Origin of the sequence: Victivallis lenta, from assembly GCF_009695545.1 — a bacterium.
GTDB lineage: Bacteria > Verrucomicrobiota > Lentisphaeria > Victivallales > Victivallaceae > Victivallis > Victivallis lenta.
Window position 1 is genome coordinate 1 of record NZ_VUNS01000013.1, and the last position, 57,671, is coordinate 57,671.

The 57,671-nt window shown below is 63.2% G+C and carries 43 protein-coding genes (1 of these 43 running past the window's edge); 21 read left to right on the forward strand and 22 right to left on the reverse strand.

Features of this window, described 5'->3' with window-relative positions; translation table 11 throughout:
- The first annotated feature begins 100 nt into the window (after positions 1-100).
- From FYJ85_RS12350 to FYJ85_RS12360, 3 genes are all read left to right on the forward strand, one after another.
- Complete coding sequence (locus FYJ85_RS12350) at positions 101-1,621, forward strand: tannase/feruloyl esterase family alpha/beta hydrolase (RefSeq protein ID WP_154418914.1); 1,521 nt, start codon at positions 101-103, stop codon at positions 1,619-1,621.
- 114 nt (positions 1,622-1,735) lie between these two features.
- The gene (locus FYJ85_RS12355) at positions 1,736-2,404 is read left to right on the forward strand and encodes a winged helix-turn-helix domain-containing protein (RefSeq protein WP_154418916.1); all 669 of its coding nucleotides are present in this window, start codon (positions 1,736-1,738) and stop codon (positions 2,402-2,404) included.
- On the forward strand, positions 2,391-4,019 hold the full coding sequence (locus FYJ85_RS12360) for a sensor histidine kinase (protein WP_154418918.1): 1,629 nt from the start codon (positions 2,391-2,393) through the stop codon (positions 4,017-4,019). The genes FYJ85_RS12355 and FYJ85_RS12360 overlap by 14 nt, the downstream gene beginning before the upstream one ends.
- Before the next feature lie 53 nt (positions 4,020-4,072).
- Here the strand turns inward: FYJ85_RS12360 and FYJ85_RS12365 are convergent, their stop codons facing one another.
- The 3 genes from FYJ85_RS12365 to FYJ85_RS12375 are packed head-to-tail and all read right to left on the reverse strand — an operon-like array spanning position 4,073 to position 7,622.
- Positions 4,073-5,683 carry a DEAD/DEAH box helicase gene (locus FYJ85_RS12365; protein WP_154418920.1) on the reverse strand — a complete coding sequence of 537 codons (1,611 nt, stop codon included), beginning with the start codon at positions 5,681-5,683 and terminating at the stop codon, positions 4,073-4,075.
- Between the two features lie 44 nt (positions 5,684-5,727).
- On the reverse strand, positions 5,728-6,606 hold the full coding sequence (galU, locus tag FYJ85_RS12370; RefSeq protein ID WP_106055377.1) for a UTP--glucose-1-phosphate uridylyltransferase GalU: 879 nt from the start codon (positions 6,604-6,606) through the stop codon (positions 5,728-5,730).
- Positions 6,603-7,622, reverse strand: coding sequence for a mevalonate kinase family protein (locus FYJ85_RS12375; RefSeq protein ID WP_106055376.1), 1,020 nt, complete (start codon positions 7,620-7,622; stop codon positions 6,603-6,605). The genes galU and FYJ85_RS12375 overlap by 4 nt, the downstream gene beginning before the upstream one ends.
- Positions 7,623-7,817: 195 nt before the next feature.
- On the opposite strand from FYJ85_RS12375, the gene FYJ85_RS12380 reads away from it, so the two are divergent.
- Together FYJ85_RS12380 and FYJ85_RS12385 are read left to right on the forward strand one after the other, a co-directional pair.
- Positions 7,818-8,612 (forward strand): HAD family hydrolase, encoded by a 795-nt coding sequence (locus FYJ85_RS12380; RefSeq protein ID WP_106055375.1) that lies wholly within the window; start codon positions 7,818-7,820, stop codon positions 8,610-8,612.
- A gap of 12 nt (positions 8,613-8,624) precedes the next feature.
- Positions 8,625-10,094 (forward strand): MATE family efflux transporter, encoded by a 1,470-nt coding sequence (locus FYJ85_RS12385; RefSeq protein WP_106055374.1) that lies wholly within the window; start codon positions 8,625-8,627, stop codon positions 10,092-10,094.
- Here FYJ85_RS12385 and FYJ85_RS12390 read toward each other — a convergent pair.
- On the reverse strand, positions 10,025-10,828 hold the full coding sequence (locus tag FYJ85_RS12390) for a helix-turn-helix transcriptional regulator (RefSeq protein WP_106055373.1): 804 nt from the start codon (positions 10,826-10,828) through the stop codon (positions 10,025-10,027). The genes FYJ85_RS12385 and FYJ85_RS12390 overlap by 70 nt on opposite strands.
- Positions 10,829-10,955: 127 nt before the next feature.
- Here FYJ85_RS12390 and FYJ85_RS12395 point away from each other — a divergent pair, with 127 nt between their 5' ends.
- Positions 10,956-12,119: a Gfo/Idh/MocA family protein gene (locus FYJ85_RS12395; protein WP_154418922.1), complete on the forward strand. Its 1,164-nt coding sequence runs from the start codon at positions 10,956-10,958 to the stop codon at positions 12,117-12,119.
- A gap of 153 nt (positions 12,120-12,272) precedes the next feature.
- On the opposite strand, the gene FYJ85_RS12400 is transcribed toward FYJ85_RS12395, so the two are convergent.
- The 4 genes from FYJ85_RS12400 to dapA all read right to left on the reverse strand — a co-directional run bounded on the left by FYJ85_RS12400 (position 12,273) and on the right by dapA (position 16,212).
- The gene (locus FYJ85_RS12400) at positions 12,273-13,334 is read right to left on the reverse strand and encodes a glycoside hydrolase family 5 protein (RefSeq protein WP_106055371.1); all 1,062 of its coding nucleotides are present in this window, start codon (positions 13,332-13,334) and stop codon (positions 12,273-12,275) included.
- Between the two features lie 18 nt (positions 13,335-13,352).
- Positions 13,353-14,054, reverse strand: coding sequence for a type II secretion system protein (locus FYJ85_RS12405; protein ID WP_106055370.1), 702 nt, complete (start codon positions 14,052-14,054; stop codon positions 13,353-13,355).
- Positions 14,051-15,097, reverse strand: a complete 1,047-nt coding sequence (locus FYJ85_RS12410; RefSeq protein ID WP_154418924.1) for a LacI family DNA-binding transcriptional regulator — start codon at positions 15,095-15,097, stop codon at positions 14,051-14,053. The genes FYJ85_RS12405 and FYJ85_RS12410 overlap by 4 nt, the downstream gene beginning before the upstream one ends.
- A 239-nt stretch (positions 15,098-15,336) precedes the next feature.
- Entirely contained in the window at positions 15,337-16,212 is an 876-nt protein-coding gene (dapA, locus tag FYJ85_RS12415; protein ID WP_235903186.1) for a 4-hydroxy-tetrahydrodipicolinate synthase, read from the reverse strand.
- Positions 16,213-16,382: 170 nt separating this feature from the next.
- On the opposite strand from dapA, the gene FYJ85_RS12420 reads away from it, so the two are divergent.
- The gene (locus tag FYJ85_RS12420) at positions 16,383-16,895 is read left to right on the forward strand and encodes a hypothetical protein (protein ID WP_106055368.1); all 513 of its coding nucleotides are present in this window, start codon (positions 16,383-16,385) and stop codon (positions 16,893-16,895) included.
- A gap of 103 nt (positions 16,896-16,998) precedes the next feature.
- On the opposite strand, the gene FYJ85_RS12425 is transcribed toward FYJ85_RS12420, so the two are convergent.
- The 6 genes from FYJ85_RS12425 to FYJ85_RS12450 all read right to left on the reverse strand — a co-directional run bounded on the left by FYJ85_RS12425 (position 16,999) and on the right by FYJ85_RS12450 (position 26,782).
- The gene (locus FYJ85_RS12425; RefSeq protein WP_154418926.1) at positions 16,999-19,095 is read right to left on the reverse strand and encodes a sodium:solute symporter family protein; all 2,097 of its coding nucleotides are present in this window, start codon (positions 19,093-19,095) and stop codon (positions 16,999-17,001) included.
- A 15-nt stretch (positions 19,096-19,110) separates the two neighbouring features.
- Positions 19,111-19,863 carry a sugar-binding protein gene (locus FYJ85_RS12430; RefSeq protein ID WP_154418928.1) on the reverse strand — a complete coding sequence of 251 codons (753 nt, stop codon included), beginning with the start codon at positions 19,861-19,863 and terminating at the stop codon, positions 19,111-19,113.
- 3 nt (positions 19,864-19,866) lie between these two features.
- Positions 19,867-22,416 carry a glycoside hydrolase domain-containing protein gene (locus FYJ85_RS12435; RefSeq protein ID WP_154418930.1) on the reverse strand — a complete coding sequence of 850 codons (2,550 nt, stop codon included), beginning with the start codon at positions 22,414-22,416 and terminating at the stop codon, positions 19,867-19,869.
- Positions 22,417-22,437: 21 nt separating this feature from the next.
- The gene (locus tag FYJ85_RS12440; protein ID WP_206213153.1) at positions 22,438-24,852 is read right to left on the reverse strand and encodes a glycoside hydrolase domain-containing protein; all 2,415 of its coding nucleotides are present in this window, start codon (positions 24,850-24,852) and stop codon (positions 22,438-22,440) included.
- Between the two features lie 14 nt (positions 24,853-24,866).
- Complete coding sequence (locus FYJ85_RS12445) at positions 24,867-25,562, reverse strand: type II secretion system protein (RefSeq protein ID WP_106055363.1); 696 nt, start codon at positions 25,560-25,562, stop codon at positions 24,867-24,869.
- Between the two features lie 140 nt (positions 25,563-25,702).
- Positions 25,703-26,782 (reverse strand): substrate-binding domain-containing protein, encoded by a 1,080-nt coding sequence (locus FYJ85_RS12450; protein ID WP_154418934.1) that lies wholly within the window; start codon positions 26,780-26,782, stop codon positions 25,703-25,705.
- Between FYJ85_RS12450 and FYJ85_RS12455 the strand changes: the two genes are divergently transcribed.
- From FYJ85_RS12455 to FYJ85_RS12475, 5 genes are all read left to right on the forward strand, one after another.
- Complete coding sequence (locus tag FYJ85_RS12455; protein ID WP_154418936.1) at positions 26,781-27,134, forward strand: hypothetical protein; 354 nt, start codon at positions 26,781-26,783, stop codon at positions 27,132-27,134. The genes FYJ85_RS12450 and FYJ85_RS12455 overlap by 2 nt on opposite strands.
- An 18-nt stretch (positions 27,135-27,152) precedes the next feature.
- Positions 27,153-28,301, forward strand: a complete 1,149-nt coding sequence (locus tag FYJ85_RS12460) for a GntR family transcriptional regulator (RefSeq protein ID WP_154418938.1) — start codon at positions 27,153-27,155, stop codon at positions 28,299-28,301.
- 30 nt (positions 28,302-28,331) lie between these two features.
- Positions 28,332-30,257 carry a DOMON domain-containing protein gene (locus FYJ85_RS12465; RefSeq protein WP_154418940.1) on the forward strand — a complete coding sequence of 642 codons (1,926 nt, stop codon included), beginning with the start codon at positions 28,332-28,334 and terminating at the stop codon, positions 30,255-30,257.
- Between the two features lie 22 nt (positions 30,258-30,279).
- A complete protein-coding gene (locus FYJ85_RS23145) occupies positions 30,280-31,044 on the forward strand; it encodes a type II secretion system protein (protein WP_206213154.1) in 765 nt (254 codons plus the stop codon).
- Between the two features lie 108 nt (positions 31,045-31,152).
- The gene (locus tag FYJ85_RS12475) at positions 31,153-33,660 is read left to right on the forward strand and encodes an FAD-dependent oxidoreductase (RefSeq protein ID WP_206213155.1); all 2,508 of its coding nucleotides are present in this window, start codon (positions 31,153-31,155) and stop codon (positions 33,658-33,660) included.
- 28 nt (positions 33,661-33,688) lie between these two features.
- Here FYJ85_RS12475 and FYJ85_RS12480 read toward each other — a convergent pair whose 3' ends face one another.
- Together FYJ85_RS12480 and thiD are read right to left on the reverse strand one after the other, a co-directional pair.
- The gene (locus tag FYJ85_RS12480; protein WP_154418944.1) at positions 33,689-34,666 is read right to left on the reverse strand and encodes an N-acetylmuramoyl-L-alanine amidase family protein; all 978 of its coding nucleotides are present in this window, start codon (positions 34,664-34,666) and stop codon (positions 33,689-33,691) included.
- 5 nt (positions 34,667-34,671) lie between these two features.
- Complete coding sequence (thiD, locus tag FYJ85_RS12485; RefSeq protein ID WP_158704339.1) at positions 34,672-35,517, reverse strand: bifunctional hydroxymethylpyrimidine kinase/phosphomethylpyrimidine kinase; 846 nt, start codon at positions 35,515-35,517, stop codon at positions 34,672-34,674.
- Between the two features lie 100 nt (positions 35,518-35,617).
- On the opposite strand from thiD, the gene FYJ85_RS12490 reads away from it, so the two are divergent.
- From FYJ85_RS12490 to rbr, 7 genes are all read left to right on the forward strand, one after another.
- Entirely contained in the window at positions 35,618-36,988 is a 1,371-nt protein-coding gene (locus FYJ85_RS12490) for a hypothetical protein (protein ID WP_154418946.1), read from the forward strand.
- A gap of 97 nt (positions 36,989-37,085) precedes the next feature.
- On the forward strand, positions 37,086-38,120 hold the full coding sequence (locus tag FYJ85_RS12495; protein WP_206213156.1) for an NAD(P)H-dependent flavin oxidoreductase: 1,035 nt from the start codon (positions 37,086-37,088) through the stop codon (positions 38,118-38,120).
- A 32-nt stretch (positions 38,121-38,152) separates the two neighbouring features.
- Positions 38,153-39,025, forward strand: coding sequence for a rod shape-determining protein MreC (mreC, locus tag FYJ85_RS12500; RefSeq protein ID WP_106055353.1), 873 nt, complete (start codon positions 38,153-38,155; stop codon positions 39,023-39,025).
- A complete protein-coding gene (locus FYJ85_RS12505) occupies positions 39,022-39,576 on the forward strand; it encodes a hypothetical protein (protein ID WP_106055352.1) in 555 nt (184 codons plus the stop codon). The genes mreC and FYJ85_RS12505 overlap by 4 nt, the downstream gene beginning before the upstream one ends.
- Complete coding sequence (locus tag FYJ85_RS12510) at positions 39,573-41,471, forward strand: penicillin-binding transpeptidase domain-containing protein (protein ID WP_154418948.1); 1,899 nt, start codon at positions 39,573-39,575, stop codon at positions 41,469-41,471. The genes FYJ85_RS12505 and FYJ85_RS12510 overlap by 4 nt, the downstream gene beginning before the upstream one ends.
- Positions 41,472-41,541: 70 nt before the next feature.
- Positions 41,542-42,762: a Gfo/Idh/MocA family oxidoreductase gene (locus FYJ85_RS12515; protein ID WP_154418950.1), complete on the forward strand. Its 1,221-nt coding sequence runs from the start codon at positions 41,542-41,544 to the stop codon at positions 42,760-42,762.
- A 111-nt stretch (positions 42,763-42,873) separates the two neighbouring features.
- Positions 42,874-43,410: a rubrerythrin gene (gene rbr, locus FYJ85_RS12520; RefSeq protein ID WP_106055349.1), complete on the forward strand. Its 537-nt coding sequence runs from the start codon at positions 42,874-42,876 to the stop codon at positions 43,408-43,410.
- A gap of 252 nt (positions 43,411-43,662) precedes the next feature.
- Here rbr and FYJ85_RS12525 read toward each other — a convergent pair whose 3' ends face one another.
- Genes FYJ85_RS12525 through gltB form a run of 6 tightly spaced genes read right to left on the reverse strand, consistent with a single transcriptional unit; the run spans position 43,663 to position 53,799 of the window.
- Positions 43,663-44,223, reverse strand: coding sequence for a DJ-1/PfpI family protein (locus FYJ85_RS12525; RefSeq protein WP_106055348.1), 561 nt, complete (start codon positions 44,221-44,223; stop codon positions 43,663-43,665).
- Positions 44,224-44,250: 27 nt separating this feature from the next.
- Positions 44,251-45,783: a sigma-54 interaction domain-containing protein gene (locus tag FYJ85_RS12530; protein ID WP_106055347.1), complete on the reverse strand. Its 1,533-nt coding sequence runs from the start codon at positions 45,781-45,783 to the stop codon at positions 44,251-44,253.
- Between the two features lie 29 nt (positions 45,784-45,812).
- Positions 45,813-47,051 carry an LL-diaminopimelate aminotransferase gene (locus FYJ85_RS12535; protein ID WP_154418952.1) on the reverse strand — a complete coding sequence of 413 codons (1,239 nt, stop codon included), beginning with the start codon at positions 47,049-47,051 and terminating at the stop codon, positions 45,813-45,815.
- A 1-nt stretch (position 47,052) separates the two neighbouring features.
- Positions 47,053-47,883 (reverse strand): diaminopimelate epimerase, encoded by an 831-nt coding sequence (gene dapF / locus FYJ85_RS12540; RefSeq protein ID WP_177995430.1) that lies wholly within the window; start codon positions 47,881-47,883, stop codon positions 47,053-47,055.
- Positions 47,880-49,271, reverse strand: a complete 1,392-nt coding sequence (locus FYJ85_RS12545) for a glutamate synthase subunit beta (RefSeq protein WP_106055344.1) — start codon at positions 49,269-49,271, stop codon at positions 47,880-47,882. The genes dapF and FYJ85_RS12545 overlap by 4 nt, the downstream gene beginning before the upstream one ends.
- Positions 49,272-49,296: 25 nt before the next feature.
- A complete protein-coding gene (gene gltB / locus FYJ85_RS12550) occupies positions 49,297-53,799 on the reverse strand; it encodes a glutamate synthase large subunit (RefSeq protein WP_154418954.1) in 4,503 nt (1,500 codons plus the stop codon).
- 257 nt (positions 53,800-54,056) lie between these two features.
- On the opposite strand from gltB, the gene FYJ85_RS12555 reads away from it, so the two are divergent.
- Both FYJ85_RS12555 and FYJ85_RS12560 read left to right on the forward strand, forming a co-directional pair.
- Positions 54,057-56,189: a glutamine synthetase III family protein gene (locus FYJ85_RS12555; protein WP_154418956.1), complete on the forward strand. Its 2,133-nt coding sequence runs from the start codon at positions 54,057-54,059 to the stop codon at positions 56,187-56,189.
- Positions 56,190-56,207: 18 nt separating this feature from the next.
- On the forward strand, positions 56,208-57,671 hold the 5' portion of the coding sequence (locus tag FYJ85_RS12560) for a class II glutamine amidotransferase (RefSeq protein ID WP_154418958.1). Its footprint extends 306 nt past the window's final position; 1,464 of the gene's 1,770 nt are visible here — the first part of the coding sequence; its start codon is at positions 56,208-56,210; its stop codon lies off the right edge, out of view.

A 57,671-nucleotide genomic window follows, 5' to 3' on the forward strand; every position in this document is an offset into this window, starting at 1 on the left:
CGATGAATAACGAAAGTTGACGGAAGCCGAGACAAAAATCAGAACAGAAAACGCCGGAAAATCCGGCAAAAAACAACGTTTGAATCCGCATGAAAAACACATGGACAAAATTTCACGGATTCAGGATGGAGTGAAAATGAAGCGTTTTTCGTTTCTGCTGCTGTCCGGGCTGATGGCGGCCTTCGATTCCGGCATGGCCGCCTCGGGGCAGCCGGACACGGTCAGGAAATGTGCGGTCCCGAACGGCAAAGTGCTGTCGGCCGTATACACCGACGCATCGGAGTTCACCGATGCGAACCGGAACACGATCACCGGGATACCGCCGCGCACCATCGTCAAACTGCTGCTGCAGCCGGCGAAGGGGTCGAACATCAACGTCGAAGTCTGGCTGCCCGACGCCGGCCGGTGGAACGGCCGGTTCGTCGGCCTCGGCAACGGCGGAGCCGCCGGTTCGATCAACCCGGCCGGCTTCATCGGCTGGATCAAGCGCGGATACGCCGTGGCCGCCACTGATATGGGAACCGCGCCGAACGACAACTCCGGCGTCGGCAACCCTGAAGTATGGAAGGACTTCGGCTACCGGGCCACCCATCTGATGACGACGGCGGCCAGGCAGCTGATCCAAAGCTGTTACGGGAAGCCGCCCGCTTTCTCATATTTCGTCGGCGCTTCGACCGGAGGACAGCAGGCGCTCCAGGAGGCGCAGCGTTATCCGGACGACTACGACGGCATCGTCGCCAATGTCCCGGCCCACTGCCGGACGCCGCTGCATGCGTATTTTCTCTGGAACTGGCAGCTGGTCCGGCGGCACCCGCTGACCCCGGAGCAGGACCGGAGCATCATGCGTTCCGGCATCGAATACATGGCGCAGCGCGAAATCTCGCAGCTGGCCGGCAAAGCCGTCTCCGATCCCCGCGTCACGCCGGAGGAGATCGAGGGCGTGATCGCCCTGGCCATGAAAAACGACCCTTCGCTGACCCCGGAACACGCCGGGATGCTGCGGAAAATCTTCAACGGTCCGGTCAACTCCGCCGGCGAACGCATCTTCAACGGCGTCCCGGTCGGCAGCTCCATTCTCGCCGCAACCGGACACCTCTATTTGTTCCGCTGGGCATTCGGCCTCGAACAGGAGCTCGCGGAGCTCAACTTCGATGCGGATATGGACGCCTACACGAAAAAGCTCGGCCCCGTGCTGAACGCCGAAAATCCGGATCTCTCCGCATTCGCCCGGCGGGGCGGCAGGCTGGTCATGTTCTCCGGCACGGCGGATTCGATCGTCCCGTACCACGCGACGCTCGACTATTACGAGCGCTGCGCCGCCGAAGCCGGGTCGCCGGAAAAGCTGCAGGAGTTCTTCGTCTATTACCTGGTGCCCGGCATGGAGCACGGAATCAACGGCGTGACGGACCCGTTTTCGCTGCTGGTCAACTGGTGCGAAAAAGGCGTCCGCCCCGGCGAAATCCGCCTGAAGCGGCAGTATGGCGAAGAGACGGTCGATATCCCGCTCTACCCGTACCCGCAGAAAACCGGGTACACCCCCGAACGCGGCTTCTTCCCGGAGCCGGCGCTCCGCGGCGCCGCCCCCGTCGCCCCGCGCTACCGGCCGGAAGCCGCCGAATGACGCCCCCTGGCGCGGAAAACACGAAAAAAATACGATAAAAATCGAGCAAAAGGGAGAGCATGCGGCGTAAAGCGGGCTATATTATCCGGTAAAGCAAGATCATCGGAGGGGAACATGAGAATCCTGATCATCGAAGACGATGCCAAAACCGCCGATTTCATATCCCGCGGATTGAATGAAGCCGGATTCCGGGCCTGTTGCGCCGCGGACGGGCTGGACGGGCTTTTCAAGGCCAAAAGCGAGCCGTTCGATGCCGCCGTGGTCGATATCATGCTGCCGAAACTCGACGGCCTCACCGTCATCGAAGAGATCCGGGCCGCCAGGCTGCGGCTGCCGATCATCGTCCTCAGCGCGCGCGATTCGGTCGAGAGCAAGATCAAAGGGCTCGAGAAAGGCGGCGACGACTATCTGGCGAAGCCGTTTTCGTTCTCCGAGCTGCTCGCCCGAATCCAGGCGCTGATCCGCCGCGCCACCGCCACGAGCGAACCGACCGAGCTTACCGTCCGCGACCTTTCACTGGACCTGATCCGACGGAAAGTCACCCGGCGGAACGTGCCGATCGAGCTTCAGCCGCTCGAATTCCAGCTGCTCGAATACCTCATGCGCAACACCGGGCGGGTCGTCTCCAAAACCACCATTCTCGAGCATGTCTGGGAATATAACTTCGACACGCAGACCAACATCGTCGAAGCGGGCATATTCCGGCTCCGCGAGAAAATCGACAAGCCATTCGACGACAAGATGATCCGTACCGTGCGGGGCTTCGGATATGTTCTGGAGTAAAACCGGCTTCCTCTCCACGGTGAAGTGCCGGATCGCCGTCGGCTATGCGCTGCTTTTCGCGCTCTCCTTCGGCGTCGTCTTTACGACGGTCTACTTTTACTGGCGGCTCAGCCACCTCGAAACGATGGACCGGAAGCTCTCGGTCTTCCTCAACGAGTTCGCCTACGAATACCTGACCGGCCGGGAGTTCGACACCACTTTCGGAGCCGTTCCCTTCAAGCGCGTGCCGGAGGCGGCACTCCGGATCATCGAACGAAAAATCGACGGTTTTTCGCCGCTCTCCGCCTTCCGGAACGTCGGCGACGAACAGCAATTCACCCTGCTCGGCACACAGGGCGGCCGCCTCTGCCGGCTTCGGCTCAATCTGGCGGACGAATCGTTCGAAGCCGAGATCATGAAGCACGCCGGACATGCCGGTTTCCTGCAAAAAGAGTTCAACAGCGAAACCTACGGAGAAGGACGGGGCCAGACCTTTTTTCTGCTGCTTTCCCCCGAACGCGAGGTGCTGGCCAGTTCCCCGTTCGCACCGCAGCTGCTCGCTTTTCTCAGGGAATTCGATTACCGCCCCGGGCAGGAATCCGTCCAATATACGATCATACGTCCCGGCCGGCACAATCTCCGGCTGGCATACCAGCGGCAGTATGACGGCACGATTCTCGCGATCGGCGGCAGCCTCCACGCGATGGACGAGTCACTGGACCGGCTCATCGCCATTTTCTGCATCACCGGAATCCCGATCCTGCTGATCGGCGCGCTGGTGGGATGGCTGCTCGCCCGGCGGTTCGTCTCCGGCATCGACCGGGTCTGCCGCGCCGCGGACGTAATCGCCGCCGGCGACTACTCCCTGCGCGTCCACTCCGCCGGGGAAGGCAGCGAAATCGACCACCTGATCCGCACCTTCAACCGGATGGTCGGCAATACGGAGACGCTCATGAACGAGCAGCGGAACATCTCCGACAATATCGCCCACGACCTGCGGACCCCGCTGACCCGCATCCTCGGGCGCGCCGAACTCGCCGCCTCCGGCCGGCAGGAGCTCGAAATCTACCAGAACACAGTCGCAGACATCGGCGAAGAGTGCTACCGGATGCTGAATCTGATCAATATGATGCTGGAAATCTCCCGGACGGAATCCGGCGCAGTCGAAATCACCCGCAGCCGTTTCGATTTCCGCGCCATGCTGCGGCGTTCCGCAGAGCTGTTTTCGATGCCGGCCGAACAGAAACATCAGAAACTGACGCTCCGCCTGCCGGAAACGCCGGTCCTGGTCTGCTGTGACCAGCAGAAACTTCAGCAGGTCGCCGCCAACCTCCTCGACAATGCAATCAAATTCACTCCCGAGGGCGGCGCCGTCGATGTCGAACTGAGCGTCTGCGACGGCGAAATCCGCTTCTCCGTCGCGGATACCGGCTGCGGCATCCGCGAGGAGGAGCGCCCGGAAATCTTCAAGCGGTTCTACCGGGCGGACAACAGCCGTTCGCTGCCCGGCAACGGGCTCGGCCTGAGTCTCGTCTCGGCCATCGTCACGGCTGCCGGCGGCAGCATCACCGTCGAAGCCGTCCTTCCGCGGGGCAGCCGGTTCACCGTCCGCCTCCCCGGCCTTCTCGCCAAATAAAAACGGGGGAGGCGTTTCGCCTCCCCCTCCCCCTGCCCGGCGGCTGCCGGAAATCAGCGGCGGCTGCGGCCGCGGCTGCCGCTCGAAGAACGGCGGAAGGAACTGCCGCCGGACGAGCGCCGCCCGGCCTGCTTTGCGGGCTTCGCGCCCGGAACCGGCTCCGGCATCCGGAGCATTTCATCGGTCGGCTGTTCACTCGGGAACTGGACGCCGAGCAGCTTTTCGATATCCGGCAGGAAATACGCGCCGTATTCGCAGAGGAAGCTGATCGATTTGCCGGTATGCCCGGCGCGGCCGGTACGGCCGATGCGGTGGACGTAATCCTCGGCGCGCTCCGGCAAATCGTAGTTGATGACCAGCGAAACGTTGTCGACATGGATGCCGCGCGCGGCGACGTCGGTCGCAATGACGATCTTTTCGGTTCCGGCCCGGAATTTCTCGAGGATTTTGATCCGCTTGTCCTGCGGAATGTCGCCGGACAGCACCGGGACGTCGTAGCCGAAACGGGCGAGGTCGTACTGCAGCCGCAGGTTCACATCCTTGCGGTTGCCGAAGATAATGATCCGCTCATACGGTTCGGTGCGGAGAATGTGCAGCAGGAGCGCGAGTTTCTCGTCGCGCAGCACGGAGAAAAACGTCTGCTCGATGTTCTCGCTGACCATGTTCTCCGGCTCGCTCTCGAAAACGACCGGATCGGCCAGCCAGTCCGAAGTGAACCGCAGAATGTGATCCTCGAGCGTCGCCGAGAACAGGAGCGTCTGGCGTTCTCCCTTCTTCGGCAGCTGCGCCACGATCCGCTTCACGTCCGGAATAAACCCCATGTCGAGCATGCGGTCCGCCTCGTCGATGACCAGAACCTCGACCTTCGAAAGATCGAGGTCTCCGCCGCGCGAATAATCGATGATGCGCCCCGGGGTGCCGATGACGAGATCGACCGGCTGCCGCAGGGAACGGCGCTGCTTCTCATGGTCCATGCCGCCGAATACGACGACGCTGGTCAGCCCTGTGAAGACGCCGAGCGCTTCGGCATCCTTATGGATCTGCATCGCAAGTTCGCGGGTCGGCGCCAGTACGAGGGAACGCGGCCGGCCCGGCTTGCGGTCACCCTCCAGCGGATTGTTCAGGAAGCGCGTGAAAGTCGCCAGCAGGAACGCGGCCGTCTTGCCGGTTCCGGTCTGCGCCTTGCCGGCCAGGTCGCGCCGCTCAAGCAGCGCCGGAAGCGCCAGTGCCTGAATCGGGGTGCAATATTCGAATCCGGCGTTCTGCACGCCGTACTGGACCTCTTCATGCAGCGGCAGATCGAGAAACCGCACCTTGCCCTCCGCCGGCGGAACCTCTTTGAGCGCGGCGGGATGCTCCGGCTTCGGGGCCTTCGGCGCATCCGGGGTCTCGACCTGAACCGGACGTTCGGAACGTTCGCGCTTCGGGCCGCGCTCGCGTTTCGGGCGGGAGGACGCTGCGACGCGCCCCTCTCCGTCGCGGGACCGTTCCCGCGTTTTTTCCCCCTGCTTCTCCCGCGCCCTGCGGGACGGCTGTTCCCTGGCGGCGCGCGGCTTCTTCTTCTCCTCCGGCTTTTTCGCGGCCGGTTCGATTTTCACGACGACCTTATGCTGCTCATCGACTCCGAGCAGGACTTTCAGGGCTTTCTTCAGTTTCTTCAGCATGTTACACTTCTTTCCTCCGGGTGCTTGCGAATGGTTGGCGCACCTCACAGATTTTTAACGACTTCTTTCAGATATGCGGCGAACGCTTCGCGGAATTCGGGACGCCGCAGCCCGAATTCGACGGTTCCGGTCAGGAACCCGAGTTTATTGCCGAGATCGTAGCGTTTTCCGGCGATGACCCGCCCGTACATTGCACGGCGCGAGAGCAGAAGGCGCATCGCGTCGGTCAGCTGGATCTCGTTGCCTTTGCCGCGCGGCGTCCTTTCCAGCGCCGCCATGATATCCGGCGTGAAGATGTAGCGGGAGGCGATGACCAGATTGCTCGGCGCCTCCTCCGGAGCGGGCTTCTCGACCCACCCGTTGACTTTGTAAAGCCCCTCGCCGATACATTCGCCGTCCACCACGCCGTAGCGGCTCACCCGCTCCATCGGGACCGTCTCGAGCGCGGTGACCGGAGACTCGAACGTTTCGAAGGCCGCGACAAGCTGGCCGGTGACCGTCGTCTCCGTCGCCGAATCAAGCACGGTATCGCCGAGCAGCACCGCGAACGGCTCGTTCCCGACGAACGACTTCGCGCAGCGCACGGCGTCGCCGAGCCCGTTCAGCTCCTGCTGGTGGATGTAGTGAATATCGGCAAGGCGGCTGATGGAGCGGAGCTCTTCGAGGAGCTCCTGCTTCTTCGTGGCCTCGAGCCGGCTTTCAAGCTCGAAGGCGCGGTTGAAATGATCCTGAATCGCATTTTTCCCATTGCTGGTGATGATCAGGATCTGGTCGATTCCGGCGGCCGCCGCCTCTTCGACGACATACTGAATCACCGGTTTGTCGACAAGCGGAATCAGCTCTTTCGGCACGGCCTTGGTGAACGGGAGGAAGCGCGTGCCGAATCCGGCGGCGGGAATGACGGCCTTGCGAATCTTCTTCATCGCGCGCACCCCGTTCCGACGATCTCCGGCTTGATCACGTTGATCCCTTCCGTTTTCAGGACCCGGACAAGCTCGCAGTACATCTTCTCGTTCTCGTAGGTTCCGATGATCGCGCCGCCGGAACCGGTGAATTTCGCCGAGGCGCCGACCGAGCGGGCGAGCTCGACCATCTGCCGGTTCTTGGAGCTGACCGCGTTCGGGCAGACTTCGCAGCGGAGATCGAAATTGCGGTTCAGCAGCTCCGGGACAGCATTGAAATCCCGCCGCTCGAAAGCGGTCTTGACCCGGCAGGTCAGCTGCGCCCACTCCTCCATGGCGGCCACCACCTGAGGGACGCCGGATTCGTAGTCCTCGCGCAGGCGGCTGTGCAGCACCTCGGAGCCCTCCGCAAGATCCGTACGGTAAGCGACGTACAGATTCAGCCCGGCCGGAATTTCGATCGGCTCATACCGCCCGATGCCGTGCTCGCGCATGTACTCGCGGTCGAAGTCCATAAACACCGGCGTATTATAGGCCTGCGCGACACGATCCTGCAGCCCGGCCGGAATGCCGAGCTCGTCCCGTTCAGTGGAGAGCACGACGTTGGCCAGCACGGCCGGGGCGAGCTTCACATGATAGAACTCCATCATGGCCCGCATCGCGGCGGTGATGATCGCCGACGACCCCGCCAGCCCGAGCCGGTTCGGAATCGTGCTCGAATAGCGGATCGTGAAATTCTTCTTCTCGAGCCTGATCCCTTCGGCGTGACAGAACTCGTTGAACTTTTTGACCGCCGCCTTCAGCAGGCGGATTCCGCCGTAATAGCCGTACTGCTGCACATCGGCGCTGAGCGCATCCATGCACGAAAAAATATTATGATCGCGCTTTGAAGGCCACAGCTCGAGCTCGGGCGTCTCATACAGCTCCGCCTCCGCCTGGTAATTGCGAAACACAAAAGCAATCGTTTTGCCGTGATAACCGTCGGAAGGGTTCCCGATAAGCGCCGCGCGGGGAAACGCGATGGTTTTGATGATCATAATGAAATTTTCCGCAATCTGACTTTTTAATTTCCGCTTAATCCGGTAATATACCGTTCCCCGCCGACTTTTGCAAACCGTTTACCGCGTTTTCATCGAAATGCCGGAAAAATACCGTGCCGCATCTTGAAAAAGCGGACAGAATGCGATATATTTAATAAATAAGATTTATAAATAATCAATTGAGGTGTAGACATGATCAGGCTGGTGGCTGCGGACATGGACGGAACTCTGCTGAACAGCCGGGGGGAGATTCCCGCCGGATTCGGCGACGCCGTCCGCGCGCTTTCCGGGAACGGCGTCCGTTTCGCCGTCGCCAGCGGGCGCCAGTACGAGGGCGTGGTGAATTACTTCGACGGCCTGCGGGACGAAATCATCTTTCTCTGTGAAAACGGCGCCCGGGTGGTCTGGCGCGGGGAGGATATATTTCTCTCGGAGGTCCCGTTTCCGAAGCTCTCCGAACCGGCGGAGCTGATCCGGTCGATCCCGAACGCCTATCCGCTGATCTGCGGAACCGGAGCCGCCTGGATCGAAAGCGACGACGCCGTCCTGCTCGAAAACGCCTCCATTTATTATAAACGGCTCGAGATCGTTCCGGATGTCCTCGAGGCCGCGAAGCACGACCGGATCTGCAAGATCGCGGCCTTCGACGCCGACGGCGCGGAATCCAACAGCTACCCGCCGCTCCGCCGCTTCGAAGACCGATTCCGGGTCACGCTCTCCGCGAGATGCTGGGTGGACCTCATGAATCCCGGCGTCGACAAGGGGCTCGCCATGCGGAAGCTGCAGGAGTATTTCGGCTGTTCGCCGGAGGAGACGATGGCTTTCGGCGATTACCTGAACGACGTCCCCATGATGGAGTACAGCTTTTACAGTTACGCGATGGCGAACGCGCATCCGGATCTGAAGCTGCTCTGCCGGTACGAAACACTCTCCAACGACGAAAACGGCGTAATGACCGCCATGCGGGAACGTTTCCCGTTTCTTTGAACAGGTATCTCCATGACACATGACATGACAACCGGGAATCCGGCCAGACTGATTTTATTTTTCTCCGTGCCGCTGCTGATCGGCAACATCTTCCAGCAGCTGTACTTCATGGCCGACATGGCGATCGTCAGCCGGACGATCAGCCTTTCGGCCATGGCGGCGGTCGGCGCGACCGGCGCGCTGACCTTTCTGGTCTTCGGCTTCTTTTTCGGACTCACGAACGGCTTCGCGGTCATAACCGCCCAGCGGTTCGGCGCGAAGGATTACGACGGCGTGCGCCGTTCGGTCGCCGTCTCGACTCTGCTCGGCACAGCCGCGACCGGCCTCGGCATGCTGGTCTCGCTGCCGTTCATCGAACAGCTGCTGAGGCTCATGAATACGCCGGACGACATCCTGGCCGACTCGGTCGTCTACGTCGCGGCTCTCTGCTGGGGAACCGCCGCAACGGTCTTCTACAACCTGCTCTCCTGTTTCATCCGGGCGCTCGGGGACAGCTGGACGCCGCTGCTTTTCCTCGTGATCGCGACGTTCCTGAACATCGGGCTGGATTTGCTCTTCATCATCACCTTCGGCATGGGGATCGCCGGAGCGGCCTGGGCGACCGTGCTTGCGCAGGCGCTTTCGGCGCTGTTCTGCCTGCTTTACATCCGCAGGCGTTTCCCGTTGCTGTGTCCGCGCCGGGAGGACTGGCGGTTCGACGCCGGGTTCGCCTGGGAGCATCTGCGCGTCGCGCTGCCGATGGCCTTTCAGTTCTCGATCACGGCGATCGGCGTGCTGGTCATGCAGGAGGAGATCAACCGGTTCGGCACGGTGACCATCGCCGCCTTCACGGCCGGAGCCCGGATCGAACAGCTCGCCGTGCAGCCGATGTTCACGCTCGGCATCGCGATCGCAACCTTCGCGGCGCAGAACTACGGTGCCCGGCGGCTCGACCGGGTCCGCACCGGCGTGACGCAATGCACGCTGATCTCGGTCGCCTGGTGCATCGTCAGCGGCATTGCGCTGGCCCTCTTCAGCCGTCCGCTGGTCGGTATTTTCATCCCGGTCGACTCCGAGCCGGTGGCGACTGCCCAGGCGCAGAATTACATCTACATGACCGCCGCACTGTTCATCATTCTCGGGCAGCTTTTCATCTACCGCAATGTACTGCAGGGAATCGGACGCTCCTTCATGCCGATGATGGCCGGCGGCGCCGAACTCGTGGTGCGGATCGCCGCTTCGATCCTGCTGGCCCCGGTTTTCGGGTATCTCGGCGTATTCTGGGCAACGCCGCTGGCCTGGGTCGGCGCGACGGCGCTGCTGGCCGCGGCCTACTTCACCGTCAGCCGCCGGTTCGACTCCGGGACAGAGGCCGGAGAAGCGGAACGGCCGCGAAGCCGTCTCCGCGGCTTCCGGCGCGACCGCCTGAGACTTTACCTGCTTCGCCTGCGGTACCGGCTCGGACTGCTGCCGACCCGCGCCTTGAAACAGCCGGAAAAGTAGTACTGGTCCGAAAAGCGGAGCATCTCCGCAATTTCCTTGACCGATTTTCGAGAATAGGTCAGCAGCCGCTGCGCCGCTTCGATCCGCCGCCGCATCAGATATTCGTACGGCGGACACCCGAAGGCGAGCCGGAAGTGGCGGATCATATGAGCCGGAGAGTAACCGGCCGCCTCGCAGAACGGTTCAAGGCGGAACCGGCGGTCGATGCTGCCGTCCAGGGCTCTCTTGAGCCCGGCGATCTCCGGGCGGACGGATTCGGCCGCCTCGCGCAGCGTCCCGGCGCACGCCTCGGCGAATTCGTGGAAAATCACCGCGGCCCGCCGGTCGATGGCCGGACCGCCGTATCCAAGCTCCCGCATCTCCTCAAAGAACCGCCGCAGCTGCGGAACGCCCGGAACCGCATACACCCGGTCCAGCCGGTAGCCGCCGACCAGCAGGTCGGCCAGCGGACCGTCGACGATGAAAAACAGCTTGTGCCACGGCGCTTCCGGAACCGTCCAGTAACGGTGATTGCTGCGGCGGTGCAGGAAGTAGACCGAATCGGCGCCGCATTCGAAGCGCCGCCCGTCGCTCTCGAGCAGGCCGCGCCCCTGCACGACATATTCGACCGTGACATATTCATAATCGACGTGCTCAAACCGGCACGGCGCCTCACTCGCGATTCCCCACCCGGCATGGAGCAGCCGGAACGGGAAAGGCGGATCGGCTGTACTGTCGGAAAGTTCTGTTTTCAAGATTCCACATCCTTATTTCAAATAGCACATGAGTTTTTTACGAAAAATCGGCCTGGACGGTTGTATTCCCGTTTAAATTAACGCATAATACCGACAGATGCAAACCACAAACCGGGAGAGTGATCTTATGGAAACGCAAAAAATCGGAATCATCGGAACCGGCGGCCGCGGCGAACACGCGCGCCGCGCCCATCAGCCGGAAAACGGCTGGATCGTCGCCATGGGGGCCGACACGGGAGAAGAGGCGCGCCGGAAGTTTCAGGAGGCGTTTCCGGACGCCGCCGTGACCGGCGACTACCGGGAACTCCTGAACAATCCGGAAATCAGCGTGGTCTTCATCATGACGCCGGATTTCCTGCACGAGGAGATGGCGGTCGCCGCGCTCGAAGCGGGCAAGGCCGTCTACCTCGAAAAGCCGCTGGCGATCACGCTCGAGGGGTGCGACCGCATTCTCGAAACCGCAATGCGGACCGGCTCGAAGCTTTTCGTGGGCCACAACATGCGTTATTTTCCGGTGGTCCTGAAGATGAAGGAGATCATCGACTCCGGGCTGATCGGCGACGTTCAGTGCGGCTGGTGCCGCCACTTCATCAATTACGGCGGCGACGCCTACTTCCGCGACTGGCACTCCGAACAGAAGAATACGAACGGGCTGCTGCTGCAGAAGGGGGCGCACGACATCGACGTCATGCACTGGCTCATGGGGTCGCGCACGCGCCGCGTGGTCGGCATGGGAATGCTCTCGGTCTACGACCGCTGCAGCCGCAGGTCGCCGGACGAACCGGAGGCGGCAAACTGGTCCGACGACCGTTACCCGCCGCTCGAACAGGGCGGCTTCTCGCCGGTCATCGACGTCGAAGATCACAACATGGTCCTGATGCAGCTCGAAAACGGCGCGCAGGCAGTCTACGCGCAGTGCCACTATGCTCCGGATGCGGAGCGCAACTACACCTTCATCGGCACCCGGGGACGGGTGGAGAACATCGGCGACAGCGATGACTGCGAGGTGCATGTCTGGACGCGCCGCGGACCGCGTTCCACGCCGGATATCGTCTACCACCTGAAGCCGGCCTCCGGCTCGCACGGAGGTTCGGACCCGCTCATCATCGACAACTTTCTCGCTTTCGTGCGCCACGGGGCACCGACCAATGCGTCGCCGCTGGCGGCCCGCGACGCGGTCGCCGCGGGAGTGCTCGGCCACCAATCGATGCGGAACGGCAATATGCCGCAGGAGGTGCCGCCGCTCGCGCCGGAGCTCGAAGCCTACTTCCGCAACGGCCAGGTGAAATAGAAACCGGCGGGGCCCGAACAGGCGCGCAGACTGCCGGCTGACGCTGACGCGCCTTCAAAGCCCCCCATTGCCAGACAAAGTTCCAAACGGACTTAACGGGCAGAACGGACAGACCGCCATCAAATCTGATGCAGCCGCGTTTTGCCCGTACAGTCATTTCCGGTTTTGGCTGAACGCTTCCCGCAAAAGCTGTTCGCGGTCGGTCGGACAGAGCGCCCGCTCCTGTTCAGCGGGGTTGCGCGAGTGTTCGACGCTCCAGCCGCTCCATTCCCGGAACGCATGATAGGTCCACGCCCATTTCCGCTCCTCGAAAATCGAGATCATATCCGCCAGCAACCGGCGGCCCGTCCCCTCCGGCGCCCAGCGGATACAGCTGAACTCGCCGATAAAAATCCGAACGTCATGCTTCTTCTGCAGATCGATCACCGGCAGAAGTTCTTTCTCCAGCCGTGCCCGATCCCACATTTCCCCGTTGATCGTCCCCGGATATTCGATTCCGGCCGGACTGCCGTTCAACCCCTGAAACGCAACCTCGTACGGATAGTAGAAGTGGATGCTGTAAATCACATCACGGAACGGCAGCGGCCTGAAATTCGTCAGCGTATTCGGGATCGCCCACTGCTGGTTCTCGAACACGACCGGCATCTCCGGATCGATGTTCCGAATCGCCCGGACTGCATCGGACGCCAGCTCCCGCCACGGCCTGCACCCCTCCCCCGGCACGGCGGGAACCACCGGTTCGTTCATCAGATCGTAACCGATGATGTCCGGATTGCCGCGGTAACGCGCCGCGATCCGTTTCCAGGTTTCGATGAACTGTTTCTGAAAGGCCGCTTCGGTGAACATCCGGCAGGCCGCGCCTGGGTGGATGCGTCCACCCGGCGGCGTATGCAGATCGAGCACCACCCTGATCCCGTACTTCCGCAACAGCGGCAGCCGGGTGTCGAAGTGGGCAAGCGCCTCCCCGAGCCAGCGGTCATAGGCCGCCGCGTCGGCGGTGTCGGCCGGACTCTTCGGGAAATCCTGCCAGCGCAGCTGCCAGCGGACGAGATTCACATTCCAGTCGTTCAGCACGGCGATATCCTCTTCTCCGATCCGCTCGGAGACCATGACGCCGCGCAGCGGGCGGTCCCACGCCGCGATTCCGGCGGCGGAGACGGCAGCGGAACAGCCGGCAGCAAGCATAAGGCACAACAGTTTCAATATATTCCTCATTCCCCAGCAATCCTTTCGTTATTTATCCATGACCCAATACAAATTGAAGGTATTCCAGCCCCAGCCGTCACCGAACAGCTTCGCGGGGGAGAAGGTTTCGACATGCCCGTCCCAGAACGACAGATTGATCCTGGCATCGTGCCGGTAAGAAGCGGCGCGCCACTGCCCCTCTTCCGTCCACGGAAAGCAGAGCTTGAACTCGGAACGGTCGCACCGCACGACGCCCTCGGAATTGCCGCTGTCCATCGTATTGATCTTGCACGATGCACTGCGAAGTTTTGTGAGCTTCGAGGTCGAGAAGTTCGCATAGAGGCTCCCCCAGTAATCGCTGCCGGGGTAATAATGATTCTTGGCGTACCAGTTGCCGGTCCATTTGCTGTTGCTCAGAGGGACCGGCTTTGCCGGGCAGAGCAGTCCGGCCGGCATGTCGTGACGATCACCGCTCCAGACCGGCGGCTGCCCGAGCATCGTGAGCCACGCTTCGTTGTTGAACCAATACGAGCGGTCCGAGCCGCCGTAGTTGATCGGCGTCATGTAGTCGTCGAAACTCCCGGCATAAAGCAGATCGGCCGAAGCGTACATTTTCAGATTCCCGGTACACTGAGTTTTCCTGGCCGAGCTGCGCGCCTTGCCGAGCGCCGGCAGCAGCATTGAGGCCAGAATCGCAACGATTGCGATCACAATGAGAAGTTCGATCAGGGTGAAGCGGCGCGAATTCATTTCTTTTCCTCCGTATTGAGATTGTGCGGTTTGCAGGAGCGCGTGCTTTCACGGATCACCAGCGCATAATCGAGCCTGTGCCGGGCTTCGACCGGATATCCGTGCAGCAGCCGGACCAGAGCATTCACCGCGGCCTTGCCCATCTGGCGGGTCGGCTGGGCGATGACCGTAACCGGCGTATTCAGGAATTCAAGCTCGCCATTTTCCTCAAAGGAGATGATAGAAATATCCTCCGGCGTATCGATTCCGAGCCGGTGCAGGTCGCTGATCAGCTTCTGCGTCATCAGGCTGTTGGTTGAAAAAAGCGCGGTCGGACGCTCCGGCATCCGGCTCAGCTCCAGGGCGGCGAGAGTGGTGGAGTCCCCGATATGCCGGAACTCCCTGATCCAGATATCTTCGGGGCGACCGCCGAGTTCACGGATCGTTTCACGAAATCCGGTCAGCCGCTGCCGCTGGCCGATATCGAGCTGCGACATGCCGATGAAGCCGAAGCTCCGGTGGCCGAGACTCCAGAGATAGGTCGCCGCATCGCAGCCGGCGGAAAAGTCGTCCACGCAGATGTTGCAGCGCATCTCCGCCCCGTTCCGGTTGCCGATCGACACGACCGGGATACCGAATGAAGCAAGTTCGCGCGAAACGGCATACGAAATATCGAACTCCGGGATCAGCAGTCCCTTGAGCCGGTAGCTGCGCACGACATTACGGAAAAACACAGCGTTCATCTGCGAGTAGCAGCGCGTGATGAACTGGGTTGTGAAGCCTTCGACGGTCAGCGCCTCCAGAATCGCCGAAATCAGCGTGCTGTTGTAGCTTGTGTTCAGAAAATCCGAAAACGCGGCCATGACGATGCCGATGCTCTCCGGCGCCTGCAGCGATGCGGCGCTTTGCGCCTCCTCCCGGTCGATCTCCGAAGCGATGCGGCGCACCGATTCGACGGTCGAAGCACGGTGGCCGCTCTTCCCGTTCAGGATCCGCGACACGGTCGAAATACTGACATTCGCCCGTTCGGCCACTTCGCGGATTGTGGCATGGGAAAGAACCATATGCGATCCTCCTTCTCGTTTGCCATTAATTATGACAATTGGCGGAAGGAAATCCAAATATCTTTCCCAAAAGAAATCATATTTTTGAAAACAGAATCGGAAATACCAATGCAATCACATGCACACGAACAAATTACACTTTGGAAATTCATGGAAATCATTTGAGAATCCATGCAAATAAAAACGCGGTCCGGAGAGATTCGGCTCCGGACCGCGCCAATGCGGATTGCAAACGGGAATCAGCCGAGGATACCGCAGCGCTTCAGCGTGGCGGCGAGCTTTTCGCGGTGCTCGGGCGAAAGTTCGCAGAGCGGCAGGCGGTACTCCTCCGCCATGAGCCCGGCCATCGCCATCGCGGCCTTGATCGGAATCGGATTGGTTTCGACGAACTGGTCGCGGAAGAACGGATAATATTTGCGGTGATACGCATAAGCCTTTGCGAAATCACCCTCGAGCGCCGCCCTGACCATCGCGCTCATCTCGCCCGGAATCAGGTTCGAAGAGACGCTGATGATCCCCTTTGCGCCGACCGACATCATCGGCAGCGTCAGCGAATCGTCGCCGGAGAGCACGGTGATATCGCACAAGTCGAGAATCGCCGAAACCCGGTCCACGCTGCCGGCGGCCTCTTTGACCGCCATGATGACCGGATTCTTCGCAAGGCGCGCCACCGTCGCTTCGGCGATCGGCACCCCGCTGCGCCCCGGCACATTGTACAGAACGACCGGAAGGCCGACCTTGTCGGCGACCGTCGAAAAGTGACGGTAAAGCCCCTCCTGCGTCGGCTTGTTGTAATACGGCGTGACCTGGAGCGTCGCATCGGCGCCGACCGCCTTCGCCTCGGAGGTCAGGAACACCGCCTCCTCCGTCGAATTCGCTCCGGTACCGGCGATGACCTGACAGCGCCCCGCGGCAGTTTCGATCACCGTCTCGATCACCTTCAGGTGCTCCTGCGGGCTCAACGTCGGCGATTCCCCGGTGGTGCCGACCGGAACGATCCCGCTCACCCGGCCCGCGACCTGGAGTTCAACCAGCTTCTTCAGCGCCTCGTAGTCGACCTCTCCATTGCGGAACGGCGTCACAAGCGCGGTGTAAACTCCTTCGAACTTCATCATTTTATCTGCTCCGGAAAATTGTTTGAATCCCATGTTTTCATAAACCGACGGCGAACCCGTACATATAAAATAACGCATTGCGGGCCGAAAATCAATCTTATTTTCGGATTTGATTTGAAAATTCCCCCCTCGCCGGATAACTTATGAAGCAAAACAGGAGAAATACGTCCATGATCAAGCAAAGCGTTCCGTTCCTCGCCTGCCTGGCGCTGCTGGCCGGGTGCGTGAATTTCCAGTATGTCGGCGAAACGGAGTCCCCCTCCGGCAACGAGGTCTCCGTCTACACCGACGCGACCCGGATCGGCCGTTCCTACCGCGTCCTGGGGCAGGCGACCGCCTCGGGCGATTACCGCGACGTCAGCCGCGACCGGCTGCTCGCCAAACTCAAAAGCGAGGCGGAAAGCAAAGGAGCCGACGCCATTCTGATCACCGAACAGCAGGTCGTGTCGAAATCCGAATCGCGCAGTGTCGAACCACGCTTCAACACCGCCTACGATTACGACGGCGAAACCAGCAACTGGCGGCAGATCCAGCGCGACGTCGACCTGAACTACGGCCAGATCCGCGGCAGCCTGGAAGAGGTCAGGACCAACGCCAGCTACATCCGCATCCTCCGTGCCGAATTTCTCAAATACTCCGGCGGCGAACCGGAAAAACTCGAAGTCGTCGAGCCGGAAAAATAACCGTCTCCCGCCGGCCGCGTTCCGGGTCCCTGCCCTGCGCAGCACCCGGAATCCGGTTCATGGCAATCTCCGTGTTTCATAGTGAATCATATCCCGGGAAGGTTCATTCCCCGGGGGCGTGGACGCGCCCGTCGTCCTGCTCCTCGCCGGGGGCATCCTGCTGCGCCTTGAGGTGGCGGAACAGCCGCCTCAGGTCACGCACGCCGCCCCAGGTGAACCAGACCGTGGTGACAACTCCGTACAGCAGCCCCTGGCCGACCGTGATGTACTGCCACCACAGGAACCAGCCCTCGTTGCTCCAGCGCGTGAAGAACAGATTGACGACTGCGGCAAACAGGAATTCCGCGAATCCGAGCAGCGTCCATATCAGTACCGAACAGGCCAGAATCCGGTCGCCGCGCGTATATTCCGGCGTGATGCCGAGCAGCGTCCGCCAGCGCAGGAAACCGGGCTTCAACTCGGGCAGCGCATCCTGCGCCGCCCGATGTTCGAGATTGTACCTGCCGCGGTGGAGCATCCGGTCGAAATCGAACGGTCTGCGGCAGGTCAGCAGCGACACCGCGATATAAAGCAGGATCGACAGCACGGAGACGAAGAAGAACAGCTCCTGCCCGGAGATCGGAAAGCTGGTCGGCGACATCTTCCAGTTCAGAATCGGAACGGCGCGTCCGACGGCTTCGAGCGTTTTGCCGAAAGAGGCCAGAAGTTCCGGGACATGTTCATCCAGAAACGGATAGATCGGGCGTTCCCAGTATTTCTGCAGCAGAAAACCGCCGGCTCCGCCGATGCAGCCGAACACCATCGCGGTCCACGCCCCGGCGGCGGTGCCGCGTTTCCAGTAGAGTCCGCCGATGATCGCCGAACCGGCGCCGCCGAGGTAGATCGTCCCGGTGACCGCAAAGAACATCAGGATGTAGGTGACCTGCCCGAAATAGAAGCTGAACACCCACGCGAAGGCCGCCACCGCGAAGATCGAAATCCGCAGCAGCGCCAGATGCGCTCCGGGAGAAAGCGGCTTGCGGCGGAAGGGCAGGATCACGTCCTGCACGAGAATGCTGCCCCAGCTGTGCAGATAGGTGGTGTCGGTGCTGAGCATCAGGAACAGCGCCAGCGCGCAGAACACCCCGGTCACGCCGACCGGGAAGATGCTGCGCAGCGCCACCGGCACGGTCATCTGATTCCGGATGGTTTCGGTGGTCTGCGCGGAGTCGAACCGGATCTGCGACAGCTCGGCATTGACCGCCGCCGCCTGCGAAGCGAAATCGGCGTGGTTCATATAGACGTAGGCGCCGAACACCAGCAGCAGCAGCGCAACGGTCTGGAAGCCGTTGCGCCAGACGCCGAGCACGCCGCCCATCTTCTGCTCGTGGGGCGAGGCTCCGCAGGAGTTGTACCCCTGATTGCCCTGCCACGCCATGCGGCAGTAGATGGTGTAGAAGATTCCGATCAGCACGTAGAAGATGTTGAAGTCGGTCATCATGCCGGTGTCGAAGGGGTTTAGGAAGGAGTACCCCTCGGGCCGCGCGAGCATCACCTCCCTGAACTGCCTGAAGCTGAAGGTGTAGAGAATCACCCCCACCAGCAGCGCGTAGGCGAAGTAGCTGTAAATCCCCTGCAGGCAGTCGGTGATCATGGTGGTGAGCTGCCCGCCGGTCATCACGATGACGAGCGCCACGCCGAGAAAGAGCGCCATCAGCGTGCCGAAAGTGGAGAATTCGATTCCGAGGAGCCGGAACGTCTCCGGAAAGCCGCAGTAGTAGAGGAAGAACCGCCCGCCGATCGCCGGAAACAGCGCGTAATTGAGGATGCCGGACAGGAAGCTGAGCAGTCCGGCGAACACCCGGAAACTCCGGCTGTAACGCATTTCGAAGAACTGCGCCAGCGTCATCGCGCGGGTCTCCCGGTAGCGGTAGGTCACGAAACCGGTCATGGTCATCACGAGCCCGACCAGAATGCCGATCCCGCTCCAGAAGCCGATCGAGTTGCCGGTCCGGTAATACATCTCGAACATGCCCACCATCGTGATGAGCCCGAGTCCCGCCGAACCGTCGGCGACGCTCAGCAGATAGCGGCCGGCGCACCTCCCCGCCGACAGAAAGCCGGAGACGCTTTTGATATAGCTCCGGGCCCTGAAACCGACTCCCAGAATGACCAGCAGCGGAAGCGCAACCAGCAGCCAATCGACGAAATGCATGGGCATGATCAGATGAAATCCTTATTTATGTTCAATTCTTTCGGGAAACACCAGCTTGCCGTATGCTTCGCGGAGATGGAAGTCGGTTTTCGGCAGCGGACTGGTGGCGGAGTATTCGATCTCCGGCAGCGTCACGGAATAATTGTAGCGCGCCGCCATCGCGCGCCAGTTTCCCGAAGCGCCGAAAGGATCGCCGTACCGGGTCAGTTCCTCCAGCGGGATCGCGATTTCGGCCGTCCAGCCCCGGTCACGGTCGCTCCAGTCATTCAGCGTGCCGTCCACGCGGGCTCCGGCGCGAAGCCGGGTATGCTCCTGCATCGCGGTCAGGAAGATCTTCCGCCCGGCGCCGGGAAAGAACAGCATGGAGCGCCTCCCGTTCGGAGCGGCGTAAATCTCCCAGTAATGCGCTTTCCCCTCCGGCCAGAGGAAAAGCTCGAGCACGTCGCCGGTCTCGTACAGGTGCCGGTTGTCCCGCTCCTCCTCCTGGACGACATCGTCGTCGTCAAGCTCGGCCAGCACGTAGAGGAATCGGTCGTCGTACGCGAACCGGACCGTGCCGGGCTGACGACAGCCGGTGCCGCCATTGCGGTCGCGCGGCGGCAGCAGCGGATAAGGCTGCGCCCGGCTCCAGACCTCCTCCGCGGCGACGCCGTCCGGCGTGACCGGTTCCGCCGTCCACGCCGCCGCCAGCCGGGGAGGAGCGGACGGCGGAACCCCCCCGCACCCCGCGGCGGCCGCCAGCAGCACGATAAAAGAGTACAGCCGCAGTTTCATGCGTCACCGCCCCAGCCGGCCGATCAGTTCCGCCGCGCGGCGGCGGAAATTCCGGTAATCGTCTTCGCTGCGCGAATAGTCGTCCATGGTGCGGAACACCGAATCGAGTTTCAGCAGCTCCTCCGCTTCGGCGACCGCTTCCGGAGAACGCTTTTGCTTCTTCGCCTCGGCAACTGCGTTTTTCAGCAGGACCATGTATTCGTAATCCTCCATGCCGTCACAGATCACCTTGAGCCGGATGCTCGCCAGCGGCGACCCGTCCCCGGCCGGATACTGGAGCACACCGTCACCGTTCACGCCGTTGGCGTTGTTGACGAACGGATCATCCGGATTGAAGATCGCCGTCGCCCAGTAGAGGATGCCGTCGAACTTCTCCTTTGCGGTCACCCAGGCGACGGCGCGCCAGGCGGAGGCGTCGGTGTCGAGATGGTAGTTCGGCCACGGATACCACGGCCCGGAACAGGGATACTGCCACACTTCGCGGCCGGCGGCCTGCTCTTCGGCTTTGCGTTTCAAATTGGTCCAGTGCAGCGCCGGAACCCAGCAGTCGATATTGTCGACCAGCCGCGACGGGAAGTTCGCGTTCACGCCGGTCACGAGGATTTTCAGATCCGGCGCGTTTTCCCGGATGACGCCGGTCATCTTCCTCACCTTGTCGTTCAGGCCGTTGCCGGGCTCGTCGACCGGATAGGCGAAGGCGTGCTTCGCCATGCCGTTTTCCGCATAATGCCTGTTCACCGCGCGCCAGACCGCCGGCCATTCCGCCGGAACTTCGTGATCTTCGGTCATGAAGTGCCACAGGTACGGGCCGGTGCAGAAACCGGTGGCGCCGGCTTCGAGATATTTTTTATTCAAAGCGTCATAGACCTCCGCCTTCACTTCGCAGGAGCCGTCCGGCTGCATTTCGAAGCTCTGCCCCGACGTATCGACCACCCGCTTCGGCAGGAGAGCCGGGACCCCGAAAATGATCGGCGTCAGCCGGTGCTCGACCAGCATCATCGCATATCGGTCGACCAGCGCGGTGAATTTCGCAACGTCCATCGTCTCCTCGTCGGGAAAGAACCGCCGCCGCAACGAGGTTTCCCAGATCGAAAACGCGGTTTTCAAACTGTGCTTCTTCGGAATCGCAAACGGGTATACCTCCAGCTTCACGGCGACGGTTTCGGTTCTGCCGGAGCCGTCGGCCACCCGGATGGAACCGGTGTAGTTTCCGGGCGCCGCCTCCATCGGGACCTTCAGCGAAATCCAGAGCGGCCGGACCTCTCCGGGCTTCAGCGAGAGCTTGCCCGCCAGCGGGAACAGCGGGTCTGGGTAGTCGCCGGCGCCGCGCACGGTCGGGTAGCCGACCGGCAGCGCCGTCGCGCTGCCCTCCCGGCTGATCCGGAATGCTGCGGCGGGAATCACGCCGCCCTTCCCGCTGCGCAGTTCGGAAGCCTCCACCGTGATACCGTCGACCGCATCCCTGCCGGTAAACAGCACGAGCTGGAAGTTTTCGAATTCGTTGCGGGCGGCTTCGAGGGAAAATTCACGCCTGTCGCCGAAATACGGCAGGTCGGAGAAGATCCGCTCGAAACTGCCGGCGGCGGATATCCCGAGCCCCCGGGTCGCCATCTGTTTCTCCCGCAGCTCCCGGCGGGCCGGGGCCGGATCGGCGGGGAAGTTCCAGCGGTTGGCGAAAACCACCTCCGCCCCGTCCGTGAGCAGGAGTTCGAGCGTCCGGGTCCCGGCGGGAACGGCGGACTCAAACACGCCGTTCCGGTTCGGCACGGAGACGGCTTTCCCGCCGTCGACCGTCATACGCAGTTCCGCCGCCGGAGAAGCCGCAATCCGGAACTCCCGCTCGGAAAACTTCGTCATCCGGACGGGAATCGTCCCTTTTCCTCCAAGCTTCAGTTCCGGGAACTCCAGCGGTTTCTGGAACTGCCCGGGGATCGGCGCGAAGCCGGAGAACTCCGGCCCCCGCCCGTCCTCCTTCGCCGTCTGATTGTGGTTGAAGGAGCGGTGGCAGCTGATCTTCCAGCCCGGAGAACGGAAGATGCCGGTAAGGTCGTATCCGGCGGCAGGCAGCGCCGCCTCGACCATCCAGCTGCCGTCATTCACGGTCGCCTTGCACGCGGCGGCCACCGGCGGCAGGCGGTCCATGCCGCCGTACTCCTCATCGACGTAGTTCAAGCCGGCGGTTCCGCGCGAATAGAGCAGCCAGTGGTAGATATTCCGGTTGAACGGCGTCATGACGAAAATCTCGATGCAGTCGTCATAGGCGCCGCCCCGGTTCAGGATTTTCGTGTTGCCGTCCGAAGCGATCGCCGCGACGTACAGGTGATCCCGGTCGTATTTCAGAAAAACGCGGGTCTCCTCCTTCGCCCGCCCCTGTCCGTTCGCCAGCTGGAAGCCGGTGATTTCGAGCGCGTCGCGCCATTCGCCGGGCTCCACCCTGCCGTCGATCGCCGGCGGCTGCGCGGTCTCCGGCACGGTCAGCACCGGGGTTCCCGCCGAAGCGGCCAGCGCGGCGAGCCCCGCCAGTCCGCAAATCATTTTCCTGCATGCAGTCATGTGAATTCTTCTCCTGTCGATTCAGTTACTCAGCGCTTCGCCGATTTCGTTACGGAGCTCCAGCCAGAGCCCGGGCCGGTCGTAGACCGGAAAAAATGCTTCGCCGTCGAGGAAGGTGTGAAACGACCCCTCCTTCGGGGATTTCAGCGTCACCGCTCCGGCCGGATCGTACTTGCGTTCCGGAATCAGCGCCTCCAGTTTCCTGCGGATCGCGGCGAAGGCGTCCGGACGGCGCTCTTTGAGCATCAGCAGCATGGTCCAGTCCTCCATCCCGTCCGCCAGCGTCTTGAGCCGGACGGTCGGCACCGGGCGCCCGGCGCCGTCCGCATGGATGTAAGTGCCTTCGCCGGCCGCAAAGGAGTTGGGCTCGTCGGCGGGCGCGTTCCGATAGGTGTTGAAGTTGGCGGCCCAGTGCAGGAAGCCGTCGTAGTCGAACCGCGCCGCGCCGACCGCCAGCATCCGGATGCCGCAGGGAGGGGTATCCGCGTGCAGATTCGGATTCGGATAGTTCGGCCCGGTGCAGACGTAAGTCCAGACCGGACGGCCGGCCGCGCGCTCCTGTTTCTGCCGCTCCCGGTTGGTCCAGTGCAGGATCGGCACCCAGATGTCCACGCCGCGAATCGACGGATCGGGGTAGTTCGCCCCGCCGCTGGTCAGCAGCAGCGGCAGCCTCGGCGCGGCCTGTTTCAGCATGGAGCTCACGCGGTTGATGAATTCGACGTTGTCTTCCGGCTCGTCGATCGGATAGGCAACCGCGTCGTCGAGATAGCCCCGGTGTTCGGCATGGTCCTGAATGAAGCTCCAGATCTTTTCCGGCTGCGTCGCTTCGATGTTGGTCCACCAGTCGCCGCCGCCGAGTCTGGTGGAGTCGAAATTGTAATGCGGCCCGACCGCGACTTTGGAGAGTCCCATCTTCCGGTATTTTTCGATCAGCCGGTCGAAGGCCGCCATATTCGCAACGACTTTGCCGTTTTCGACCCGGTAGTCGGGATAGACCGCCTTGCGCACCCACGGCGCGACCAGCCCGGCGTGAGCCAGCACCACCGGATTCAGCCGGTGTTCCAGCAGCATGGTGCAGTATCGGTCGAGCAGGTCGATGAAACCTTCCGCGTCACCCTCCTTCACGAAGGTCTGCAAATCGCGCTCCCACACATTGACCAGGGTCGGAACGATGTTGCGCCGCGGCAGTTCGAAGTTCCAGACCTTCACCTCGACCGGCAGCTCCAGCGGCGCACTGCCGGTTGCGGCGATGGAGATCACACCGCGATAGACGCCGCCCGGCGTTCCGGCGGGGACGAAGAGCTCCAGCCACAGCGGCGCCAATGCGTCGCCGGGGATATCGAACGAACCGGCTTCGATCAGCTTGTCGGGAATCCGTTCCAGCGGATACATGAACGGGCTCGGTTTCGGCAGCCGGGCATACTCGATCCGGCTGATTCTGAACGTGAACGGCACGGCTTTCCCGGATTCGTCGGCCAGGGTTTCCGGGAGCTTCACCGCAACGCCGGTGAGATTGTTCCCGCCGTACGGGAGAATCAGCAGCTGGCGGTTCTCCCGCTCGTTGGCGGCGGCGCTGAACGTCACAGCCTCCCCGACCTTTCCGGTGAAAAGCTCGTCCGGCAAAAGCCGTTCCAGCGGGGAAACCTGTGCGACGGAAAACGGAAGCTGCTCCGCGCCGGCTCCGAAGCGGCGTCCCATCTCAGCCCGGCGCGCCTTCTCCAGCTCCGGCTTCGACCGGACCCCGGCGGCTTCGAGCAGCTGTTGCCGCCGCCGCTCCGCCACCTCCGGGAAAGCGTGCCGCGCGACCGGAAGCAGCCTGAAATCGTCCAGCAGCCCGCGGAAGAAGCCGAAGCTCCTGCCATCCGCTTCGTAGAGCCTGCCGCCGATCCGCCAGGGCACGCCGGAGAAGCGCAGCTCGCCGGGCGCGCCGTCCGTTTCCGCCCGTCCGGCCGGCCTGCCGTCGACATAAGCCGCCAGCCCCGTCCGGTCGTAGACCAGCGCGAAATGGTGCCACTCCCCGGGCTTGAGCCGCTGCGGATTCGCGCAGCCGTTGTAGATCTGCCGGCCGTCGGCGGTGTGAACTTCGAACCAGAAGAAGCCGGGCGTGCCGTTGAAGGTCACGTCACGCCGCGGAGAACGCACGATCGGCAGCACCGTGCAGCCCTCCTCCGGCCGGACCCAGAAAGAGAGCGTCATCTCCCGGCGCGGCCGGTTGTCGCCGGTCAGGGCCAGTTCGAGGAAATCCGTCTTTCCGTCAAACCGGAGCGCATTCCCGGTGATTCCGGCTTTTTCCGCCACCGTGACGGAACCGGTCAGGACCGTTTTCCCGTCCTCGCTGCGCAGCGGCTCGGGCCCGTCGAAGCTCCACTCCATGCCGGAGGCGGCCAGCGCCAGCACGGCGGCCAGCGCCGACAGCGTTTTTTTCATCGTATTCATCGCGGAGGACATTCCTACAGGTTGCAGAATTCGGAGAAGTTGATCTTCAGCAGATCCGGATTCGTCGCCGCCGGATTGAACTCCTCGCGGGTGTACGACGCGACGTGCCCGTCGATGAACGAAAGATTGATCCGGTTGCCGTGCTTGTAGGAGGCGTAGGGAGGCATTTCGCTCTGCACGGCGCCCCAGCGCCAGAAGTAATGGCCGAGATAGTGGTCTTTGCCGCCCTCTTCGCAGGCGGTTTTCTCCATCATCATCCCGGCCGCCGACGGCTTCCGGAAGCCGGAGAGCTTCGCCGTGCCGTCCGACGGCGAATCCGACCAGGCGAGCGCGAAGGTCAGCGGATAGCTCTCATTGCCGTTCCAGGTCCATTCGCGCGGCGGGTCGTTCGGGCAGCTGTAGGCCCCGTCCCAGCGGGACGGCGAGTTGCCGTACTCGCTGAGCGTGTCGCTCCAGGTCGTCGTGTTGCTGACGGCCTTCGGCCCCTGGCCGTTGTGGTCGCCGCAGTACTGGATGACCGAAAGCGCAAGCTGCTTGAGCTTGTTTGTGCAGGAGATGGCGCGCGCCCGCTCCCGGGCCTGGTTCAGCGCCGGCAGCAGCATGCCGGCCAGAACCGCGATGATCGCAATGACGACCAGCAACTCAATCAATGTAAAACGGCGGCGGCTTCCGGCTGAAGCTGCGTTCCGGCGGAAATAAAGTCTTTTCATTGTCGATTCTCCTTGCTGTTTATTACGGGGTGTTTTCAAGGGTTCATCCGGACACAGCCGGTCTTTTGAGTGCGTGACACGGGAATGCCGTCGATGGGGACGGCCGGAAAAAATGCGGAAAAAAATCGTTTTTTACTGTCTTAAACCGCCCGGAGTTCGCGGCAGCTTTCGCCGTATACGAAGTGTCCGCGCAGCAGCTGCTGCCGCGGCGCCTCGGGCCGGCGGGCGATTTCGCGGAGCAGCTGTTCGGTCGCCGCCGCGACGACCTCGCGGGTCGGCTCCGAAACATAGGTGATCTCCTGGGAGAAGTTGGTCAGGGTGTCCGGCAGGTCGTAACAGATCAGGCTGAAGTCGCGCGGCACGGACTTATTCACGAACAGCACCTTGCGCATGAAGCGCGGCACGTAGACGCTGTTCACGGCGAAATAGGCGCTCGGACAGCCGGAGGAACTCAGAATCTCCACCACATCGTTGGCGAGGTCCGGCTTGAAAACGTCGTAGACGATGGTGTAGCGCGGGTCGTAGGCCAGGCCGTTCGCTTTCAGCGCGTCGAAGTAGCCGGCAAGCCGGGAGGACGGCGCAGCTTCGCTGTCGTTGGAGGCGCGGATGAGGCCGATCGAACGGTGCCCGCACTCGATCAGGTACTCCACCGCGGCGCGGCAGTCGTGGTAGCAGTCGTAACCGATGAAGGAGGTCTCTCCGTCGCCGAGCTGACGGTCGAACTGGACCACCGGCTTGACCCGGTGGATTCTGCGCAGCATCTCCAGCGCCTCCGGGGTATCGAACAGCGGGTACAGCGGCATATAGAGCAATCCGCAGCACTCATCGTCATGCAGCACCGCTTCGAGCTCCGCCAGCTCCGAGCGCGGGTCGAGCTCGAAGGACTCCACCTTGAGCTCGACCCCGCGCGCCTTGCAGAACCGGTGGCAGGTGGTGATCACCGCGACGAAAAGCGGCTCCTGCTCACCCGGCAGCAGCAGGGTGATGCGCAGCTTCCTGGCGGAGGCGCCGCCCTTGGTGCAGTAGATCCCTCTTTTCGGCTCGCGCCGGATCATGCCGTCTTTGCCGAGCAGATCCAGCGCGGAGAGCAGCGTGGCGAGGCTGACCTGATAAGTTTCGCAAAGCTCTTTGACCGGCGGCAGCTTTTCGCCGTCGGCGCATACATCGACCATCTGTTTCAAACGCCGGTAAACCGCCAGATATTTCGGAGCGCCCGCCATGATTCAAGACCTTTCTGTTTTCATCGTCCGCAACATTTGTTTCAATATAAATTATGCTACATCGAAGCAGAAAAAGCAACAGCAATTCGGAATATTTTTCAAAAATCTTTCATCTGAGCATGAAAGTGACCTGAAACACGGAGGGATATTCTATTTCGAAATAGATTATAACTGGAATAAATTCTGCTTCGGCCGGGAGCGGCGGCAGCTCCCCGGCCGGAACGTGCAGGCAGTTCCCTTCCGATTTTTTGGGCCACGACAAAGCCCAAAAAAGAGAGAAAATAATACCCCGCCGCTATTGGATATGATTCGGCTTTGTGGTATAATATTCAGCAAAACCAAAACAACATAAAAAACAGACTTTTGGGCTATGACAAGTTCAGCACAGGAAATCTACACGATACTGGTCCGCAGGATCATCCGGGATCATTACCCGCGTGAGAAGGCGCTGCCGAGCGAGCGCGACATCGCCGACGAATTCGAGACGAGCCGCACCGTCATCCGCGGAGTCCTGAAGCGGCTGGAGTCGGAAAAGTACGTCGAAATGGTCTCGCCGCGCAAACGGCGCATCTCCTCCGCCCAGCCGGCTTCGGTCTTCGACCCCGGCTCGAAACTGGTCGGCATCATCGGAGCAAACAACTCGCTTGCCGGGCCGGACGGGGAACTGTTCATCAGCCAGCGGCGAATCCGCGGGCTCTTCCGGCAGCTTGACGACTCCGGGCTTTCGTCGCTGAACCTCTCCGCCTCCTGGCCTCCCGCCATGATGCTTGAGCTGCTGAGCGCCTCGAAAATCCGGGGGCTGATCTACGTTGACGAATACCACGTCCTGCCGCCGGAGACGGAAATGTTCATCTACCGGACACTGAACGGACGGCTGCCGATCTCCACCTTCGGCGATACCGAACGCCTCGAACACGGCGCCGTCGGCGGCATCGAGCGCAGCAGTTCCGACCACCGGGCCGGGGCGAAGCTGCTGGTGCAGTTTCTGGCGGAACGCGGCTGCCGGAAGGTTCTCTGGTATTTTCCGGCGCGGAACCATCCGCGGCTGGTCTGGCAGGCCGAGCGGCAGGCCGGCTGCGAGGAGGCGGCGCGTGAAGCGAAGATCGAGCTCCTGCCGCTCGATACGCCGCTGCCGATTACAAACGAGGTCGGTTCGGCCGAAAACTTCCGGCGCTGCGCCCGGATGACCGCCGAAGCACTCGCGCCGCACGTGAAGAGCGCCGTTCCCGTCGAGGCGATCCTTGTAGACAGCGATGTCGCGGTTCCCTACTTTCAGCGCGCCCTGCGGGAGCTCGGCGCAACTCCGGGCGAGATCCCGGTGCTCGGCTACGACAACTATTACGCGACGACCCGGCCCTACCGCTGGGAACCCACGCCGCCGGCGGCGACCGTCGACAAAAACGACCTCGAAATCGGCCGCGAAGCCGTCGGACTGCTCCGGAAGAGGCTTGAAAGCGACGATATCTTCTCACGGCCGTTCCGGAGCGTCATCCGGCCCCGGCTGGTGATTCCGCAATAACCCATTCCCCCTGCAACCATAGGACGGACCATGAAAAAACACCTGCTTGCCGCAATTTTCGCCCCTCTGCTCGGTATCTGCGGAGGCGCGGAACCCGACTTCCACGCGGGCGTCTGCACACATTTCGCACAGAACAAGGGCGATGCCGCGGCGAATCTCGACCTCGTCGCCCAAGCCGGAATCACCTCCATCCGCGATGAGGTTTCATGGGCGATGACGGAACGGAAGAAGGGCGAACTGAAAGTGCCCGGCTTCTTTGCGGACTATCTCGAAGAGGCGGCACGGCGCGATATCCGGCCGCTGGTGATCCTGAATTACGGCAACCGCTTCTATGACAAGGGGAACTATCCGGTCACACCAGAGTCGATCGAAGGATATAAGCGCTACTGCGGGGAGATTGTCCGCTTTTCGGGCGGCCGGGTGCGGCTCTTCCAGCTCTGGAATGAGTGGGACGGCGGCTGCGGAATGAGTTCGCTCGGCTTCGGGCGCGGCAAAGCGGCCGGATACGTGAAAATGCTCAAAGAGGTCTATCCGCAACTGAAGAAGATCGCGCCCGAAGCGACCTTCATCGCCGGTTCCGTCTGCACCGGGGAGACCTTTTTCGAAGAGCTGCTGAAGCTCGGCATGCTCGATTTCTGCGACGCGGTCAGCTTCCACGCCTACAACTACAACACGGGCGACAGCACGGCCGAAGCGTGGTTCGCGCGGATGCAGAAGCTCGGCGCACTGATCCGCCGCTACAACCGCGGCGCGGACAAGCCGCTCTACATCACCGAAATCGGCTGGCCGAACCACACGACCGAGACCGGCAGCACGGAGTGGGAGTCGGCGGTCAAGCTCGCCCGGCTCTATCTGTACGCACGGCAGCTCCCGTTCATCAAAGGAGTCTGGTACTACGATTTCCAGGACGACGGCTGGAAGCACGGCCACCACGAAAACAATTTCGGGCTGGTACGCCCCGACCTGACGCCGAAAACGTCCTACTTCGCCCTGAAATCCCTCGCCCGCCGGCTCTCGTTCGGCAAACCGACCGGCAGCGAAGAGTTCGACGGCGGCAGTCTGTTCCGGTTCGAGGGGGAGGAAGGGCCCTTCTGGGCGGTCGTCAACCGTTCGGAGGATCACGATCTGCAACTGGTTTTCGAAAGCGGCGATCCCTCTCTCCCGCTCACCGTCGAGGTCGTCGGCTCCGCGCCGGTCACCCGCCCGTGGGGGTATCGGGATTGGCCGAACCGGGAGCGGAACGTGAATCCGAACCGGATCGCCGTCACCGTCGGCGAAATGCCGGTTCTCCTCTCGGGCAACCTCGACCGGGTCAGAATCGCGGCGATCCGGAAACATCCCTTCCCGCGCAGCAGCCGGCCGGGCAAAATCCGGCTGCAGCTGCCGCGCTCCTGCGCCGAAGCAGTGCCCCAAGGCGAAAAAACCGTTCCGACCGCGTTCCGCGATTACCGGAAACTCGCCGGAACGGCGCACGGCGGCGCAGCCGATCTCGCCGCGACCTTCGAAAGCTCCTACGACCGGGAGAACCTCCGGCTGACCGTCACGGTGACCGACGACGTGTTTCACCAGCCCGAAAGCAATATTGCGAACGCCTGGCGCGGCGACGGCATCCAGCTGGCCTTCCGAACCTTCCGGAAAAACGGCGGTTCGTCCCGCACCGAGCTGGATGCGGCGCTGATCGGCGGAAAGGCAGCCCTCTTTCTCCGCGAAGCGCAGGGCGACCGGAGCAAAACGCCGGAGTGCGCCATCGAACGGCAGGGGAACCGGACGGTCTACCGGTTCCGAATCCCGGCCCGGCTGCTCGGCGCCGAGGCTTTCGAACCCGGAGGCATGCTCACCTGCGCCTTCCTGGTCAACGACAACGACGGCGCCGGACGCAAAGGCTTCCTCACATGGGGCGACGGCATCGGAATCACCAAAAATCCGGACCGCTACAATCTCCTGATTTTCAAATAAACAACAACAGGAACAACCAGTCATGAACAGAACCGCAAGAGTCCCCGCATTCACGCTGATCGAACTTCTGGTGGTCGTTGCGATCATCGCCATCCTCGCTTCGATGCTGCTGCCGGCGCTGAACCAGGCCCGCAGCCGGGCCGAAGCGACCAAATGCACCTCGAACCAGAAACAGGTCATGCTCGCCCAGATGCAGTACGCCATCGATTTCAACGACCAGATGGGAATCATGATCACCTACGGCGCCAGGGGGAAATTCGAGGCGTGGGTCAATCTGCTCACCCGAGAGGCCTCCGTCACCGGCAATCTGCCGCTCGGCAACGGTTATCTGCCGCTCAACGCGACCCGCTGTCCCGGCAACAAGGTCGCCACGCCGGCCTTCTCCTCGTTCTGGGGCTGCTACGGCTTCTACCGGGGACACAGCTTCGGCAACTGCACCCGCCGGGAACGCACCGGCGACTGGGTCAAATACAATTACACCACAACCGACGAGTGCGTCTACCTGCCGCGCCGGATGAAGCAGCCCTCCACGATCGTCGTGCTCGCGGATACGGTCGCCTCCGGCGTCGCCTCGTCGCAGCGCGGCAACTCCTCCTACTACTGGAATCCGGACGGTCCGGTCGACGGCACCCACGCCGTCGGCATCCACTGCGGACACGGCGGCCGCAGCAACGCCGGTTTCGGCGACGGACACGTCGGCGCCCGGAGCGCAGAGGAGCTGAAGGCCGGTTCGATGCAGATCAAATACACCATCGACCGCAACCTGATCCCGAAAACGATCAATTGAAAATCCGCCGGAAGGACGCCGGAATGCAGGAAAATGCGTTCCGGCTCCGTTTGTTTTTATCCGCAAACGGGCATATATTACAAAACAAGCCCAAGGAAGCAAGAGCAAATGAAAATCGATATTCCCCTGATCGGCAGAACCGATGTCCTGATTCTCGGCGGCACGGCCGGCGCCTGCCGGCTGGCGCAGCAGCTGCGCCGGAAAAACCTGAGGGTCTACTGCGTCACCCCGTACTCCTACTTCGGAGAAGACCTCTGCGCCACGCTGGAGCTGGACCGGGAACGGATCCAGTCGCTCGCCGGACTCGGTTTCACCGTCTGGAACCCGTCGCCGGCCGGAATCAAGCAGATGCTCGATTCCGCGCTCATCACCTCCGGCGTCGACTATCTTTACGAGAACCGCCCGGTCGCGCCGCTGTATGACGAGGCGGGGAACGTCCGCGGCAGCCTTTTCGCGGGACGCAGCGGCTTTTTCGCCATCGCCGCCGGAACCGTGGTCAACGCGCTCCGGGAATTCCCCGCCGGCTGGCGCGGCGAGTGCACGGTCGCGCTCAACACGATCCGAGCCGGAATGGAGCCCGGCCGCATCGAAAAGAAATTCCGGCTGACCACCGGCTCCGTCGCGGAACTGAGCCGGATCGACCTCGAAATGCGCACGCTCGCCTGGACGCCCGAAACCCTGCGCATCGCCGACGAATGCATCTGGAGCTTCCGCCGCGCCGCCCTGCCGGATTGCGAAACGGTGGCCGAACAGGCGAAAAGCGCCGGAAACAGCGGCCCGCTGTCGTTCCATCGCCGAACGAAGCAGGAACTCCCCTTCGAAGCCGTTTCGTTCGACACGCTCTTCCGCTGGAAGGCATGCCCGGCGATCCCTTTCGAACTCGATTCGCTGCCGCTCGACGACGGATATGACGTGCTGGTCTCCGGGCTCGGAACCGGCGGCGCACCCGCCGCGATCGCCGCGGCGCGGAGCGGCGTCCGGACGCTCGGCGTGGAAAAACTCAGCATCCCGGGCGGCGTCTGCACCGCCGGACGCATCGCCAGCTACTGGTTCGGCAACTGCTGCGGCTTCACCGAAGAGCTCGACCGCGGCATCGGCGAAATGGCCCCGATCGAAAATTACGTTCCGCTGAAGGGCAATTCGCCCATGGAGCGCAAGAGCGCCTGGCTGACCCGGGAGCTCCGGAACTCCGGCTGCGAGGTCCGCTTCAACACCTTCACCGTCGGCGCGCTGCGGGAGGGGAACCGGGTCTGCGGCGCCATTCTGGCCGGTCCCCGGGGCGTTCATCTCGTCCCGGCGGCGGTCTCGGTCGATGCGAGCGGCAACGCCGACCTCGCGGCGGCGGCGGGCGCCCCCGTCCGGCCGCTGGTCGAAGCGGAACCCGCCGTGCAGGGGAGCGGCCTGCCCCCCTATGAACTCGACCGCCCGACCTTCAACACCGATTATCTCTTCGCCTGCGACAGCGACGTGGTGGACGCCACCGCCGCTTTCACCATGGCGCACGACAAGTTCGCAAACCATTTCGACGTCGCCCAGATGCTCGACACGCGCGAACGCCGCCGCATCACAGGCGAAATCGAGCTTCAGCCGATGGATTTCTTCGCCCACCGCCGCTACCGCGACACCATCGTCATCGCCCGCAGCAACTTCGACACCCACGGCTTTATCCTCCACCCGATGTTCCTGCTGAAGCCGGCGGAACACCAGCCCTACAGCGCCAATGTGCCTTTCCGCGCGCTGCTGCCGAAAAACCGGGAAGGAATTCTGGTTACCGGCCTCGGCATCAGCGCACACCGCGACTGCATGCCGCTCGTCCGCATGCAGCCCGATGTGCAGAACCAGGGGTATGCGGCGGGCCTCGCCGCGGCGACGGCGGCGAAGGAGGGCAAACCGCTCCGGGAAATTTCGATCCGCGCGCTTCAGAAGCAGCTGATTGACTGCGGAATTCTGCCGCCCGAAATCCTGAACGAAGAGGATTCGTTCGGCGGCTTCGGGGAGAACGACTCCCACCTGGAACTCGCCTCGGCCTTCCTCTCCCCCGCGCAGGGTATCGAAAAAGCCCGGCGCGACTTCGAACGCGCCCCCTCCCCCGAAACCGCGGCGCTGCTCGCCTTCCTCGGGGACGGCTCCGGCGCCGGCGTGCTGGCGGAGGCGATCGCCGCCGCCGAATGGGACGAGGGGTGGGATTATCACGGCATGGGGCAGTTCGGCAGGTCGGCCAGTCCGCTCGACGTGCTCATCATGGCCTACGCGCGCACCGGCGGCGACGGAGGTGTCGTGCTCGATAAACTCGCACGGCTCGCCCCGGTTTCGGAATTCTCGCATTTCCGCGCGGTGTCGCTCTACCTGATCGCGCACCCCTGCCCCGAAGCGGCGGAGCCGCTGGAACGCCTGCTGCGGACGGAAGGCTTTTCCGGCCACGCCATCCGGAATCTGCGCGATGTGCTGCGCGGCGTGCGCGGCTCGGTCATCGACACGACCGTGCGCAACGCCCAGCTGAAGGAGCTGTATGCGGCCAAGGCCCTGCAGAGCTGCGACCCGGCCTCCCCGCTCGCCGGGGAAATTCTGGAACAGTACCGGAATTCGATGCAGGCCTGCTACGCCTTGTTTGCCTGACGCGGACGCGAAAGGCGGAAGGAAAAGCTTATCGGGCCAGCGAGCGGTGGTAGTTCAGGATTCCGGCCGCAATGCCGCGCGCGAGCTTGTCCTGATAGGCGGCGCTGCCGAGATTCGCCTCGTCGTAGCGGTTCGACACGAAGCCGACCTCAACCAGAGCGGCCGGGCAGCGCACATCGCGCAGAACCGCGAAGCGCGCGAATTTCACGCCGCGGTCGGTCGTCCTGGTCTGCGCCAGCATCGAACGCTGGATGTTGTAGGCCAGCAGGAAGTTCTGCGGGTTCTTCGCATTCCCGGCGTATTTGCGGGGATCCGGCTTTCCGCTGTTGCTCGATGCGGCTCCCTCCGGCGTGAGGCAGAAGGTTTCGATGCCGCGCACGCTCCGGTCCGCAGCGGAATTGACGTGGATCGACACGAACAGATCCGCCTTGGCCCGGTTCGCATAGGCGCTGCGCGCATCGAGCGAAAGCGTCGCGTCGCGCGTGCGGGTCAAATCGACCTTGTAACCATAGGAGCGCAGAATGCGGGCCACGCGGTTGGTCAGATTCAGCGTGATCGTCTTCTCCTGCAAACGCTGTCCGGCGGTCCCCCGGTCGCGTCCGCCGTGGCCCGGATCGAGCACGATCCGGCCGACCGGATGCTTGTAGACGCGCTTCGACCCGAGATACGGCGCCAGAACATTGTTGTAGTCAATCTGGCCGATGTACGGCGTCTGTCCCTGCCGGAGCAGCGGAAAACAGAGATTGACCCGGACGTTGTTGAAATAGGCGTAACGTTTGTCCGGCTGGAAAACCAGGCGGTTCTTTCCCTGCGTCAGCACGATCTGCGAAGCGCTCCGGCTGACCGACGCGCCGAAGCCGGCGGCCGCGTCGAGCAGATTCACGTTGCGCCGCCCGTTCGACCAGATCGAACGCAGCCGCACCGGAGCGGCCTCAAGCACCGCGCCGCCGAACAGAAAACAGGAGAAAATCAACAGCAGCAGAGACTTGCAGAACCGTTTCATCATCTTCCCTACAGCTTCTCCAACCGAACCTGTTCGACCCGGTCGTCGACGGGAGGATACATCGCCGGAACCCCGGGGCCGATCTCCACATATTCGGCGAGAGAGCCGAGCACGAATGCCTTCGCCTCGCAGAGCGCGCTTTTCCACGGCATCTCGAGCGCGAGCGCGGCGGCCAGCGCCGAAGAGAGCGTGCAGCCGGTTCCATGCGACTGGCCGCGATCCGGCAGGCGCTTCGACGAAAGCCGGTAGACACAGCCCTCCCGGCAGATGAAATCGTTCGCGAATCTGCCGGCCGGCGCGTGTCCGCTCTTCAGCAGGACGGCGGCGCCCCAGCGCTCATGGCACTCCCGCGCCGCATCGATATAGTCCGCCTCGCCCTTCAGCTTTCGCCCGAGCAGGAGTTCCGCCTCCGGCAGATTCGGCGTGATCCAGTCCGCCAGCGGAAAGAGCTCGTTCTTGAGCGCCTCGACCGCGTCCTCCTTCAGCAGCATGCTGCCGGAGGTGGAGACCATGACCGGATCGACCACGAGCGGCAGCTCGTGACGGGCCATGCAGGCGGCCACCGCCGAAACGATCTCCGCCGAGAACAGCATGCCGGTCTTGGCGCAGCGGACGCGGATCGCCTCCAGCACGGTCTCGATCTGGCTGACCACCCCCTCGGCCGGAATCGCATCGATCCGGGCGACCTTCTTCGGATTCTGGCTGGTCACTGCCGTGATCGCCGTGCAGCCGTAGACCCCGAAAGCGTTGAAGGTGCGCAGATCGGCCTGTATGCCGGCGCCGCCGCCGGAGTCGCTCCCGGCAATCGAAAGAGCGGCCGGGTAGATTTCGTTTTTCGGATTATTTTTCGTCATGATTTGTTTTTGAGCGGTTGAACGATTATATTGCCATATATCATAATATTGCATCGTCAACCTTAAAAAACAAATCGCGCAACTGATGTTTTTCCGGGATTTGCAGAGAATTGTTCCGCTGCTGCTGTTCATGGCGGCGCTTCCGCTTTGCGCCGCAACGGTTACGACCTACGACGGCGTCGACATCGACCTGGACCACAGCAGCGCCGAATCGCTGGCGACCATCGAAGAACTGCGCGCGCTCGACCGCCAGATCGTCTCGCTGTTCCGGGTCAGCGGCAGGCGGCTCCCGCTCAAATGCCGGATCGTGATTTCGGGCGAGCTGCCGCCGGGTGAACTTCTGGTCGAACTCAAGCCGCGGGAGTGGACGCTCTCGTTCAACGACCGCGGCGGCCGCTGGCTCACCGACTTCGCGCTCCGGCGCCGGCTGGCCGGGATGCTGATCCTATCGAAGGTTCCGCTCGCCGAAGCGCCGGCCCATCCCGACTACCTGCCCGGCTGGATCATCGCCGGCATCGACGAGCGCATGCGCGCCGGGCGCGAGAGCGAGCTCATGCTGCGGCGCAACCGTTACATGCCGGTCCTGCGCGCCCTGTCGGAACGCGGAACTTTTCCCGACTTCCGCCAGTTGCGGAACCTGACGCCGGAGCTGCTGACGCCGCCCGCGAGAGCCTGGTACGGCGAACTCGGCCGCGCGCTGCTGGACTACGGCGCCGTCTGCTCGACTCCGACCGACAACGCGCTGCTCGACTACTGCATCCTGTCGGCCAAACCCGGCAGCATCGAAAACCAGAATTTCCTCGCCACGCTCGGGCGGGTGTTTCTGAAGGATGCGGCCAAAAACGGCCTGCCGGAGCACACCGGGCGGGAAATCTGGGACAAACTCTCCGACGACGAGAAAATCCAGCGCACGCTCGAAGCGTACGCGCGGCGGCTCGCCTTCAACGATTTCTTCCCGCAGCCGGTCCCGATCACGTCGGCGGCGTTCGAGGCGCTGAACAAGCTTGAGCTGCCGGTTCTCGACGAACACGGGCTGCCGACCGGCGAACACACCTCCGCCGACCTCTTCGATCTGCCGGAGATCATTCAGCAGAGGGCCGACGCCGCCGCCCTCCAGCAGGAGCTCCGGCTCCGGATTCTCGCTCTCGGCGAAGGAAACGACGGCCCGTTCAACCGGCTGCTGCAGGATCTGGCCGATGCGCTCATGCGCCTGCCGCTGACGCCGCCTGCCCGTCCGGAGCCCCCCCCTTCGTCGGGGGAACGGTTCCGGCAGGCCATCGCGCGAATCCGGAACGATCTCGAGAGGCGCGCAAAAATAGAGGCGTTCCTCGACGCGGTGGAAATGGAGAACCGGATTCCGGCCGACTTTTACCGCGACGCGATCCGGGAGGCGAACCGTCCATCGCCGCTCCTCACCGAACGGGAGGAAAAATTCCTCGAACGCGTCGAACGCGAGTGGCTTGACGATTGAAAAGGTTTCCCTGCAATGCTATATTAGCAAGCTGCCGCACCACCCGAATGCGGCGGTTGGGAAAAAAGGGAATCAAAACAGGGAAAATGAAAGAAGAATGATGAAAGATTTATCGATGCTGACCCCGCTCATGCGTCGCGGGAGTGAATTTCTCGGCGTGAAGTATCCGATCATCTGCGGCGCGATGACCTGGGTTTCGGAGCCGAAACTCGTCTCGGCCGTCTGCAACGCCGGCGGCTTCGGCTGCCTGGCCGGCGGCAACGCCCCGTGCGACATCCTCGAAAAGCAGATCCACCAGCTCCGGGAGCTCACGCCGAACAATTTCGCGGTGAACCTCATCACGATCGCCCCGGCCTACAAGGACCACCTCGCGATGCTCGACCGGGTCAAGGTGCCGTACATCATCTTCGCCGGCAGCTTCCCGAAGGAGAAGGAGATCGCCGCGGCCAAGGCCACCGGCGCCAAGGTGCTCTGCTTCGCCTCGACCGTCTCCATCGCCGAGCGCATGATCCGGTTCGGCGCCGACGGCATCATCCTCGAAGGCAGCGAGGCCGGCGGCCACATCGGGCATGTTTCGAGCATGGTTCTGATCCAGCAGGTGCTTTACAAATTCCACAAGGAAATTCCGATCTTCATCGCCGGCGGCATCGGCACCGGGAAAATGATGGCGCACCTGCTGACCATGGGTGCGGCGGGCGTCCAGCTCGGCACCCGTTTCGTCATGACCGAGGAGTCCACGGTCCACCCGGCCTTCAAGGAGGCTTTCCGCCATGCGAATGCCCGCGACGCGATCTCGACGCCGCAGTACGACCAGAAGCTCCCGGTCGTCGCTGTGCGCGCGCTGCGCAACAGGGGGACCGACCTCTTCGGGCAGCTCCAGCTCCGCCTGCTGCGCGAGCTCGAAGCCGGCACGATCCACCGCGCCGAAGCGCAGGAGGAAGTCGAGAAGTTCTGGATCGGCGCGCTGCGCCGCGCCGCCGTCGAAGGCGACGTGGACAACGGCTCCCTGATGGCCGGCCAGTCGGTCGGCCTCGTCGACAAGGTCATGACCGTCCGCGAGCTCATCGACGAACTGCTCGAAGGGGCGGAGGACGAACTCGTCGAACTCAAAGCGAAACTCTGCGGCTGCTGACCGCACACGGAAGCGGGAGCTGAGCATCATCGATGAAGGAACCGGGCAAACAATCCGACCGCAGAGTCGTTTTCGCAGCGACGGTTCTGCTCGCGCTCCTGCTCGCATTCGCCGGGTACCGGGCGCTCCGCCGCAGCGCGGGGCTCCTGCTCGGCGATTTTTTCTACCCGTATCTGACGCTGACGCAGCTGGCGACGCAGGGGGTTTCGGAGCAGTCGCTGCTGCTCCTCTCCCGCACGGAGCTCGCGGCCAAAGCCGAAGCGCTGATGGCCGAAAACCGTACCCTCGCCGTCCGGAGCCGCGAGGCCGGAACACTGGCGGAAGAGAACGCCGAACTGCGGCGGCTCCTGACACTGCCCGCCCCCGTCGCGTGGAACTACCGCGCCGCCCAGGTGATTCTGCGCGACCCGATGTTCTGGCGGGAGCGGTTCCTCATCAGCCTGGATGCGGATTCCGGCGTGACGCCGGGCGCAGCGGTGATCGCGGCGGGGCCGGACGGCGTTCCGGCGCTGGTCGGAATCGTATCGCGCGTCGGCCGCCGGAATGCCGAGGTCGACACCCTGTTCGCATCGTCGCTGCGGCTCTCCGCCGCATTCGAAAACGGCAGCACCGGCTTTCTGAATACGGGTGAACGCCAGCCGGTCGCCGGCAAGCTCCCGGTCGGACACCTGCCGGTCAACGTCAAATTCACGCCCGGCGAAACGGCGCTGACCACCGGCTACGAAGCCGGCATTCCGCGCGGGATTCTGATCGGCCGCCTCAGCACGGTCGACGAGGTCGATCCGGATTTTTCCAGTGCGCAGCACATCTCCGGGCTGCTGACGCCCCATGCGGATTTCGACAATCTGCGCTTCGTGACCGTCGCGATCCCGACCGGCGCGCCGCCGGAGGAGAACCGGCCATGAGGACGGTCTACGTCTTCGCGCTTCTCGGTTTCGCTTTTCTGGCCGAACTCCTGGCCGGGAGGCTCGATCTGCCGTTCTTTCTCGCCGCGCTCGTCGTCTATTACGTCTCGCTGACCACATCGCTCGGAATCGGTTTCGCCGTCTCGATCGGCTTCGGCATTCTGCTCGACCTCGCCTACGGGCGGGATCTGCCGGTGACGGCGGCGATTCTCGCGGCCGCGCTGCTGGCCGGCAAGCTGATCCGGCTCAAGGCGCCGACCCATCCGTTCGAGACCGCGCTGCCCGGCATGGGAATCGCGCTCGTCGCCATTCTCGGCGGCGGGATCGTCCGGCTCTCGCTCTCGACCCAGCCGGAACAGGTCGACGAATTCCTGTGGGAGCTGATCTTCTTCGGCGCGCTCGGGCTTTTCCTGATGCCGCTCCTGACGCTGCTCTTCGACGCGGCCGGCTCCCGGCTCGGACTCGGCGCCGCCATCTGCGAGCCGAAAGCGAGCTTCGAACGGCTGCGGCCGCGCCGGGTCCGCGAACCGCGTGGAGGGAAAAACCAATGAGCCCGAACGCCAGACGCCCCGCCCCGCGCCGGGAAAAGAAGCCGGCGCAGGGACTCCTGGAAACCGAACACCTGCGGCTGCTGATCTTCGGCGGAATCATTCTGCTTGTCTTTCTCATCATGATCGTGAAGCTCGGTTATATCCAGACCCGCGCGGTGGACAAGAGCAAGGAGGCCATTTCGCGCCAGTCGCTGCGGCGGATCCGCATTCCGGCTACGCGCGGCAAAATCTACACGCGGGACCTCACGCTTCTGGCCGGCGGCAGCAGCGATTCGAATCTGGTCATCTACCCGCAGGAGATGCAGGTGAAAGGGTCGCAGGGCAAAACCGTCAGCGCGATCTTCGACGCGGCGGAGACCATTTCCAAAGCATTGCGGCGGACGAATCCTCTGACGAAGGAGGACATCACGCGCCATCTGAATTTGCAGCCCGGGCTGCCGCTCGTCCTCTTCCGCCAGTTGACCCAGCCGGAGATCGCGCGCGCGCTCGAGAGCGGACGGTCGCTGAAGGGCGTCGGGCTCGAGTCGGATGAATCCAGAACCTATCCGGAGGGAAAGCTTGCGGCCCACATCATCGGCTACACCCGGCTTCAGGACCCGCAGAGCGCCAGCGACCGGCGCGACTTCTCCTATTATGTGCCGGACCGCATCGGCGTGGAGGGGATCGAGCGTGCCTTCGACCTGCTCCCGGGCTCCGACGAAGACGACGAGGCCCGGCCGCCGGGCCTGCGCGGCCTGCCTGGTTACTCGCTCGTCCAGGTGGATCATCTCGGTTTCATCCAGAACAAGCTGATCAGCAAGATCGAGCCGCGGCACGGCAACAACGTGATCCTGACCATCGATTCGCGCGCCCAGAGAATCGCCGAATCGGTCATCGCCGGGAAACGGGCGGCGATCGTGGTGCTCGACGCCGCGAACGGCGACGTGCTCGCCTCCGCCTCGAGCCCGAGCTACGACCTGTCGGCAGGCTTCACCCCGTTCATCCGGGCGGATTACTACCGGAAGCTCCTCGCCGACCCGGACCGGCCGCTTTACAACCGCGCGCTGCTCGGCAACTACACGCCGGGTTCGATCCTGAAGCCGCTGGTGGCGCTGGCATTCCTGAACTCCGGCGTATCGCCCGCCGAAATCGTGAATTGCGACGGGTACACGCAGATCGGCAACGCGCGCGTCCGCTGCGCCGCACGCAACGGTCACGGTCCGCTGAATCTCGAAGGAGCGCTGGCCAAATCCTGCAACGACTACATGATCGAACACGCGCTGAAAACCGGGCTCAACCCGATCGCCGAGGTGCTCCGTTCGGCCGGCATCGGCCGCCGCACCGGGATCGAGCTGCCGGAGCTGGCCGGAACCTTCCCCTCGGACGCGGAAAAGCGCAAGCGCCAGAAAATGCGCTGGACCAATTACGACACCGGTCTGCTTTCGATCGGCCAGGGCATCATTACGCTGACTCCGCTGCAGGGGGCGGTCTACGCCGCCGCCCTCGCCAACGGCGGAACCGTCTGGAAGCCGCACGTGGTGTACCGCGTGGTCGATTCGAACCGCAGTCCGCTCTACGAACGCAAGGCGGAGCCGGTGGGCGAGCTCCAGGCCGGGCGTTCGGCCCTCGACGTCGTCCGCCGCGGCATGTTCGACGTCGTCAATACGCCGCGCGGCTCCGGCCGCGAAGCGAAGGTGGAGGGGCTCGACCTCTACGGCAAAACCGGGTCGGCCGAAGTCGGCCCGCTGAGCAGCCGGTTCCTGACCACCTGGTTCATCGCCTTCGTCACCTACCGCGGCAGGACCTACTCCTGCTGCGTCATGGTCGAAGAGGGCAAGTCAGGCGGCCGCAGCTGTGCGCCGCTGGCGGCGGAGTTCTTCCGGCGCTACCTGCTCGAGACGCCGCGCTCGACTTGAATGTCCGGGGGACAAACACTATTTTATTTCGGCGCGATTCACAATTTTTCAACAGGAGAGGCTTTTCACCATGATCAATGTCGCCGTTATCGGGGTCTCCGGATTCGGAGCCGTGCATTACAATGATTTCGTCCGGGAACATGCGGCGGGGAGAGTCAACGTCGTCGCCGCCACCGTCATCAACCAGTCCGAAGAGGCCGAGAAGTGCGCCTTTCTCCAGTCGATCGGCTGCCGGCTCTTCACCGACTACCGCGTCATGCTCGAGGAATTCCGCGGCAAAATCGACATCTGCTTCATTCCGACCGGAATCGCCATGCACTGCCCGATGACCGTCGCGGCGCTCGAATCCGGAGCAAACGTCTACGTCGAGAAGCCCGTGGCGCCGACCGTCGAAGAGACGCAGATCATGAAGGAGGCCGAAAAGCGGACCGGCAAATTCGTCGCGGTCGGCTACCAGACCATGTACCAGCCCGAAACCCGCCGGATCAAGGAGCTTCTGCTGGCCGGCGCCATCGGCAGGCCGCGGATCTTCAAATCCTACACGCTCTGGCCGCGCAACGATGCGTATTACAGCCGGAACAACTGGGCCGGAATGCTCTCCGTCAACGGCAAATGGGTGCTTGACAGCCCGTTCACGAACGCGATGGCCCACTTCCTGAATCTGCTGATCTTCTATGCGGGCACCAGTTTCGAGGGGACCGTCGACCCGGTCGAAGTGCAGGCCGGGTTGTTCCGTGCCAACCGGATCGAAACCAACGACTTCGCCACGATCAGGATCAAAAGCGCGCTCGAGCAGCAGATCTATTTCCATGTAACCCATGTCTGCGAAAAAAACGTGAATCCGATCTCGCGCATCGAAGGCGACGCCGGAACCATCGACTACGACGAGCAGCGCACCGTCGTCACGCTCAAAAACGGCGACACCGAGGAGTTCGCCTCCACGCCGCATGACGAAATGCGCAAGCACATCTACGACGCGCTGCTGAAGCGCATGGAGGACCCGAAGCAGTTCATCTGCACGCTTGACCTCGCCTCGAAGCACACGCTGATCTCGAATGCCGTCTTCGACTCCGTTCCGAACCGCGACATTCCGCAGGAGGAGGTCCGCACCGTCACCGAAAACGGCGTGAACCGCCGGGTGGTTCCCGGCATCGACGACGCGATCCGCCGCGCCTTCGAAGAGAGCCGCCTGGTCGACACCCGCGACTTCGCCTGGGCCGTTCCCGGAGAACCGTTCGCTCTCGCCGGATACCGCGGATTCACCGGGCGGCTCATCAAAAACAGCAAATAATTCATTTTTTTCCATTTTCGCATTTGCATTTTTGATAACTATTACTATATTTAAAGCAATGACAAGCCCGTTTCGTTATGAAACAGCAACATAACTCAAGGAGAGTGAAAGATGGCTGACCTCAAGAACAGCAAGACCGCCGAAAATCTCGCACATGCGTTCGCCGGAGAATCCCAGGCCCGCAACAAGTACACGTACTTCGCCGAAGTCGCCCGCGCCGAAGGTTACGAGCAGATCGCCGCGATCTTCGAAATGACCGCCAACAACGAGAAGGAGCACGCGAAGCTCTGGGCCAAGGAACTCGGGCTCATCGGCAGCACGGCCGAGAACCTGAAGGCCGCCGCCGCCGGCGAACATGGCGAATGGACCGAAATGTACAAGGATTTCGCCAAGGTCGCCGAAGAGGAAGGGTTCAGCGCCCTCGCCCGCAACCTCGAGCGCGTCGCCGCGATCGAGAAGCGCCATGAGGAACGCTACCTGACGCTGCTGAAGAACCTCGAGGACGGCGAAGTCTGGGTCCGCACCGGCGAAAACCGCTGGGAGTGCCGCAACTGCGGACACGTCTACATCGGGCCGAAAGCTCCGGAAGTCTGCCCGGTCTGCAAGAAGCCGAAAGCGTTCTTCGAGCTCGAAGCCAGGAACTACTGAGCGGCTTCAGCCGCTGATACGATATCATCCCCGGGCATGGACACGGGACCGCGGATATTCCGGGTTTGAGTTTTATCTGTCCCGCAAGGCGGCAGAAAGGATAAAGCAAGCCGGGAAAGGCGGAACGGGTTCATACCCGAAAGCGATACCGCATGATACCGGAAGGGAGGCGTCCGCGCCTCCCTTTTCTGCTTCCGGCAATACTGAAAGGCGGCAGAACGGAGGCGCGAAAAAACGCCTCAGAAAAGCGTATTACTTCAAAAGCTCAAGCAGCTGGCGCAGCCACTCCGGATGCGCCGGCCATGCCGGGGCGGTGACGAAATGTCCGTCGGTCACAGCTCCGGTCATCGGCAGCTCGACGTAAGTCGCGCCGGCCATTTCGACCTCGGGCTTCACCGCCGGATACGCGCTGATCTTCCGTCCCGCAATGATTCCGGCGGCGGTCAGCAACTGCGGACCGTGGCAGACCGCCGCAATCGGCTTCTTCAGCCGGTCGAACTGCCGGATCATTTCGAGCACGCGCACGTCGAGCCGCAGGTACTCGGGCGAACGGCCGCCCGGCAGCACGAGCGCGGCGAATTTCTTCACATCGACCAGATTGAAGTCGCCGTTGAGCGCGAAGTTGTGTCCGCGCTTCTCGGTGTAGGTCATGTCGCCCTCGAAGTCGTGGACGGCGGTGCGGATCACATCGCCGGGCTTCCGCTCCGGCGCGACCGCAACGACCTCATACCCCGCCATCTGCAGCGCCTGGAACGGCACCATCATCTCGTAATCCTCGACGAAATCACCGGCGATCATCAGAATTTTCTTCATCTTGCCTCCCCTCTCCGTTTGCGTATATTACTCTCCGTCGACATACCACTCCGGGGTGATGCCGAGCCTGCCGATTTTATAATGAATCACCCGCGGCGAGAGTCCGAGATCGCGCGCCGCGGCCGACATGTTGCCGGAGTTCCGCTTCAGCGCCTCGACGATCAGCTCGCGCTCGTAGGAATCCACCAGAGTGTTGAACGACGCCTTGCCGTCCGGCAGAAGCTCGGTGCCGGACTCCTTGCCGGTCTGCAGCGAAGGCGGCAGATTGTAGCCGTGGATGCATTCGTCCTGCGCGGTCAGCACCGCCCGTTCGATGCAGTTCTCGAGCTCGCGGACGTTGCCGGGCCAGTGATAGGCCATCAGCATGTTGATCGCCGGAGTCGAGAGCCGGGAAACCTTTTTGCCGTATTTCACATTCATCTTCTCGATGAAATGCTCGGCCAGCAGAATGATGTCGCTCTTGCGCTTCGACAGATCCGGCATCGAGATCGGGAAGATGTTGAGCCGGTAATAAAGGTCCTCGCGAAACAGTTTTTTGCTCATCAGCTCCTCAAGGTTCCGGCTCGTCGCGGCGAGAAAACGGACGTTCGAACGCAGCTCGGCGTTGCTGCCGACCCGCGAAAACGTGCGCTCCTGAATGAACCGCAGCAGCTTGACCTGCGTCTGCAGCGACAGGTCGCCGATCTCGTCGAGAAACAGCGTGCCGCCGTCGGCCGCCTCGGCGCGGCCGATCCTGCGGCCGGTCGCGCCCGTAAAGGCCCCCTTCTCATGGCCGAAAAGTTCGCTTTCGACCAGATTCTCGGGCAGCGCCGCGCAGTTCAGGCAGACGAACGGCTTCTCCCGGCGCGGCGACAGATTCACGATCGCGCGCGCCACCAGCTCCTTCCCGGTGCCGGAGCTGCCGCGGATCAGCACGGTCGCGTCGGAAGGAGCCACCTGGCGGACCAGCTCGTAGACCTGCTGCATGGCGCGGCAGTTGCCGACCATTTCGCCCGGATTCTCCGCAAGCATCCGGCGGAGCTTGCGGTTCTCTTCGAGGAGGTTCTCGCGCTCTTCGTGCTCCTTCTGGGCGACGGAAACCGCTTCGGCCGTGATATTGCCGATGATTTCGAGCAGCGCCATATCGTTCTCGAGATCGGTGTCCGGAGCGATGCGCCGGTCGATGCTCAATGTGCCGACCACCTGCTCGAGGTGGATGATCGGCACGCAGATGAAGGCGACGGGCTCCTTGCTGTCGCGGGATTTCGTGCGGTTCAGGAAACGGCTGTCGCGCCGGATATCCGGAATCAGGTGCGGGCGGCCGGTTTCGGCAACATGCCCGGTGATCCCCTCTCCGATATGGTAGCGCCCGAGCTGCTTCTCGTTCTCATCGAGCCCCTGCGAGGCTTCGATGGTCAGCGTGTCGCCCTGCAGCAGCGTGAACGTCCCGCGCAGCATGCCCATCCGGCGGTTCAGGACATCGAGCACCTTGTTCAGAAGCGCGTCGGCGTTGCGCTCATGCACGATCGCCGAGCTGATCTCCTGCAAGACGGTGATTTCGGATTTCATTCGTTCGTCCATTGTGCCGTTCCCTGTCAATTCCGTTTGCTTCAGGCGAAGAGTTCCGCCTGCCGGATGCGCTCCACCGCTTCCTTCGTGCGCTCGCGGTCGCCGAAGGCGGTCAGCCGGAAATACCCCTCTCCGCCGGGGCCGAAGCCGACACCGGGAGTTCCGACCACCCGGCACCGTTCCAGTAATGTATCAGAAAAACGCATGGAGTCAAGCCCGTCCGGCAGCTTCCACCAGATATACGGCGCATTTTTTCCGCCGAAGACCGTATATCCGGCTCCGGAGAGCCCTTCGCGGATGATCCGGGCATTCTCCATATAATAGTCGATCTGCTGCCGGATCTGCGGCAGCCCGGCTTCGGAATAGACCGCCTCGGCGCCGCGCTGGACGACGTAGCTTACCCCGTTGAATTTCGTGCACTGCCTCCGGTTCCAGAGCGCGTTGAGGCTCCGGAGCGTTCCATCCGCCGCGCGCGCCTTCAACGCCTTCGGCACCACGGTGAACGCGCAGCGGACGCCCGTGAAGCCGGCGGTCTTCGAAAACGACTTGAATTCGACCGCCACCTCCTTCGCCCCCGGAATCTCGTAGATGCTGCCGGGCAGCCCGGGTTCGCGGATATAGGCGCTGTAAGCGCTGTCGAACAGGATCACGGCGCCGGTTTCGCGCGCATAGGCAACCCACTTCGCCAATTCTTCGCGCGACAGCACGGTCCCGGTCGGATTGTTCGGGCTGCAGAGGTAGATCAGATCGACCGGGCGCTCCGGCAACGCGGGAGCGAAGCCGTTCTCCGCCGTCGCGGCCAGGTAGGTCACGCCTTCGAAACGCCCGTCCGGGCCGGCCTCGCCGGTGCGCCCGGCCATGACATTCGTATCGAGGTAGACCGGGTAGACCGGGTCGCCGATCGCAACCCGGCTGCCGGAGTCGAAAATCTCCTGGATGTTCGCAACGTCGCACTTCGAACCGTCGCTGACGAAAACCTCGTCCCGGTCGAGCCCGACGCCGCGGCTGCCGTATTCGGCCCGGATGACCGCATCGATCAGGAAATCGTACCCCTGTTCGGGGCCGTACCCCCGGAAGGTCTCGCAGGAGGCCATTTCGCCGACGGCCCGGTGCATCGCCTCGACCACGGCCGGAACAAGCGGCCGGGTCACGTCGCCGATGCCGAGCCGGATGATGTCGGCCTCCGGATGGGCCTCCCTGAAAGCCGCGACCTTTTTCGCGACGGCCGCAAAAAGATAGCTGCCGGGGAGCTTCAGATAATTCGAATTGATTTGCGCCATTTCAGATTTTCTCCACAAGTTCGCCCCGGAACACCTCCACGGCGGGGCCGGTCATATATACATGGTTGTCCGCGGCGGAGTGTTCGACCAGGAGCTCGCCGCCGTCGAGCAGCACGGTCACGCAGCTGCCGGTGCGCCCGGAAAGGTGTCCGGCGACCGCCGTCGCGCAGCTGCCGGTGCCGCAGGCCATGGTGATGCCGCAGCCGCGCTCCCAGACCCGCATGCGAACCATGCCGGGACTGCGGACCTCGACGAATTCGACGTTGATCTTCTTCGGAAACTGCGGGTCGCACTCAAGGACGGGTCCCCATTTTTCCAACTCGACCGCCTCGATGTCCGGCACGAAGATCACCGCATGCGGGTTGCCCATCGAAACGCAGAAGGCCGTGAAATCGCGCCCGTCGGCACGGAGTTTCACCTCGCGCGCCTGTTCCGCCGGGTTTCCGGCCACCGGAATCTCGCCGCGCAGCAGCCGGGGCTCCCCCATATCGACCCGCACCGTGCCGTTCTCAAGCACCTTCGGGCGGACGATGCCGCCTTTCGTGCGGAGCTCGAATTCGTCGCCGCGGGCGAGCATTCTCCGTTTGATGTAGAGTCCGACGCAGCGCGTCGCGTTGCCGCACATTTCGGGTTCGGTCCCGTCGGCATTGTAGATGCGCATCTCGAACGCATTGCCGGAAAGGTGGCGGATCGTCACCACGCCGTCGGCTCCGACTCCGAAATGACGGTCGCAAAGCCGCTCGACCGCGCCGCGGATATCGAAGGAGGAGGACTTGGAAAGCTCGGTCAGGATGAAATCATTGCCGAGTCCGTGCCACTTTGAGATCTTCACTGCGCGCCTCCTTTCAAATATGCGTCAACCGCCTGCGCGACCCGCTTGCCGTCCGCGATCGCCCGGACCACGAGCGACGCGCCCGAAGCGCTGTCGCCCGCGGCGAAAATCCCGCGCTCCGGAGCCGGCTGCACCCGGCCGCGCGCATCGACCGCAAGGCCGAGCTCCGCCGCAACGCCCTCCGCCGCAACGCCGGTAAAGCCCATCGCGAGCAGCACGAGGTCGGCCGGAATAAATTCAGCCGAATCCGGCAGCTCCCTGAATGTAAGCGGCCGGCCGAGCGGCGAAAACTCCCACTCGACGGTCACGGCCTCAAGCCCCGCCACGCGGCCGCCTTCCACGCAAAAGCGCTTCGTCGCAAGATTCCAGCGCCGTTCGCCGCCCTCCCGGTGGCTCGAACTCGTGCGGAGCAGATACGGCCACTGCGGCCACGGCGTCGAAGGCGAGCGCGTTTCGGGCGGCTTCGGCATGATTTCGATCTGGAGAATCGAGGCCGCGCCCTGGCGGACCGACGTGCCGACGCAATCGCTGCCGGTATCGCCGCCGCCGATCACGACGACCCGTTTTCCGGCCGCGTTTACCGGAAGCGCCGCGCACTCGCGGCCGAGCACCCGGTTCTGCCCCTGCAGAAACTCGAGCGCGAAATGAATTCCGGACGCCTCGCGTCCCGGAACGGCGAGATCGCGCGCCTGCGGCGTGCCGATCGTCAGCACGGTTGCGTCATGGCGGCGCGCAAGATAGCCGCCGGAGATGTCGCGCCCGACTTCGGTGCCGCATTCGAAGCGGATTCCGGCCTCCTCCATCAGCGCGATCCGCCGGTCGATCATCTTCTTCGAAAGCTTGAAATCCGGAATTCCGTAGCGGAGCAATCCGCCCGGCGCCGCATTTTTCTCATAGACCGTAACCGTGTGTCCGGCGAGATTCAGCGCGGTCGCGGCGGCCAGCCCGGCCGGGCCGCCGCCGATCACGGCGACGCTTTTTCCGCTGCGCGATTGCGGCTTCGGCGGCTTCACGAAACCGTTCCGGAACGCGGCCTCGACCACGGCCTTCTCAAGCTGGCGGACCATGACCGGCTCGCCGTCGATGCCGTCGGTGCAGGAGCCTTCGCAGAGCGCCGGGCAGACTCGGCTCGTGAACTCCGGAAAGAAGCTCGTGCTGCTGAGAATGTTCCAGGCGGCCTCCCAGTTTCCGGCCGCGACCGCCGCGTTGATCTCGGGAATCACGTTCCCGAGCGGGCAGCCGGCGCCGTGGCAGAACGGAATTCCGCAGTTCATGCAGCGCCCGGCCTGCCCTTTGAGCTCGTCGAACGAAAGCGCGCGTTCGACCTCATCGAAATCCCGGCGCCGCTGGTCGACCGGGCGGTAAATATCCTGAATTCTCCGATTCATATTCGTCCCTCCTTATGCTTTCCGGTCAATTGTCCTGCTCGCGGCGGTCGACCGCTTCGGCGTCCTCGCGGGCCATGCGTCCGAGCGCCTGGCGGTACTCGACCGGAAAGACCTTCACGAACTTCGGCCGGCAGTTCACCCAGTCCGCAAGAATCGCCTGCGCCTTTTCGCTGCCGGCCGCGCCGGCGTGTTCATGCAGCAGCGCGAGAAGCTCGGCCTCGTCCTCGCTGCCGGGCTCGACCGTCTCAAGATCGACGCTCCCGACGTTGCAGCGCAGGTCGAAGTCTCCGGTCTCGTCGTAGACGTACGCGAGCCCGCCGGTCATGCCCGCCGCGAAATTCACCCCGGTCGGCCCGAGCACGACGACCCGGCCGCCGGTCATGTATTCGCAGCCGTGGTCGCCGACCCCCTCGGCGACCAGCGTCACGCCGGAATTCCGGATTGCGAACCGTTCGCCCGCCTGCCCGGCGAGAAAAATTTTTCCCGAGGTTCCGCCATAACCGATCACGTTGCCCGCAATCACGTTCTGCGCGGCCGGACAGGTCGCTTCCGGCGCGGGCCGGATTACGATCCGGCCGCCCGAGATCCCCTTGCCGACAAAGTCGTTCGCCTCGCCCGAAAGCTCGAAGGTGATGCCGGGCGCCAGAAACGCGCCGAAGCTCTGTCCGGCGCATCCGGTAAAGCGGACGCGGATCGTATCCTCCGGCAGCCCCGCCGCCCCGTGCCGGTCGACCACCTCGCCCGAAAGCTCGGTTCCGGCCGTGCGGTCGACGTTGCTGATCGTGCAGTCGAGTTCAGCCTTCGCGCCGGTCTCAATGCTCGCGGCGAGCTTCGGCAGGAGTTCGCGGCGGTCGTAATTCTCGAGCGGTTCCTTCGGCGCGGAAGCGTCGAAGCGGACGGCCGGGCCGGCGGCAGGGCGCAGAATCTTCGAGAAATCCAGATTCCTCGCCTTGTAGAAATCGATCGCCCGGTTCATTTTCAAAAGTTCGCTGCGGCCGCACGCCTCTTCGAGAGAACGCAGCCCGAGCCGGGCAAGATATTCGCGGACCTCTTCGGCGATGAAACGCAGGAAGTTCATGATGTACTCCGGCTTGCCCGCGAAGCGCCTGCGCAGCTCCGGGTCCTGCGTCGCCACGCCGACCGGGCAGGAGTTCTCGTGGCATTTGCGCATCATGACGCAGCCGAGGCAGACCAGCACGGTCGTCGCAAAGCCGAACTCCTCGGCCCCGAGCAGCGCGCCGATCACGACATCGCGCCCGGTCTTCAGCTGGCCGTCGACCTGGATTCTTACCCGGCTGCGCAGCTGGTTCAGCACGAGCGTCTGCTGGGCTTCGGCCAGGCCGAGCTCCCACGGCAGCCCGGCGTGCTTGATGCTGGTCAGCGGAGAGGCCCCGGTGCCGCCGTCATGCCCCGCAATGAGGACGACATCGGCGTGCGCCTTGGCGACACCCGCCGCGACCGTCCCGACCCCGACTTCGGAGACGAGCTTGACCGAAACGCGCGCCTTCGGATTCGCATTCCTGAGGTCGTAGATCAATTGCGCGAGATCTTCGATCGAATAGATGTCGTGATGCGGCGGCGGGGAGATCAGCGTCACATTCGGCATCGAATGCCGCAGCCTCGCAATGAATTTATCGACCTTGTGCCCCGGCAGCTGCCCTCCCTCGCCCGGCTTGGCGCCCTGAGCCATCTTGATCTGCAAATCCTTCGCATGGCGCAGGTAATCGATGGTGACGCCGAAGCGTCCGGAGGCGATCTGCTTGATCGCGCTCGTGCGGTTCTCGCCGTTCGGCCCCGGCGTGTAGCGGGCCGCATCCTCGCCGCCCTCGCCGCAGTTGCTCATGCCGCCGAGCTTGTTCATCGCAACCGCGATCGCCTCGTGCGCCTCGGGGCTCAGGGAGCCCAGCGACATCGCGCCGGAGACAAAGCGCTTTACGATCGCCTCAACGCTCTCGACCTCATCGAGCGGAATCGGCTTGGTTTCGGCGAATTCGAAAAGTCCGCGCAGCGTGCAGAGATGCCCGGCCTGATCGTCGATGAGTTTCGAATACTCCTTGAACTTCGCATAGTCGCCGGTCTGAACGGCCTGGCGGAAGGCGGCGAGCGAGGCGGGCGTCCAGAGATGCTGTTCGCCGTCTTTGCGGAAACGGTAGACGCCGCCGTCCGGCAGGAGCGGGCTCCCGTCCCCGGCCGCAGCCCGGCGCGCATTCGCCTCTTCGGCGATTTCGGCCAGCCCGATGCCGCCGATCCGGCTCGCGGTTCCGGGCAGATACTCGTCGATGAGTTCGCGCGAGAGGCCGACCGCCTCGAACACCTGTCCGGAACGGTAGCTGCGCAGCGTCGAAATACCCATCTTCGACATGACCTTCAGGAGCCCTTTGTCGACCGCGTTGATGTAATTCGCGGCGGCAGAGACCGGGTCGGCCGCAATCGCGCCGTCGCGAGCCAGCCGGGTCACGGTTTCGAGCGCGAGGTACGGGTTGACCGCCGTGGCTCCGTAACCGATGAGGAGCGCGAAATGCATGATTTCCCGGACCTCGCCGGACTGGACGATGATGCCGGCGCCGGGCCGCAGCCCGGCCGCAGCCAGCGCGCGGTTGACCGCCGCGGTCGCCAGCAGCGACGGAATCGGCGTCGTCCCCGGGGACGGATTCCGGTCGGAGAGGATCAGGATGCGGCAGTTCTCCTGCACCGCCGCGACGGCGTCGGTCGCCAGGCGCTTCAGCGCCCGGTCGAGCATGCGTCCGTCGCCGCCGGCCGGGAACTCCAGCGGCAGCACTTTCGCACGGAAATCGGCCGAACCGATGTGGCGCAGCCGCATGACCTCGTCGTCGGTCAGAACCGGGCGCTGCAGCTTTACGAGCCGGGCGTGAAGCGGCGTCTCGGCGAGAATGTTCCCCTGGTTGCCGATATAGGTCAGCAGACTCATGACCAGCTCCTCGCGGATCGGGTCGATCGGCGGATTGGTCACCTGCGCGAAAAGCTGTTTGAAGTAATTGAAAAGCAACTGCGGCTTCGCCGACAGCACGGCGAGCGCCGCATCGTTGCCCATCGAACCGACCGGCTCATGCCCGCCGGCGGCCATCGGGGAGATCAGGAGCTCAATGTCTTCGCGGGAATAACCGAAAAGCTTCTGCATGTAGAGCAGGTTGCCCGGCACGTCGGAGGGTGTGATTTCGGAGAAGAGCCCGTGAACCGGAATCTTGTTCTCCTCGACCCAGCGGCGATACGGACGGCGGCGGGCGGCGCGGCTTTTGATTTCGCCGTCGAGCAGCAGCCGGCGGTTTTCGAGATCGAGATAGATCATCTCGCCCGGACGCAGCCGCCCCCGGCGAACCACGCCGGCCGGATCGAGGTCGAGCACGCCGGTTTCGGAGGCGAGGACGAAGAGCCCGTCGCCGCAGAGCGTATAGCGGGCCGGACGCAGCCCGTTGCGGTCCAGAATCGCACAAGCGTTCACACCGTCGCTGGCGGCCACCGCGGCCGGTCCGTCCCACGGCTCCATCAAAGCGGAGTGATATTCGAAAAATCCGCGCACATCGCGGCCGAGATGATAGTTCTTTCCCCACGCCTGCGGCATCAGCATCAGCAGGGCGTGCGCGAGGTCGCGGCCGGCCGCGACGAGAAGTTCGAACATATTGTCGAGCGAAGCCGAATCGCTCTGGCCCGGCGCGACGAGCGGCAGGATTTTCGCCATATCGTCTCCGAAGAGCTCCGAGGCCAGAAACGGTTCGCGGGCGCGCAGGCTGTTCAGGTTGCCGCGCAGCGTATTGATTTCGCCGTTATGCGCCAGGTAGCGGAACGGGTGTGCGAGGTTCCAGGTCGGAAACGTGTTCGTGCTGTACCGCTGATGGACCAGCGCCAGCGGAGATTTGAAGTCGGGGTCGCCGAGGTCGGTGTAAAATTTTTCGAGCTGCGTCGCCAGCAGCAGTCCCTTGTAGACGATGCTGCGGCCGGACATGCTGCAGACATACGCCTCGGGGAGCGTCTTTTCGATCAGCCGCCGCATGACGAAGAGTTTGCGCTCGAACGCCGCACGGTCCGCGAACGCCTCCCCGCCGATGAAAAGCTGGCGGATCGCGGGGCAGCTTTCGCGCGCCGCGCGACCGATCTCGCCCGGCACGGTCGGAACCTCGCGCCAGGCGATCACCCGGCCACCTTCGGCAGCGACGATGCGTTCGATATCCGCCTCGCGCCCGATGCCGCCGAAGATCATCGCCACGCCGTAGCCGCCGGGTTCCGGCAGTCCGGCGACCGTTTTGCGGAAGAATTCATCCGGCATCGAAAGGAGCAGTCCGGCGCCGTCGCCGGTATCCGGATCGCCGCCCGCCGCGCCGCGGTGCATGAGCCGCTTCAGGACGGTCAGCCCCATCGTTACAATTTTGTGCGACGGCACGTTGTTGAGGTCGGCGACCATGCCGACGCCGCAGGCATCGTGCTCGTTGCCGAAGCTGTAAAGCCCGTTGTCGGGAACCGGCGGGCGGTCGAATCGCCGGGCCGGCCCGTTCTGCTGTCGTTGCTGTTCCATGAATTCAGTGCTCCTTTCTGAATGTTGCTGTTTTTTTAAGGTTAAAGCAAAAGGCGTGCCAAGTTCAGCCTGAGCGAAGAAAACCGCATAAAGGCCGGCATGCATTTACATTTTTGTAAAACCGGATTCTTGTGTTTTACATTTTCGTAAAGCAATTCCCCGCCTCCCCTACGCCTCTCCGCTCAAAAACAAGTTGGCACGCCTTTTGCTGAATCGATTGCAGCAAAAATCCCAACCGAATTACAGGAGGACCCATCATGAGCAACCTGAACCGAATCAAGGCCGTCAACGCGGTGGCGGAAATCTGCGGAGCGGAGCCGATGCCGGCCGGCCCGGTCGATCTCGGCTATTACGCCGAGGACGTGTTCAATATCGACGTCATGCGCGAATACCTGTCGAAATCGAGCTGCGAGAAGCTGCTCGCGACCATCACGAAGGGCGAACCGCTCGACCCCGACATCGCCGGCGACGTCGCCCATGCCATGAAGCACTGGGCGCTCGAACGCGGCGCGACCCACTACACGCACTGGTTCCAGCCGCTGACCGGTTCGACGGCCGAAAAGCACGACGCGTTCCTCGAGCCGAAGGATGCGAAGGCGATCATGACCTTCTCGGGCAAGAACCTGATCGTCGGCGAGCCCGACGCCTCAAGCTTCCCGTCCGGCGGGCTGCGCTCGACCTTCGAGGCGCGCGGCTACACGGCGTGGGACCCGACCAGCCCGGCCTTCATCAAGCGGCACGCCAACGGCGCGACGCTCTGCATCCCGACCGCGTTCTGCAGCTACACCGGCGAAGCGCTCGATAAGAAAACGCCGCTGCTGCGCTCGATGCAGGCGCTGTCGATCTCGACGAAACGGCTGATGAAATGCTTCGGACTGCCCGAAGAGCGGGTCACGATCACGCTCGGTCCGGAGCAGGAGTACTTCCTCATCGACAAGCACTTCTATCTCCAGCGCCCGGACCTCCTCCAGACCGGCAGGACGGTCTTCGGCGCACCGCCGCCGAAGCACCAGCAGCTCGAAGACCACTATTTCGGTTCGATCAAAGGCAGAATCCTCGCCTTCATGACCGAGGTCGAACAGGAGCTCTGGAAGCTCGGCATCCCGGCCAAGACCCGTCACAACGAGGTTGCCCCGGCCCAGTTCGAACTCGCCCCGATGTTCGAAGAGCTGAACCTCGCCTGCGACCACAATATGCTCGTCATGGAAGTTCTGCGGCAGGTGGCCGACCGCCACGGCCTCGTCTGCCTGCTGCATGAGAAGCCGTTCGCCGGAATCAACGGCTCCGGCAAGCACAACAACTGGTCAGTCGCTTACGGAAAGAACAACCTGCTCAATCCCGGCAACGACCCGCACCAGAACGCGATCTTCCTGACCGTGCTGACCGCGATCATCGAAGCGGTGAACCTGCACAGCGACCTGCTGCGCGCCGCCGTCACCGGGGCCGGCAACGACCATCGTCTCGGCGCGAACGAGGCGCCGCCGGCGATCATCTCGATGTACCTCGGCGACCAGCTCGCGGATGTGATCGACCAGCTTGAAAAGGGCGCGCCGACCTCGAGCCGCCACCCGGGCGCGATGAAGATCGGCGCCGATACGCTCCCGCCGCTGCCGCGCGACGCGACCGACCGCAACCGGACGAGTCCGTTTGCCTTCACCGGCAACAAGTTCGAATTCCGCGCGCCGGGTTCGAGCCAGTCCTGTTCCGGGCCGAACACGATCCTCAACACGATCGTGGCCGAGGCGTTCGACCGCATGAGCGACGTGCTGGAGAATTTGAAGAAAGACGAATTCAATTCCGGGCTCCAGAAGCACCTGCAGAAGGTCATCCGGGCGAACAAGCGGATCATCTTCAACGGCGACGGCTACACGGAGGAGTGGCTGAAGGAGGCCGGAAAACGCGGACTCCCGAACGCGAAGACCACCATGGAGGCGCTGCGCTGCCTGACCGCCCCGGAGAACATCGCGATGCTCGAGAAATACGGCGTCTACAACCGCCGCGAACTCGAATCCCGCTTCGAGGTGTTCCTCGAGGAGTATCACCGCCGCATCCGGATCGAGGGCGAGATCGCGCTCGAAATCGCCGCGAGCATGATCGCCCCCGTGGTCACCGCCGAATACGGCAAGGCCGCCCGGGCGCTCGCCGCCGCGAAGGAGGCCGGACTCACAACCGGGCTTGCCGCGCTGCAGAAGAGCGCCGCCGGCCTCGGCGCCGGACTCGACGAACTCAACGCGAAGCTTGATGCGCTCCGAACCGCGCTCGGCGGGCTGCACGAGGAGATCATCGCGGCGATGGCGGAGCTCCGGCACACGGTCGATTCGCTCGAACGGCTCGTGGCCGACGAGTGCTGGCCGCTGCCGAAGTACCGCGAAATGCTCTTCGTCTACTGAAGAAAGGAATCCAGCAGCATGTCGGACCCGGTCAAACATGAGTGTGCGGTCAGCATGCTGCGGCTCCGCCGCGGCATCGACTACTATATCCGCAAATACGGCTCCCCCTTCTACGGCTGCCAGCATCTCGCGCTGCTGCTCGAAAAGCAGCACAACCGCGGACAGGACGGCGCGGGCATCGCCTGCGTCCGGCTGAACCCGGAGCCGGGAGAGCCGTGCTATGCGCTCGAGAAATCGAACCGGAACATGCCGCTGGCCGACCTGCTTGAACGGATCGGCCGGACCATGCCGCCCCCGGGCGAAACGCCGACGGCGGAGGAGGCGCTGCGGACCTGTCCGTTCTGCGGCGAACTCTACCTCGGCCATCTGCGATACGGCACCTTCGGGCGGCAGGGACTCGACGCCTGCCATCCGTTCGTCCGGGCCAACTCGTGCCTGAACCGGACACTGCTGCTGGCCGGCAACTTCAACCTGACCGACACGCGGGAAATCTTCGCCCGGCTCCTCGCCACCGGCCACCACCCGGCCAGCCGGGCGGACGGCTACCTGATTCTGCAGCTGATCGGCCACTGCCTCGAAAAGGCGCTCGACGAAAAGCAGCATAATTTCGATCTTGCGGAAGTGCTGCGGCATGCCTGCGGCGAATTCGACGGCGCCTTCACGCTCTGCGGACTTCTTGGCGACGGCACATCGTTCGCAATCCGCGACGCTGCCGGAATCCGCCCCGGATACTACTATTTCGACGACGAAGTCGCCGTGGTGAGTTCGGAACGCCCGGCCATCCAGGCCGCCTTCGACTGCACGACCGCCGAGGTATGCGAGCTGCCCCCGGGCGAAGCGATGGTCATCGACCGCGACGGCAAGGTCGAATTCCGCCCCTGCCTGCCGCCGAAACCGCTGCGGCGGTGCGTCTTCGAGCGCATCTACTTCTCACGCCCGAACGATGCGGAGATCCACCGCGAGCGGCGGGCGCTCGGGCGGAAGCTCGTGCCGGCCGTGCTGAAAGAGGTGGATGGTGACTTCGCAAACACGCTGTTCTCGTACATTCCGAACACCGCGCAGGTCAGCTTCCACGGGCTGCTGGATACGCTGAACCGCATCGCCTGCGACGCGGGACATACCGTGCGCTTCGGACAGATTGCGGTCAAGGACGCGAAATTCCGCACCTTCATCGCCGACGCCGCCAGCCGCAGGGAGTTCTACATGCACATCTATGATGTGACTTACGGGCTGGTCCGGCCCGGCTCCGACACGCTTGTGGCGCTGGACGACTCGATCGTCCGCGGCAACACGCTCAAAAACGCGATCCTGCCGATCTTCGACCGGCTCGATCCGAAGAAGATCGTCATCGCCTCGGCCGCGCCGCCGATCAGGTATCCGGACTGCTACGGCATCGACATGGCCAGCCTGAAGGAGCTCGTCGCCTTCGAGGCCGCCGTCGACCTGCTGCGCGAACGCGGCCGGTTCGGCCTCCTCGAACGC

Bases quoted from the DNA above. Each gene is read 5' to 3' on its own strand.
- FYJ85_RS12350 (WP_154418914.1), top strand. From the start codon at position 101: ATGGACAAAATTTCACGGATTCAGGATGGAGTGAAAATGAAGCGTTTT.
- FYJ85_RS12355 (WP_154418916.1), top strand. From the start codon at position 1,736: ATGAGAATCCTGATCATCGAAGACGATGCCAAAACCGCCGATTTCATA.
- FYJ85_RS12360 (WP_154418918.1), top strand. From the start codon at position 2,391: ATGTTCTGGAGTAAAACCGGCTTCCTCTCCACGGTGAAGTGCCGGATC.
- FYJ85_RS12365 (WP_154418920.1), bottom strand. From the start codon at position 5,683: ATGCTGAAGAAACTGAAGAAAGCCCTGAAAGTCCTGCTCGGAGTCGAT.
- galU (WP_106055377.1), bottom strand. From the start codon at position 6,606: ATGAAGAAGATTCGCAAGGCCGTCATTCCCGCCGCCGGATTCGGCACG.
- FYJ85_RS12375 (WP_106055376.1), bottom strand. From the start codon at position 7,622: ATGATCATCAAAACCATCGCGTTTCCCCGCGCGGCGCTTATCGGGAAC.
- FYJ85_RS12380 (WP_106055375.1), top strand. From the start codon at position 7,818: ATGATCAGGCTGGTGGCTGCGGACATGGACGGAACTCTGCTGAACAGC.
- FYJ85_RS12385 (WP_106055374.1), top strand. From the start codon at position 8,625: ATGACACATGACATGACAACCGGGAATCCGGCCAGACTGATTTTATTT.
- FYJ85_RS12395 (WP_154418922.1), top strand. From the start codon at position 10,956: ATGGAAACGCAAAAAATCGGAATCATCGGAACCGGCGGCCGCGGCGAA.
- FYJ85_RS12400 (WP_106055371.1), bottom strand. From the start codon at position 13,334: ATGAGGAATATATTGAAACTGTTGTGCCTTATGCTTGCTGCCGGCTGT.
- FYJ85_RS12405 (WP_106055370.1), bottom strand. From the start codon at position 14,054: ATGAATTCGCGCCGCTTCACCCTGATCGAACTTCTCATTGTGATCGCA.
- FYJ85_RS12410 (WP_154418924.1), bottom strand. From the start codon at position 15,097: ATGGTTCTTTCCCATGCCACAATCCGCGAAGTGGCCGAACGGGCGAAT.
- dapA (WP_235903186.1), bottom strand. From the start codon at position 16,212: ATGATGAAGTTCGAAGGAGTTTACACCGCGCTTGTGACGCCGTTCCGC.
- FYJ85_RS12420 (WP_106055368.1), top strand. From the start codon at position 16,383: ATGATCAAGCAAAGCGTTCCGTTCCTCGCCTGCCTGGCGCTGCTGGCC.
- FYJ85_RS12425 (WP_154418926.1), bottom strand. From the start codon at position 19,095: ATGCCCATGCATTTCGTCGATTGGCTGCTGGTTGCGCTTCCGCTGCTG.
- FYJ85_RS12430 (WP_154418928.1), bottom strand. From the start codon at position 19,863: ATGAAACTGCGGCTGTACTCTTTTATCGTGCTGCTGGCGGCCGCCGCG.
- FYJ85_RS12435 (WP_154418930.1), bottom strand. From the start codon at position 22,416: ATGACTGCATGCAGGAAAATGATTTGCGGACTGGCGGGGCTCGCCGCG.
- FYJ85_RS12440 (WP_206213153.1), bottom strand. From the start codon at position 24,852: ATGAATACGATGAAAAAAACGCTGTCGGCGCTGGCCGCCGTGCTGGCG.
- FYJ85_RS12445 (WP_106055363.1), bottom strand. From the start codon at position 25,562: ATGAAAAGACTTTATTTCCGCCGGAACGCAGCTTCAGCCGGAAGCCGC.
- FYJ85_RS12455 (WP_154418936.1), top strand. From the start codon at position 26,781: ATGATTCAAGACCTTTCTGTTTTCATCGTCCGCAACATTTGTTTCAAT.
- FYJ85_RS12450 (WP_154418934.1), bottom strand. From the start codon at position 26,782: ATGGCGGGCGCTCCGAAATATCTGGCGGTTTACCGGCGTTTGAAACAG.
- FYJ85_RS12460 (WP_154418938.1), top strand. From the start codon at position 27,153: ATGACAAGTTCAGCACAGGAAATCTACACGATACTGGTCCGCAGGATC.
- FYJ85_RS12465 (WP_154418940.1), top strand. From the start codon at position 28,332: ATGAAAAAACACCTGCTTGCCGCAATTTTCGCCCCTCTGCTCGGTATC.
- FYJ85_RS23145 (WP_206213154.1), top strand. From the start codon at position 30,280: ATGAACAGAACCGCAAGAGTCCCCGCATTCACGCTGATCGAACTTCTG.
- FYJ85_RS12475 (WP_206213155.1), top strand. From the start codon at position 31,153: ATGAAAATCGATATTCCCCTGATCGGCAGAACCGATGTCCTGATTCTC.
- FYJ85_RS12480 (WP_154418944.1), bottom strand. From the start codon at position 34,666: ATGATGAAACGGTTCTGCAAGTCTCTGCTGCTGTTGATTTTCTCCTGT.
- thiD (WP_158704339.1), bottom strand. From the start codon at position 35,517: ATGACGAAAAATAATCCGAAAAACGAAATCTACCCGGCCGCTCTTTCG.
- FYJ85_RS12495 (WP_206213156.1), top strand. From the start codon at position 37,086: ATGATGAAAGATTTATCGATGCTGACCCCGCTCATGCGTCGCGGGAGT.
- mreC (WP_106055353.1), top strand. From the start codon at position 38,153: ATGAAGGAACCGGGCAAACAATCCGACCGCAGAGTCGTTTTCGCAGCG.
- FYJ85_RS12505 (WP_106055352.1), top strand. From the start codon at position 39,022: ATGAGGACGGTCTACGTCTTCGCGCTTCTCGGTTTCGCTTTTCTGGCC.
- FYJ85_RS12510 (WP_154418948.1), top strand. From the start codon at position 39,573: ATGAGCCCGAACGCCAGACGCCCCGCCCCGCGCCGGGAAAAGAAGCCG.
- FYJ85_RS12515 (WP_154418950.1), top strand. From the start codon at position 41,542: ATGATCAATGTCGCCGTTATCGGGGTCTCCGGATTCGGAGCCGTGCAT.
- rbr (WP_106055349.1), top strand. From the start codon at position 42,874: ATGGCTGACCTCAAGAACAGCAAGACCGCCGAAAATCTCGCACATGCG.
- FYJ85_RS12525 (WP_106055348.1), bottom strand. From the start codon at position 44,223: ATGAAGAAAATTCTGATGATCGCCGGTGATTTCGTCGAGGATTACGAG.
- FYJ85_RS12530 (WP_106055347.1), bottom strand. From the start codon at position 45,783: ATGGACGAACGAATGAAATCCGAAATCACCGTCTTGCAGGAGATCAGC.
- FYJ85_RS12535 (WP_154418952.1), bottom strand. From the start codon at position 47,051: ATGGCGCAAATCAATTCGAATTATCTGAAGCTCCCCGGCAGCTATCTT.
- FYJ85_RS12545 (WP_106055344.1), bottom strand. From the start codon at position 49,271: ATGAATCGGAGAATTCAGGATATTTACCGCCCGGTCGACCAGCGGCGC.
- gltB (WP_154418954.1), bottom strand. From the start codon at position 53,799: ATGGAACAGCAACGACAGCAGAACGGGCCGGCCCGGCGATTCGACCGC.
- FYJ85_RS12555 (WP_154418956.1), top strand. From the start codon at position 54,057: ATGAGCAACCTGAACCGAATCAAGGCCGTCAACGCGGTGGCGGAAATC.